The 50,090-nt window shown below is 73.6% G+C and carries 46 protein-coding genes and 1 pseudogene (1 of these 47 running past the window's edge); 21 read left to right on the top strand and 26 right to left on the bottom strand.

The window, feature by feature from the left end:
- The 3 genes from ACWCXH_RS09800 to ACWCXH_RS09810 form a co-directional block, all read right to left on the bottom strand.
- Positions 1-349, bottom strand: partial view of an MHYT domain-containing protein gene (locus ACWCXH_RS09800; RefSeq protein ID WP_449800833.1) — the start only. 476 nt of this gene lie to the left of the window's left edge; the window shows 349 of its 825 coding nt (coding positions 1-349); it begins with the start codon at positions 347-349; its stop codon lies off the left edge, out of view.
- 287 nt (positions 350-636) lie between these two features.
- Positions 637-2,022, bottom strand: coding sequence for a cytochrome P450 (locus ACWCXH_RS09805; protein ID WP_449800834.1), 1,386 nt, complete (start codon positions 2,020-2,022; stop codon positions 637-639).
- Positions 2,023-2,143: 121 nt separating this feature from the next.
- Positions 2,144-3,211: an RNA ligase (ATP) gene (locus ACWCXH_RS09810; RefSeq protein ID WP_449800835.1), complete on the bottom strand. Its 1,068-nt coding sequence runs from the start codon at positions 3,209-3,211 to the stop codon at positions 2,144-2,146.
- A gap of 366 nt (positions 3,212-3,577) precedes the next feature.
- Here ACWCXH_RS09810 and modA point away from each other — a divergent pair, with 366 nt between their 5' ends.
- The 3 genes from modA (at position 3,578) to ACWCXH_RS09825 (ending at position 6,532) form a co-directional block, all read left to right on the top strand.
- On the top strand, positions 3,578-4,432 hold the full coding sequence (gene modA, locus ACWCXH_RS09815) for a molybdate ABC transporter substrate-binding protein (protein WP_449800836.1): 855 nt from the start codon (positions 3,578-3,580) through the stop codon (positions 4,430-4,432).
- A 134-nt stretch (positions 4,433-4,566) separates the two neighbouring features.
- Complete coding sequence (locus ACWCXH_RS09820) at positions 4,567-5,370, top strand: ABC transporter permease (protein ID WP_449800895.1); 804 nt, start codon at positions 4,567-4,569, stop codon at positions 5,368-5,370.
- 67 nt (positions 5,371-5,437) lie between these two features.
- Positions 5,438-6,532 carry an ABC transporter ATP-binding protein gene (locus tag ACWCXH_RS09825; RefSeq protein ID WP_449800837.1) on the top strand — a complete coding sequence of 365 codons (1,095 nt, stop codon included), beginning with the start codon at positions 5,438-5,440 and terminating at the stop codon, positions 6,530-6,532.
- Positions 6,533-6,587: 55 nt separating this feature from the next.
- Here ACWCXH_RS09825 and ACWCXH_RS09830 read toward each other — a convergent pair whose 3' ends face one another.
- A complete protein-coding gene (locus ACWCXH_RS09830; RefSeq protein WP_449800896.1) occupies positions 6,588-7,319 on the bottom strand; it encodes a response regulator in 732 nt (243 codons plus the stop codon).
- Positions 7,319-8,605: a sensor histidine kinase gene (locus ACWCXH_RS09835; RefSeq protein ID WP_449800838.1), complete on the bottom strand. Its 1,287-nt coding sequence runs from the start codon at positions 8,603-8,605 to the stop codon at positions 7,319-7,321. Before ACWCXH_RS09835 ends, ACWCXH_RS09830 begins: the two co-directional genes overlap by 1 nt.
- Positions 8,606-8,810: 205 nt before the next feature.
- Between ACWCXH_RS09835 and ACWCXH_RS09840 the strand changes: the two genes are divergently transcribed.
- Genes ACWCXH_RS09840 through ACWCXH_RS09850 form a run of 3 tightly spaced genes read left to right on the top strand, consistent with a single transcriptional unit; the run spans position 8,811 to position 11,283 of the window.
- Positions 8,811-9,728: an ABC transporter ATP-binding protein gene (locus ACWCXH_RS09840; RefSeq protein ID WP_449800839.1), complete on the top strand. Its 918-nt coding sequence runs from the start codon at positions 8,811-8,813 to the stop codon at positions 9,726-9,728.
- Entirely contained in the window at positions 9,725-10,489 is a 765-nt protein-coding gene (locus ACWCXH_RS09845; protein WP_449800840.1) for a hypothetical protein, read from the top strand. The genes ACWCXH_RS09840 and ACWCXH_RS09845 overlap by 4 nt, the downstream gene beginning before the upstream one ends.
- 44 nt (positions 10,490-10,533) lie before the next feature.
- Positions 10,534-11,283: a hypothetical protein gene (locus ACWCXH_RS09850; protein WP_449800841.1), complete on the top strand. Its 750-nt coding sequence runs from the start codon at positions 10,534-10,536 to the stop codon at positions 11,281-11,283.
- Between the two features lie 135 nt (positions 11,284-11,418).
- On the opposite strand, the gene ACWCXH_RS09855 is transcribed toward ACWCXH_RS09850, so the two are convergent.
- The 3 genes from ACWCXH_RS09855 to ACWCXH_RS09865 form a co-directional block, all read right to left on the bottom strand.
- Complete coding sequence (locus ACWCXH_RS09855) at positions 11,419-12,129, bottom strand: aminoacyl-tRNA hydrolase (protein WP_449800842.1); 711 nt, start codon at positions 12,127-12,129, stop codon at positions 11,419-11,421.
- 97 nt (positions 12,130-12,226) lie between these two features.
- The gene (locus ACWCXH_RS09860) at positions 12,227-12,742 is read right to left on the bottom strand and encodes a hypothetical protein (protein WP_449800843.1); all 516 of its coding nucleotides are present in this window, start codon (positions 12,740-12,742) and stop codon (positions 12,227-12,229) included.
- Between the two features lie 44 nt (positions 12,743-12,786).
- Positions 12,787-13,719 carry a hypothetical protein gene (locus tag ACWCXH_RS09865; protein WP_449800844.1) on the bottom strand — a complete coding sequence of 311 codons (933 nt, stop codon included), beginning with the start codon at positions 13,717-13,719 and terminating at the stop codon, positions 12,787-12,789.
- A gap of 123 nt (positions 13,720-13,842) precedes the next feature.
- Between ACWCXH_RS09865 and ACWCXH_RS09870 the strand changes: the two genes are divergently transcribed.
- Together ACWCXH_RS09870 and ACWCXH_RS09875 are read left to right on the top strand one after the other, a co-directional pair.
- Positions 13,843-14,214 (top strand): YbjQ family protein, encoded by a 372-nt coding sequence (locus ACWCXH_RS09870; protein WP_449800845.1) that lies wholly within the window; start codon positions 13,843-13,845, stop codon positions 14,212-14,214.
- A gap of 77 nt (positions 14,215-14,291) precedes the next feature.
- Complete coding sequence (locus ACWCXH_RS09875; RefSeq protein WP_449800846.1) at positions 14,292-15,431, top strand: NAD(P)-binding domain-containing protein; 1,140 nt, start codon at positions 14,292-14,294, stop codon at positions 15,429-15,431.
- 57 nt (positions 15,432-15,488) lie between these two features.
- On the opposite strand, the gene paaE is transcribed toward ACWCXH_RS09875, so the two are convergent.
- The 8 genes and pseudogenes from paaE to ACWCXH_RS09915 form a co-directional block, all read right to left on the bottom strand.
- Entirely contained in the window at positions 15,489-16,634 is a 1,146-nt protein-coding gene (paaE, locus tag ACWCXH_RS09880; RefSeq protein ID WP_449800847.1) for a 1,2-phenylacetyl-CoA epoxidase subunit PaaE, read from the bottom strand.
- Positions 16,635-17,162: a 1,2-phenylacetyl-CoA epoxidase subunit PaaD gene (paaD, locus tag ACWCXH_RS09885; protein ID WP_449800848.1), complete on the bottom strand. Its 528-nt coding sequence runs from the start codon at positions 17,160-17,162 to the stop codon at positions 16,635-16,637.
- A gap of 29 nt (positions 17,163-17,191) precedes the next feature.
- A complete protein-coding gene (gene paaC, locus ACWCXH_RS09890; protein ID WP_449800849.1) occupies positions 17,192-18,112 on the bottom strand; it encodes a 1,2-phenylacetyl-CoA epoxidase subunit PaaC in 921 nt (306 codons plus the stop codon).
- Between the two features lie 13 nt (positions 18,113-18,125).
- A complete protein-coding gene (gene paaB, locus ACWCXH_RS09895) occupies positions 18,126-18,428 on the bottom strand; it encodes a 1,2-phenylacetyl-CoA epoxidase subunit PaaB (RefSeq protein ID WP_449800850.1) in 303 nt (100 codons plus the stop codon).
- Complete coding sequence (paaA, locus tag ACWCXH_RS09900) at positions 18,425-19,423, bottom strand: 1,2-phenylacetyl-CoA epoxidase subunit PaaA (RefSeq protein WP_449800851.1); 999 nt, start codon at positions 19,421-19,423, stop codon at positions 18,425-18,427. Before paaA ends, paaB begins: the two co-directional genes overlap by 4 nt.
- A 187-nt stretch (positions 19,424-19,610) precedes the next feature.
- Positions 19,611-21,149, bottom strand: a complete 1,539-nt coding sequence (locus ACWCXH_RS09905) for a M20/M25/M40 family metallo-hydrolase (protein WP_449800852.1) — start codon at positions 21,147-21,149, stop codon at positions 19,611-19,613.
- 603 nt (positions 21,150-21,752) lie between these two features.
- A complete protein-coding gene (locus tag ACWCXH_RS09910; protein ID WP_449800897.1) occupies positions 21,753-22,412 on the bottom strand; it encodes a response regulator in 660 nt (219 codons plus the stop codon).
- A 444-nt stretch (positions 22,413-22,856) separates the two neighbouring features.
- A pseudogene (locus ACWCXH_RS09915) lies at positions 22,857-23,417 on the bottom strand (histidine kinase); the annotation flags it as partial.
- Between ACWCXH_RS09915 and ACWCXH_RS09920 the strand changes: the two are divergent.
- From ACWCXH_RS09920 to ACWCXH_RS09935, 4 genes are all read left to right on the top strand, one after another.
- Positions 23,367-23,867, top strand: a complete 501-nt coding sequence (locus ACWCXH_RS09920) for a hypothetical protein (RefSeq protein WP_449800898.1) — start codon at positions 23,367-23,369, stop codon at positions 23,865-23,867. The pseudogene ACWCXH_RS09915 and the gene ACWCXH_RS09920 sit on opposite strands and share 51 nt — an antisense overlap.
- 185 nt (positions 23,868-24,052) lie before the next feature.
- On the top strand, positions 24,053-25,075 hold the full coding sequence (locus ACWCXH_RS09925) for an aldo/keto reductase (RefSeq protein WP_449800853.1): 1,023 nt from the start codon (positions 24,053-24,055) through the stop codon (positions 25,073-25,075).
- A gap of 104 nt (positions 25,076-25,179) precedes the next feature.
- Positions 25,180-25,767 carry a TetR family transcriptional regulator gene (locus ACWCXH_RS09930; protein ID WP_449800854.1) on the top strand — a complete coding sequence of 196 codons (588 nt, stop codon included), beginning with the start codon at positions 25,180-25,182 and terminating at the stop codon, positions 25,765-25,767.
- 110 nt (positions 25,768-25,877) lie between these two features.
- The gene (locus ACWCXH_RS09935; protein ID WP_449800855.1) at positions 25,878-26,801 is read left to right on the top strand and encodes an ADP-ribosylglycohydrolase family protein; all 924 of its coding nucleotides are present in this window, start codon (positions 25,878-25,880) and stop codon (positions 26,799-26,801) included.
- A 42-nt stretch (positions 26,802-26,843) separates the two neighbouring features.
- Here ACWCXH_RS09935 and ACWCXH_RS09940 read toward each other — a convergent pair whose 3' ends face one another.
- The 5 genes from ACWCXH_RS09940 to ACWCXH_RS09960 all read right to left on the bottom strand — a co-directional run bounded on the left by ACWCXH_RS09940 (position 26,844) and on the right by ACWCXH_RS09960 (position 32,613).
- Positions 26,844-27,110, bottom strand: a complete 267-nt coding sequence (locus ACWCXH_RS09940; protein ID WP_449800856.1) for a GlsB/YeaQ/YmgE family stress response membrane protein — start codon at positions 27,108-27,110, stop codon at positions 26,844-26,846.
- 478 nt (positions 27,111-27,588) lie between these two features.
- Entirely contained in the window at positions 27,589-29,136 is a 1,548-nt protein-coding gene (locus ACWCXH_RS09945) for an NCS1 family nucleobase:cation symporter-1 (RefSeq protein ID WP_449800857.1), read from the bottom strand.
- 96 nt (positions 29,137-29,232) lie between these two features.
- Positions 29,233-30,246 carry a TIGR03842 family LLM class F420-dependent oxidoreductase gene (locus ACWCXH_RS09950; RefSeq protein WP_449800858.1) on the bottom strand — a complete coding sequence of 338 codons (1,014 nt, stop codon included), beginning with the start codon at positions 30,244-30,246 and terminating at the stop codon, positions 29,233-29,235.
- Positions 30,247-30,328: 82 nt separating this feature from the next.
- Positions 30,329-31,759, bottom strand: coding sequence for a dihydropyrimidinase (gene hydA, locus ACWCXH_RS09955; protein WP_449800859.1), 1,431 nt, complete (start codon positions 31,757-31,759; stop codon positions 30,329-30,331).
- A gap of 11 nt (positions 31,760-31,770) precedes the next feature.
- The gene (locus ACWCXH_RS09960) at positions 31,771-32,613 is read right to left on the bottom strand and encodes a nitrilase-related carbon-nitrogen hydrolase (RefSeq protein ID WP_449800860.1); all 843 of its coding nucleotides are present in this window, start codon (positions 32,611-32,613) and stop codon (positions 31,771-31,773) included.
- A gap of 512 nt (positions 32,614-33,125) precedes the next feature.
- On the opposite strand from ACWCXH_RS09960, the gene ACWCXH_RS09965 reads away from it, so the two are divergent.
- The 8 genes from ACWCXH_RS09965 to ACWCXH_RS10000 all read left to right on the top strand — a co-directional run bounded on the left by ACWCXH_RS09965 (position 33,126) and on the right by ACWCXH_RS10000 (position 42,205).
- Entirely contained in the window at positions 33,126-36,326 is a 3,201-nt protein-coding gene (locus ACWCXH_RS09965; RefSeq protein ID WP_449800861.1) for a hypothetical protein, read from the top strand.
- Between the two features lie 400 nt (positions 36,327-36,726).
- Positions 36,727-37,269: a cysteine dioxygenase gene (locus tag ACWCXH_RS09970; RefSeq protein WP_449800862.1), complete on the top strand. Its 543-nt coding sequence runs from the start codon at positions 36,727-36,729 to the stop codon at positions 37,267-37,269.
- Positions 37,263-37,649, top strand: a complete 387-nt coding sequence (locus ACWCXH_RS09975) for a rhodanese-like domain-containing protein (RefSeq protein ID WP_449800863.1) — start codon at positions 37,263-37,265, stop codon at positions 37,647-37,649. Before ACWCXH_RS09970 ends, ACWCXH_RS09975 begins: the two co-directional genes overlap by 7 nt.
- Before the next feature lie 311 nt (positions 37,650-37,960).
- Complete coding sequence (locus ACWCXH_RS09980; protein ID WP_449800864.1) at positions 37,961-39,076, top strand: ABC transporter ATP-binding protein; 1,116 nt, start codon at positions 37,961-37,963, stop codon at positions 39,074-39,076.
- On the top strand, positions 39,066-39,734 hold the full coding sequence (locus tag ACWCXH_RS09985) for an ABC transporter permease (RefSeq protein ID WP_449800865.1): 669 nt from the start codon (positions 39,066-39,068) through the stop codon (positions 39,732-39,734). The genes ACWCXH_RS09980 and ACWCXH_RS09985 overlap by 11 nt, the downstream gene beginning before the upstream one ends.
- On the top strand, positions 39,731-40,420 hold the full coding sequence (locus ACWCXH_RS09990; protein ID WP_449800866.1) for an ABC transporter permease: 690 nt from the start codon (positions 39,731-39,733) through the stop codon (positions 40,418-40,420). The genes ACWCXH_RS09985 and ACWCXH_RS09990 overlap by 4 nt, the downstream gene beginning before the upstream one ends.
- A 116-nt stretch (positions 40,421-40,536) precedes the next feature.
- Positions 40,537-41,502 (top strand): ABC transporter substrate-binding protein, encoded by a 966-nt coding sequence (locus ACWCXH_RS09995; protein ID WP_449800867.1) that lies wholly within the window; start codon positions 40,537-40,539, stop codon positions 41,500-41,502.
- Positions 41,503-41,620: 118 nt separating this feature from the next.
- The gene (locus tag ACWCXH_RS10000; RefSeq protein ID WP_449800868.1) at positions 41,621-42,205 is read left to right on the top strand and encodes a hypothetical protein; all 585 of its coding nucleotides are present in this window, start codon (positions 41,621-41,623) and stop codon (positions 42,203-42,205) included.
- 106 nt (positions 42,206-42,311) lie between these two features.
- On the opposite strand, the gene ACWCXH_RS10005 is transcribed toward ACWCXH_RS10000, so the two are convergent.
- A complete protein-coding gene (locus tag ACWCXH_RS10005) occupies positions 42,312-43,691 on the bottom strand; it encodes a hypothetical protein (protein ID WP_449800869.1) in 1,380 nt (459 codons plus the stop codon).
- Between the two features lie 494 nt (positions 43,692-44,185).
- On the opposite strand from ACWCXH_RS10005, the gene ACWCXH_RS10010 reads away from it, so the two are divergent.
- Positions 44,186-45,931, top strand: coding sequence for a carbohydrate binding domain-containing protein (locus ACWCXH_RS10010; protein WP_449800870.1), 1,746 nt, complete (start codon positions 44,186-44,188; stop codon positions 45,929-45,931).
- Between the two features lie 334 nt (positions 45,932-46,265).
- Here ACWCXH_RS10010 and ACWCXH_RS10015 read toward each other — a convergent pair whose 3' ends face one another.
- From ACWCXH_RS10015 to ACWCXH_RS10030, 4 genes are all read right to left on the bottom strand, one after another.
- Positions 46,266-46,748: a hypothetical protein gene (locus tag ACWCXH_RS10015; protein WP_449800871.1), complete on the bottom strand. Its 483-nt coding sequence runs from the start codon at positions 46,746-46,748 to the stop codon at positions 46,266-46,268.
- Positions 46,749-47,079: 331 nt separating this feature from the next.
- Complete coding sequence (locus ACWCXH_RS10020) at positions 47,080-47,958, bottom strand: alkaline phosphatase family protein (RefSeq protein WP_449800872.1); 879 nt, start codon at positions 47,956-47,958, stop codon at positions 47,080-47,082.
- Between the two features lie 244 nt (positions 47,959-48,202).
- Positions 48,203-48,598 (bottom strand): ADP-ribosylation/crystallin J1, encoded by a 396-nt coding sequence (locus tag ACWCXH_RS10025; RefSeq protein ID WP_449800873.1) that lies wholly within the window; start codon positions 48,596-48,598, stop codon positions 48,203-48,205.
- 62 nt (positions 48,599-48,660) lie between these two features.
- Complete coding sequence (locus tag ACWCXH_RS10030) at positions 48,661-49,848, bottom strand: acyl-CoA dehydrogenase family protein (RefSeq protein WP_449800874.1); 1,188 nt, start codon at positions 49,846-49,848, stop codon at positions 48,661-48,663.
- Positions 49,849-50,090: the final 242 nt, after the last annotated feature.

Raw genomic sequence — 50,090 nt, forward strand, 5'->3', positions numbered from 1 at the left:
TCAGGCCACCGGCCAGCAGGGCGGGGCCGCGCGGCCCGCGGTGACCGACGACGGCCAGGCCGAGGCCGGTGACCAGCACCGCGACCAGCAGGCTGAGTACGGCCAGCGGGGCGTCGTAGCGCAGCTCGGTGCCGTCGACGGTGAAGCCGAGCATGGCGACGAAGTGCATCACCCAGACGCCCGAGCCGATCGCGGCGGCGGCCGTGAGCAGCCAGTTCCGGCGGGTGGCACCGGTCGCGGCGAGGCCGCGCAGGGTGCAGCGCAGCCCAAGCGCGGCGCCCGTGCAGGCCAGGATGTACGAGAGCGTGGGCGTCAGCCAGCCGGAGCCGAGGTGGATGACGCTTCTCATGGGACCTCCGGTCGACCTGTCCCCGTCATATGCCAGACGCTCGTGCGATTCCGGTCCGGGACGCGTGGGACGCTATCGAGGGGTCGGAACCGACCACCGGAAGATCTGTAAAAGCTGCCCACAGGGCGGAAGCAGTGTGCTCGAATGGGGCGGTCGTACACCCTGGGGCGGTTGGACCGGGCGGGCTGGGCGCGCCCGCAAGCGACGAACAGGCTTCAGCGAACAGATAACAGATGTTGAAATCTGTCATCTGCTTGCTGAAACCTGTCACCTGTCACCCCCGCCCGTCAGCGCGGCGTCACCCGGATCCGCATCGGGCTCGCCGCGCGCAGTGTGATCCCCTGGGTGAGCGCCACCCGGTGGTCGACCACCTCCACGTCGAAGTCCCGCAGCAGTGTGCCCAGCGCCAGCACCGCCTCCAGCATCGAGAAGTGCTGCCCGATGCACGCCCGCGGACCGCCCCCGAACGGGAACCACGCGTACCGGTGCCGCCCCTTCTCCCGCTCGGGCAGGAAACGGTCGGGGTCGAAGCGGTCCGGCTCGTCCCAGTGGTCGGGGTGGCGGTGGGTGACCCACGGCACGACGAGCACCTGCGAGCCGCCCGGCAGGACGTGCCCACCGATGACCGCCTCCCGCACCGAGCGCCGCCCGATCAACGACGCCGCCGGGTAGAGGCGCATCGCCTCCTTCAACACCCGCGTGATGTACGGAAGTTCCTCAAGGTCCGCGGCCGTCGGCGCACGACCGCCGAGCACCGTCTCCGCCTCCTCCTGCGCGAGGCGGCGCTGCTCCGGATGCCCGGCGAGCAGGTGCAGCGCGAAGGCGAGCGACGTCGCCGTGGTCTCGTGCCCGGCGAGCAGGAACACCAGGACCTGGTCCCGGAGTTCGTCCCGGCCGAGCTGCGCCCCGTCCTCACCGCGCGCCCGCTCCAGCAGCGTCAGCAGGTCGGCCGCGCCGGGGTCAGTGGCGCGCAGGGCCCGCTCGGCGATGATCCGGTCGCAGACCGCGTACAGGTCGCGCTGCGCCCCGGCACCCCGCCGGTTGCCCGGGGTCGGCCAGTGGCGCGGCAGGCAGATCGGGGCGACGCCCCGGCCCTGGACGTACGCGCCGAGCACCGGGAAACTGCGGTGCACGACCGCCACCGCCTCCTCCACGTCGGCGCCGAACAGGATCCGCGACACCGTGCGCAGCGCGAACCGTGACATCTCGTCCGCCGCGTCCACGACGCCGTCCGGCACAGCGCGCCAGCGCGCCGTGAGCGCCCGCGTCTCCAGCGCGATCGCGTCCGCGTAGCCGTCCACCCGGCGGCGGGTGAACAGCGGCTGGATCAGCCGGCGCTGGCGCTGGTAGTCGCCGTCCTGGCTGGTCAGCAGGCCGTTGCCGACGCTGGTCCGCAGCTCGTCGTAGAAGGAGTTCTCCTTGCGGAAGTTGGCGGCCTCGCCGCCGAGCACCTGCTGGGCGCCCTCGGGGGAGAACACCGCATAGAGGTCCGCGCCCAGGCCGATCGGCCCCACGTGGAAGCGGACCAGGTCGCCGTAGTCACGCCGGGCCGCGCGCAGGGTGCGCAGCGGGCGGCGGTCGATGTCGAATCCGGAGCCCATGAAGGGCAGGCCGGGCGGCCCGGGTATCGAGCGGGTGGCGGCGACAGGGACGGGGACAGCGGCGATCGTCATCGGGTCTCCTTCTCCACGGCGCCACCAACCTAACTGACGGATAATCAGTGGTGGAAGGGGGCGCCGGGAGAGCGGACGTCGCACCGCACGCACCCGCCTCTGCCCGCGTCGGCCGGAGCTCCTACTCGTACTCGGTGCCGCCCTTGCGGGTCAGGTAGGCGTCGCCGACCACCTTGGCGATCGCCCGTCCGCCGAGCACCGGGCTCCAGCGCTCGGCCACCGGCCGGATCACCACGCCCTCGCGCATGTGCAGCTCGCGCCCGGAGACCGTCTCCTTGCCCTGGGCCAGTTCCAGCACGGTGGCGGGGTCGAACGGTCCGCGCCACAGCTCGGGCACCAGCGGCAGTTCGCCGTCGAGCAGTTCGGCCGCGGGCAGCCAGCGCAACTGCCCGCCCACCACGGCGGACACGTCGAACGCGGCGTAGCCGGGCAGTTCGGTCCGGGCGCAGGCGCCGTACGTCAGGTCCTGGACGCCGGTGCCGAAGACCTCGCCGAAGATGCCGATCCGCTCGGCGCCGAGCCGTTCGGCCAGCCGGGCCGCCACGGCCGGTATGCCGTGGGCGCGCACGGCGCGCCAGTAGAGGTTCCGCTCGTCCTCGGCCAGGGCGAGCCCCTGCGCGCCGATGCCCTTGGAGGACACGTGCACCTCGCCGGTGGCGGCGGTGTAGGTGACGAGGCAGCAGCTGCCGTGCAGCTTCTCGGTCAGCACGACCGGCTCGCCGGGCTCGAAGACGTCCGGGTAGCGCTTGAGGTTCTCGATGTCCACCCAGGGCAGGAGGTCGGGCGCGCTGACGACGTCGCCGTTCATCGACGTGGGGATCGGCGGCTGCCACTTGGCGATCCCGAGGGCCTCGGCGAAGTCCTCGCCGTGCTCCGCGGCGGCGGCCAGGTCGGTGCCGGCCAGCGCGGCGGGGCGGCAGACGATGCCCTGGGAGAGCTCGCCGCGCAGCCGGACGGCCTTCACGCGGTCCGCCCGACTGCCGGCCAGCTTGCCGGTCAGGCCCAGCTCAGCGATCAACTCCTCGGGCAGCACGGACTGTTCGGGAATGTAGACGGCGTAGTCGCCGGTCCGGTACACGCCCTTCGCGACAACCGCCCGGTAGAGGCCGACCTGCGCGAGCTCGAGGGCATCGGCATTCGGGTGTTCCAGGACGACAAGCTTCTCGGCGGTGACGCGCAGTGTGGACATGGACGGACTCCTCCCCGTGGTTCTCGGTGCTCCCGGCCGGTCGGCCGAGCACGGACCGCCACCACTCTGGCGGCTCGGACCGCCGGGCGCGACGCAATTTCAGCACGCCCCGGCCCGCACCCGTCCCGCGACCGCACCACCCCGCACCACGCCGCGCGCCAGGACCACCCCCGCGCACCGCAGGATCACCGTCCGTGCACGTTTGAGCCTTCCCACAGTCGGGCAAACGCCCTCGCTGCGGCCCGCCTGTGCAATGCGACAGACGATTTTCCGCTCGCATCTGCGGCACTATGATCACCGTAACGGCCGCACCTGCGGCCTCGTCTCCGCGCCCCTTCCGGCGCGCGCCGAGGAAGGGAAGCACCGATGAGCTCCCGCACGACCAACCCCCGCAGACTCGCCGTCGCCGCCGCAGCGGCCCTCGCCCTCAGCCTCGGGGTCACCGCGTGCGGCAGCGACGGCGGCAAGTCCTCCGCGGGCGCGCCGGCCCCCGCAGCCTCGACGGCGGCCGACGGCACGGCGAGCGCGGCCGCCGTCCCGAAGGCCACCGGCGACATCACCGTCTTCGCCGCCGCCTCGCTCAAGGAGACCTTCACCGAGCTCGGCAAGAAGTTCGAGGCCGCGAACCCGGGCGCCAAGGTCAAGTTCAACTTCGGCGGCAGCTCCAACCTCGCCACCAGCATCAACTCCGGTGCCCCGGCCGACGTGTTCGCCGCCGCGAGCCCCGCCACCATGAAGACCGTCACGGACGCGGGCGGCGCGAGCGGCCAGCCGACGGCCTTCGTCAAGAACACGCTCGCCATCGCCGTACCCAAAGGCAACCCCAAGCACATCACCGGCCTGAAGGACCTCACCGCCTCCGGCGTGAAGGTCGCGCTGTGCGCCAAGGAGGTGCCCTGCGGCGCCGCCGCCCTGACGGCGCTCCAGGCCGCCGGCCTCAACCTCACGCCGGTCACCCTCGAACAGGACGTCAAGGGCGCACTCACCAAGGTCGAGCTCGGCGAGGTCGACGCCTCCCTCGTCTACCAGACCGACGTGAAGGCCGACGCCGGGAAGATCGACGGCGTGGACTTCCCCGAGGCCGCCAAGGCCGTGAACGACTACCCGGTCGCCGCGCTGGTCAAGGCCCCGAACAAGGACGGCGCCGCCGCGTTCGTCGCGTACGTCCAGTCGCCCGAGGCCAAGCAGGTGCTGACCGCGGCGGGCTTCCAGGCACCGTGAGCGATCGCGCCACCGGCACCGGGACGGGCGCCGGCCACGGGGACGCCCCCGTCGCCGGTGGCCCCGGGGACCCGGGCAATCCCGGCGGCCCCGGGAACCCGGGCCCTTCTGCCGCGCCCGACGCCCCGAAGGCGCTGCCGCGCCGCAGGCGGCACACGCCACGCATTCCGGTCACGCTGCTGCTCCCTGCACTGCTCGGGCTGGCGTTCCTGATCCTCCCGCTCGTCGGCCTGCTGGTCCGCGCCCCCTGGAGCACCCTCACCGAGCAGTTGACCAGCACCGCCGTCTGGGACGCCCTGCGGCTGTCCCTCGTCTGCGCCACGCTGGCCACAGCGGTGTCGCTGCTGCTCGGTGTCCCGCTGGCCTGGCTGCTCGCCCGCACCGAGCTGCCCGCCCGGAGGGTGATCCGGGCCCTCGTCACACTGCCACTGGTGCTGCCGCCGGTGGTCGGCGGTGTGGCGCTGCTGCTGGTCCTCGGTCGGCGCGGGATCGTCGGCTCGTGGCTGGACTCGGCGTTCGGCATCACCCTGCCGTTCACCACCACCGGCGTGGTGATCGCCGAGGCGTTCGTCGCGATGCCGTTCCTGGTGATCAGCGTCGAGGGCGCGCTGCGGGCCGCCGACGCCCGGTACGAGGAGGCCGCCGCGACCCTGGGCGCGTCCCGGCTGACGGCCTTCCGGCGCGTCACCCTGCCGCTGATCGCGCCGGGCATCGCCGCCGGGGCCGTGCTCGCGTGGGCCCGGGCGCTCGGCGAGTTCGGCGCGACGATCACGTTCGCGGGCAATTTCCCGGGGAAGACCCAGACCATGCCGCTGGCCGTCTACCTCGCCATGGAGTCCGACCCGCAGGCGGCGATCGCGCTGTCCCTGGTGCTGCTGGCCGTCTCGGTCGCCGTCCTGGTGGGCCTGCGCGACCGGTGGATGTCCACCACCCCGTGACCCGCTCCCCGCACCTGCCCCGTACCCCCGCCTCCGTTTCCGTCTCCGCCCCATGGACCCTGCCCGGATGAACCCAGCACCCGCGAACCCCGCATTCGTGAACCCAGCGCCCGCCCTCGACGCCCGGCTCCGGGTGGAACGAGCCGCGTTCACGCTCGACCTGGCGCTCACCGCCGCGCCCGGCGAGGTGATCGCCCTGCTCGGCCCGAACGGCTCCGGCAAGTCCACCGCCCTGCGCGCCCTCGCCGGGCTGCTCCCGCTCACCGGCGGCCACCTGCGCCTGGACGGCACGACGCTCGCGGACCCCGGGCGCCACGTGCACACCCCCGCCGAGGAACGCCCGGTCGGCGTGGTGTTCCAGGACTACCTGCTCTTCCCGCACCTCAGCGCGCTCGACAACGTCGCTTTCGGCCCGCGCTGCCAGGGCCGCCCCAAGCGCGCGGCCCGCGCCGAGGCTGCCGCCTGGCTGGAGCGGATGGGCCTCGCGGACCACGCCGCGTCCCGCCCGGGCGGCCTCTCCGGCGGACAGGCGCAGCGTGTGGCCCTCGCCCGGGCGCTGGCGGTCCGCCCGCGACTGCTCCTGCTGGACGAGCCCCTCGCCGCCCTGGACGCCCGCACCCGCCTCGACGTGCGCTCCCAACTCCGGCGTCACCTGGCCGAGTTCGAGGCGGTCGCGGTGCTGGTGACGCACGACCCGCTGGACGCCATGGTGCTGGCCGACCGGCTGGTGGTGATCGAGGGCGGCCGGGAGGTGCAGTCCGGCACCCCGGCGGAGATCGCCCGGCGGCCGCGCACGGACTACATCGCCCGTCTGGTCGGCCTGAACCTGTACCAGGGGCGGGCGGACGGCCGGCGGGTCGAGCTGGCGGACGGCACGGTGCTGGCCACCACCGAGGAGCTGTCCGGCCCGGCGTTCGTCGCCTTCCCGCCGTCCGCGGTGACGCTGCACCGGGAGCGGCCCGACTCCAGTGCGCGCAACGTGTGGGAGGCCAAGGTCGTCGGCCTGGACCTGCACGGCGACCAGGTCCGCGCCGACCTGGCCGGGGAGCTGCCGATGGCGGCGGACCTCACCCCGGCCGCGGTCGCGGAGCTCGACCTGGCGCCCGGCACGACGGTGTGGGCGTCGGTCAAGGCCGCCCAGACACACGCCTACCCGGCCTGAAGACCAACGCCTCCCCCAGCCCCCCGTACTCCGCCGGTCCCTCCTGCGCCGGCCCCTACTCCGTCGGCTCGACGAACCCCGATTCGTACGCCGCGACGACCGCCTGGGTACGGTCGCGCGCGCCGAGCTTCGCGAGGACGCTGCTGACGTGCGTCTTGACCGTCTGCACGCCGAGGAACAGCCGTTCGGCGATCTCGCCGTTGCTGAGCCCGCCGGCGATCAGCCGCAGCACCTCCGCCTCGCGCTCGGTCAGGGCCGCCCTGGACATCGCGTCGCGGGCCGCCGGGTTGCCGCGGCCGGCGGCGAGGCGGCGGATCGCGGCCGGGAAGAGCAGCGACTGCCCGCCCGCCACGAGCCGGACGGCGTGGGCGATCTCGGCCGGGCGCGAGCGCTTCAGCAGGAAGCCGTCCGCGCCCGCGCGCAGGGCCTGGTAGACGTAGTCGTCGTTCTCGAAGGTGGTGACGACGAGGATCTTCGGCAGCCGCTCCTCCGGGCTCCCCGGCTCCGCCTGTGCCCCCGGCCCGCCCGCGAGCCCTCCCGCCCGTGGCCGGACGAGTTCGCGGGTCGCGGCCAGACCGTCCATGACCGGCATCCGGACGTCCATCAGCACGACGTCCGGGCGAAGCGCGCGGGCGAGCGCCACCGCCTCGGCGCCGTCGGCCGCCTCTCCGACCACCCGCAGGTCGCCCTGTGCCTCCAGGACGGCCCGCAGGCCGGCTCGGACGAGTTCCTCGTCGTCGGCGAGCACGATGTCGACGGTCCCGGCGGCGCTCCCGTTGTTGATCATCACGATCCCAAGCGTAGGGGCAGCCGAACGGCGAGCGCCCATTCGCCGGGGCCGTCGCCCTTGCCCCGGCCCGCTGCCCCCGCCGTGGCCTCACCCCCGAGCAGGACGGCCCGTTCGCGGATCCCGCGCAGCCCCTTCCCGCCGCGCCTGGCCGACGCGGCGCCCAGCACGGACGCAGCGCCCCGCGCCGACCCGACGTCCCGCGCCGACCCCACGTCCCGCGCGTGCGAGGCGTTTCGCAGCGGGTTGACGCAGCTCAGCTCCAACTGCCCGCCCCGGACGGCGATCCGGACGCTGACCGGCTCACCGGGCGCGTACTTGAGGGCGTTGGTCAGCCCTTCCTGGACGATCCGGTAGGACTCCCGCGAGAGCACCCCGGGCAGCGCCCCGGCGGGTACGTCGATCGAGGCGTCGACCGGGCTGCCCGCCGCCCGCGCGGTGTCGAAGAGGGCGGGCAGTTGCTCGATGCCCGGGTTCTCGACGACCGTTCCGTCCGGGGTCTCGCGGAGCAGGACGAGCGTCCGTTCGAGGTCCTCCATGGCCCTGCGGCCGGTCTCCTCGATGACTTCGAGCGCCTTCGCGGCGAACGCCGGGTCCCCGACCTCGCGCGCGGCACCGGCCTGAAGAACCGTCACCGTGAGTGCGTGGCCTATGGAATCGTGCAGCTCGCGGGCCAGCCGGTTGCGCTCCAGCAGGCGTTCGGCCCGCAGTTCGGCCTCCGCCAGCCGCTCCGCCGGGGACGGGCTCAGCAGCCGTACGGCCATGGCGAGTTGGAGGCGTCCGGCCCAGACGACCAGCCAGCCGTAGCCGAAGAGCAGCACCGGCGCCGCCAACGGGTACCAGAACCGTCCCGTCGGGTAAGGGAATCGGAGCCCGCCGAAGTCCAGGGCGGAACCGGTCAGCAGCGCATAGACGACGGTGAGCGCGGCCACCGACGCGAACCCCGTCACCGTTCCGAGCGCGACCCGCCCGATCAGCCAGGCGGCCGTGCGCCGCCGGTCGGCCCAGGTGCGGGACGGTTCGGCGGCGATGTCCTCCTCGCGGTCCGGCACCAGCAGCAACCGCGCCTGGACGCCCTCCGCGCGCCGCATCGCGGGCACCAGCGCGACGAGTGCCAGCAGGACGGCATCCACCGCGACGCCCTGCGCGAGGATCTCGGCGAGGCCCTTCCGGTAGGTCCCGGGGTAGATCATCAGGGCGACGCCCACGAAGACCCACCCGATCAGCAGGTGCAGCCAGCGCGCGTACGTGGCGCCGGCGAGCAGCGGCGCTATGAACCTCGGCATTGCGCCATCCTGCCAGGTCAGCGCCGCTCCTGGCGCCCCTCCCCGGTGTGCTGCCGACTCCCTCTGGAGAGGGAGCCGGCTTCCCTCCGCGGCGGGATCCACCGGACCGGCCCACCCCGGTCGAATGGAACCACCCGCCGGAGGACCGGCACGGGACCAGGGCCGGAACACCTCCGGGCCCGCCGAGAGGAAGGAGCGCGCGGCCGTGATCGAGATCCAGGGCCTCACGAAGGAGTACGAGGGCAGGCGGGTCGTCGACGACCTGTCCTTCACGGTCCGGCCCGGCGTCGTGACCGGCTTCCTCGGCCCGAACGGCGCCGGCAAGAGCACGACGATGCGCCTGGTCCTGGGCCTGGAGCACCCGACCGTCGGCCGCGCCCTGGTCGGCGGCCGCCCGTACCCCGAACTGGCCGACCCGCTGCGGCAGGTGGGCGCGCTCCTCGACGCCCACGCCCTGCACGGCGGGCGGACGGCCCGCGGCCACCTGCGCTGGCTCGCCGCGAGCAACGGCCTGCCGGAGCGGCGCGTGGACGAGGTGCTCGCGCAGGCCGGCCTCGCCGAGGCGGCCGGCCGCCGGATCCGCGGCTTCTCGCTCGGCATGCGCCAGCGCCTGGGGGTGGCCGCCGCCCTGCTCGGGGACCCGCCCGTGCTGATGCTGGACGAGCCGGTGAACGGCCTCGACCCGGAGGGCATCCGCTGGATCCGCACCCTGCTGCGCGAACTCGCCGCCGGGGGAAGGGCGGTGCTGGTGTCCTCCCACCTGATGTCCGAAATGGCCCTCACCGCCGACCACTTGGTCGTGATCGGACGCGGCCGCCTGCTCGCGGACGCCCCGACGGCCGAGTTCATCGAGCGCCACGGCCGCCCCCGGATCCGGGTCCGGGCGGTGGACCCGGCCAAGCTGGCCGCCCTCCTCGGCGACACCGGCCACGGCCTCGACGCGACCGAAGTCGACGGCGGCGCCTGGGAGGTGGCCGGCTGCGAACCCGAGCGGATCGCCGCGCTCGCCGCCGCCAACGGCGTGGTGCTCTACGAGATCACGGTCCAGCAGGACTCGCTGGAGGAGGCGTTCATGCGGATGACCGCAGACAGCGTCGAGTACCGGACGGAGGCCGTCGCATGAGCGTCAACTCCTCGACCGAGCAGGCCTTTCGCACTCTGCAGGCCTTCCGCGCCGAGCGGATCAAGTTCACCACCCTCCGTTCGCTCTGGATCACCCCGCTGCTCGCCCTCCTGCTCACCGCCGGGGTCACCACGGCCGTCGGAGCGGCCCTCGGCGGGAAGGACCACAACATCACCGACGACCCTGGCGTCGGCGTCTTCTACGGGCTCAACTTCGGCCAGGCGGCCCTGACCTGCTTCGGCGTGCTGCTGATCGGCCAGGAGTTCGACACCCGCATGATCGACGTGTCGCTCGCCGCCGTCCCGCGACGCGGCCGCCTGTACGGCGCCAAGCTGGCGCTGGGCGCACTGGTCGGCCTCGCCGTCGGCGCCGCCGGCACGGCGGGCGCCTTCGCCGGGTACGCGGCCACCGTCCCGGCCGACTGGGCCGGGACGGCGTTCGTCCGCAGCGCGACCGCGGGCGTGCTCTACCCCGCGCTACTGGTGGTGTTCTGCCTCGGCGTGACCGCCCTGCTCGGCAACCTCACCGCCGCCATGGGCCTGCTCCTCCCCACCGTCTTCCTGCTTTCGCCACTGCTCGGGGGCGTGCCGGGAGTCCGCAGGGCGGTCCGGTTTCTGCCCGACCGCGCCGGCCAGTACGCACTGCGGTACGCCGACGACCCGCAGGTCGGGTACGGGCACTGGACCGGGCTGCTGATCATGGCGCTCTGGGCGGCCCTCGCGGCGTACGGCGGCCTGCTCGCCATGCGGCGAGCCAGGTGACCCCGACACGCGTGCCTTCGAAGGAAAAGGAGACGAGGAGAACGATGAGCACGCTTGCCGATGCCGTGCGCGCCGAACGCATCAAGTTCACCACCCTGCCCTCACAGTGGGCGGCTCCGCTGGTGGCCCTGGCGCTGACCGTCGGCATCACCGCGGTCGTCAACGCCGCCTACGGGGCAAAGGACCACGCCCCGGGCGAGGACCCGGCCGGCGGGATCTACTACGGCCTGCTGTTCGGCCACGTCGCCGTGGCCTGCCTCGGGATCCTGCTGATCGGGCAGGAGTTCAACACCCGCATGATCGGCGGCTCGCTCGCCGCCGTCCCGCGACGCGGCCGCCTGTACGGCGCCAAGCTCACTCTCGGAGCCGGGCTGGGCCTGCTGCTCGGGCTGGCCTCGACGGCGGGCTCGTTCCTCGCGGTCGGTGCCACCGTCGGCCTGGACCCGTCGACCCCAGGCCTGGCCCGCAGCTTCCTGGCCGGCGTGCTGTACCACCCGATGATGGTGCTGATCTGCCTCGGCCTGACCGCGGCACTGGGCAACCTCAGTGCCGCGCTCGGCGTGATCCCGGTCATGGTGTTCCTCGGCACGACCTGGCTCGCGGCGATCCCGGGCGTGCGGGAGGCCGGCCAGTTCCTCCCCGACCGTGCCGGCCTGTACGCGATGCGCACCCGGCCCGAACCGGGTGTCCACTACGGACACTGGACGGGGCTGCTGATCATGGCCCTGTGGACGGCCGCTGCCGTCCACGGCGGCCTGCGGGCCATGCGGCGATACGAGGCGTCGGCCGCCTAGCGGGCGCGCCGGACAGGCTGCGGGTAACAGATGACAGCGAACAGATAACAGATTTCGAAATCTGTTATCTGTTCGCTGTCATCTGTTCGTCGACCGTCGTCAGCCATCCGTCGCCGAGCCCGCCTGCCCGCGCCCCTACCGCAGCACCGGGTGCTCCGCGATCACCGTGCAGCTCCCCGGGGCGATCTCGGTGAAGCCCGCGTCCCGGACCACCGGCAGCCCGCTCGCCACCAGCTCCGCCCACGCCTCCGGCGTCGGCGTCCGGACGGCGAGCGCGAATCCCGACTCGGCCCACTCCTTGCGCTGCGCCTCGTCCAGCCTCCACCAGGCGAGCTGGGCGGCATGCCCGGTCTGGGCCATGGTCTTGCCCGCGCTCATCTCCACATCCGGGTTGAGCCACAGCACCGGGAGGCCCGGCTCCGGAGTGCCGATCTCGTCGGTCTCCTCCAGGTCCGTCCCCGAGACCTGGAGCTTCGCCAGTTCCTTCGGCCACCCGTCCAGCGGAACCGGCGGGAACACCCGCACCTCCGCCTCCCTCCCCCGCACCGTGATCCCCGGCAGCTCGCCGGCCCGGCGCCACTCCCCGCCCCGGGCCCGCCGGACCACCTTGCGGATCCGCGCGTCCTCCCAGGCCGCGACCCGCTCGGCCCACGCGCCGTCCGCCTCGGTCACCCGCGGGTCCGCCAGCAGCGTGAGCACGGCCCGGGCCGAGGTCTCCAGCGCGTCGGTCCGCCCGGGCGGCGTGGCCCGCTCCATCCGCACCACCAGCGGCAGCACGTACTGCGGCCGGCCATCGCGGTCGTCAGGGGCGGGAACGGAAACGGGGGCATCGAACGGAGAGGTCACCCGTCCAGCATGCCAGTCCCCCCGGTCACGCGATCACGGCAGGCCCCGGCTCGGCCCAGCCACCAACCACCAACTGCCCGCCGCCCGCCGCCCGCCACTAGCGCAGCCGCTGCCGCAGCTCGTCCACCGCCGCGCGGATGCCCGCACTGTAGGCGTCCGCGGGCAGGACGTCCAGGCTGCGGACGGCACGCTCGAGTTGCTCGCGGGCGAGGTCGGCCTCGCCCAGCTTGAGGTGGTCCGAGGCCAGGTTGAGGTGCAGCGACGGGTAGAACGCCCGCGCCTGGAGCGCGGATTCGTACGCCCGGGCCCGCTCGGCGGTCAGCGAGTCGGCGGCGGCCAGCGCCCGGCGGTCCCACTCCAGTTCGGCCCGCGGATCGTCCTGGAGGTCGGCCAGGTAGTGGGCGAGCACGCAGCGGTGGATGACGTCGCCGCGCTCGCCCAGCGCCTCCCACAGCGCCTCGAAGCTCGCCCGCGCCTCGGCCGTCCGTCCGCGCTGCGCCGCCTGCACGCCCTCCAGTCCGAGCTCGATCCGGGAGAGGACCTGGTCCTCCCCGGCCACAGGGGGCCCGCCCGGGCCCGCGGACATGTCGCGCATATCAGATACATCGGACATGCCCGCAGCCTAGCGGCCACCTCGGGAACCCGCCGGACGACGGGTCAGCGCCGGTAGCCGCGCTGGCTGTCGCGCTCCTCCGCGTCCTCGTAGGCCAGGAACCAGCCCTCCGGGTGCGTCGCCGCCAGCAGCAGTTCGGTGCGCTGCTCGGCGGCGAGCTCAGGATCGCCGTCGTCCGGGCCGTAGACGCCGAACAGCTCGTCGTGGCAGCCGTCCCAGTCGTAGTCGTACAGGTCGGCGGGCAGGTCGCCCATCATGTCGGCCACCGACTCGGGCTGCGCGCCGAGCAGCGCGCGGGCGTCGACGAGGGCCATCCGCAGCGCGATCTCCTCGGCCAGGCAGCGCGGCAGCGGCCACTCGCCGAGCGCGAGGTCGTCGGCCAGGTCGTCGAAGGCCCGGGCCATCGCGCGGCGCCAGCCCCGGTGCAGGCGCCAGGTGCGCTGGGGCAGCCGGGCGAAGACCGTCCAGTCGGCGTCCTCGCCCTCGGCTACGGGGTCGTCCCCGTGCTCGTCGAGGTCGTCGTACGCGGCGTCGGCCAGGCCGATCAGCTGGGCGTGGAGGAGACACGCGGTGCGCGGGGTGAGCGTCCAGTCCGCGCCCGCGCCGCCGCCGTCCTCGTCGTCGCCCTCCAGCGGGAACAGGTCGGCGAAATCCGGCGCGAAGTCCTCGGTGACGCTGATCTCCAGCGTGCCGCCGATCGCCTCGACGCCCGGGATCGCGGCCACCAGCCGGTCCGGGTGCAGCAGCGCGCCGAGCGCCGCGTTGGCGTCCTCGGCCACCTCACGCAGCAGGTCGCGGCGCTGGCCGGCCGGGTCGATGCCGTCGAAGTCCAGTTCCTCCACTGCCGCGATCGCCGCGGCGCGCAGCGCCGGCCAGTTGGTGATCCGCAGGCCCAGCACCACCGTCGCCTCGATCTCCTGCGCACCGGAGTCCTCCGCCGCGCCCGGCCCCTGTGGATGATCGCTTCGCTCGCCCATGGGGCTACGGTACGGCTTTTCGGCCGCCCGATCACCGGTCGGAACCAGCTTCCGGACACCTCGTCCGCCACACCCCGGCCACGCCTCTGTCACTCGGACGCATGACACCGGCAGGATGGGCCCATGGCTGACATCAACGAGTACGGCGGCGGGCAGGGCCCGAACGCCGACGTCATGGTCGTGACCACCAACGACATCCCCGGCTTCCGCGTCGACCACGTGATCGGCGAGGTGTTCGGGCTGACCGTGCGCAGCCGGCACATCGGCAGCCAGATCGGCGCCGGGCTGAAGTCGCTGATCGGCGGCGAGCTGAAAGGGCTGACGAAGACCCTGGTGGAGAGTCGCAACGAGGCGATGCAGCGACTGGTCGAGCAGACCAAGGCGCGCGGCGGCAACGCGGTCCTGATGATGCGCTTCGACGTGACGGAGGCGGCGGACGTCGGCACCGAGGTCTGTGCGTACGGCACGGCGGTCGTGGTCTCCCCGGCGGCCTGATCCGTCCCGCCCCGGCTCGCCCGGCCCGCCCGGCTCGCCACGGGAACACCCGTCGCCCCTCCTGATGTTTCACCGGTGTGACTGTTTACGGTGCAACCAACGAGGGGCAGCAGCGGCGGGTGGACGTCCTGGTGGTGGGCGCCGGGCAGGCGGGGCTGTCCGCCGCCTACCACCTGCGCCGCCGCGGCTTCGCCCCGTACCGGGCGGACGCCGACGGCGGCTTCGTCGTGCTCGACGCCGGGACCGGTCCGGGCGGGGCGTGGGCGCACCGCTCGCCGTCGCTGCGGATGGCGACCGTGCACGGTTTCCACGACCTGCCCGACGCCGTACTGCCCGCCCCCGATCCGGCGTCCCCCGCCCGCGAGGTGGTGCCGGGGTACTTCGCGGCGTACGAGGCCCGGCACACGCTCCCCGTCGTACGCCCCGTCACCGTCCGCGCGGTGCGTGCCGAGTCGGACCGCCCGGATTCCCGGCTGCTGGTCGAGACCGACCACGGCACCTGGTCCACCCGCGCACTGATCAACGCCACCGGCACGTGGACCCGCCCGTTCCTTCCGCACTACCCCGGCCACTTCGCCGGGCGGCAGCTGCACTACGTCGAGTACCGCGGGCCGGAGGAGTTCACCGGGAAGCGGGTGCTGGTGGTGGGCGGCGGGGCGTCCGCGATCCAGGTGCTGTCGGAGGTCGCGGCGGTCGGCGAGACGGTGTGGGTCACCCGGACCCCGCCGGTCTACCACGAGGGGCCGTTCACCCCCGAGTACGGGCGGGCGGTGGTCGCGAAGGTCGAGGAGCGGGTCCGCCAGGGCCTGCCGGTGCGCAGCGTGGTGAGCGTGACCGGGCTCGGCCCGTCCGTCGCCTACCGGCGCGCCGAGGAGCTGGGCGCGCTGCACCGCCGGCCGATGTTCGACCGGCTCACCGAGCACGGGGTGGCCTGGGGCGACGAGGAGCTGGCGGTGGACGCGATCGTGTGGGCGACCGGTTTCCGTCCCGAGGTCGGGCACCTCGCTCCGCTCGGGCTGCGCTCTCCCGGCGGCGGGATCGCCCTCACCGGGACCCGCGCCACCGCCGATCCGCGCGTCCACCTGGTCGGCTACGGCCCGTCGGCGAGCACCGTCGGCGCCAACCGGGCCGGGCGCGCCGCCGTCAACGACCTGGTCCGCCTCCTCGGCGGCCCGGTGGGTGATCCGGCGAAGCTCCCCGACCCGGTCGGGGTCTGACGCGGTCCGTCGGCGGGCCCGATTGCAGTCCCGTCGACGGTCCCGTCAGCGGTTCCGTCAGCGGTCGTAGTCGACCGTCACCCGGTCCGTCAGCGGGCGGGCCTGGCAGGTGAGGACGTAGTCGGCGGCCAGTTCCTTCTCCTCCAGCGCGAAGTTGCGGCGCATCTCCACCTCGCCCTCGGTGACGAGCGCGCGGCAGGTGCCGCAGACCCCGCCCTTGCAGGCGAACGGCAGGTCCGGGCGGGAGCGCTGGGCACCGTCGAGGATCGAACGGTCACGCGGGAGGGAGAGCGTGCTGCCGCGCCCGTCGAGGACGACGGTGACCTCGCTGTGCGCACCGCCTGTCGAGGCGTCGGCTGCGTCCGGGTCGTCGGCGCGCTCCGCGACCGGCTCGTCCTCGGCGTGGAACAGCTCCTGGTGGACGAGTTCGCCCGGCACGCCCAGGTCGGCGAGCAGTTCCTTCGCGCCGGCGACCATGCCGAACGGGCCGCACAGCCACCAGTGCCCGACCCGCCCGACGTCCACGAGGGCGGCCAGCAGCGCGCGCACCCGCTCGGGGTCCAGGCGGCCGCTGAGCAGCTCGGCGTCCCTGGTCTCCCGGGACAGCACGTGGAGCAGCTGGAAGCGGCCGAGGTAGCGGTCCTTCAGGTCGGCCAGCTCGTCGGCGAACATGACGGTGTCGCTGCGCCGGTTGCCGTAGAGGAGGGTGACGGTGGAGGCGCGGTCGGCGGCCAGGACGGACGCGGCGATCGACAGCATCGGGGTGATGCCGGAGCCGGCCGCGAGCAGCACGTGGTCGGCGGGGACGCCGAGTTCGGGGGTGAACAGGCCGGTCGGTGTGAGCACCTCCAGCTCGTCGCCGACCCGGGCCTCGCGCACCAGCCGGCGGGAGAACAGCCCGCCCGGCACCTCGCGGACGGCGATCCGCAGCGGGCCGCCGACGGGGGCACAGATCGAGTACGAGCGGCGCTCGTCGCAGCCGTTCACCTCCTGGCGCAGCGTCAGCGTCTGCCCGGGCCGGAACGCGTACTCGGCGGCGAGCCGGTCCGGCACGGCGAAGGTCACCGCGACGGCGTCCTCGCAGAGCCGCTCGATCTCGGCGATCCGCAGGTGGTGGAAGGCCGGGCGGCGGGCGGCTGCGCGGGTCTCCGTGCGGAGGTCCGGGCCGGTGTCCGGGCTGGTCTCCGTGCTGGCGGCGGGCATTCAGATCTCCTTGACGCGTTCGAACGGCTCGCGGCAGGCGCGGCAGCGCCAGAGGGCCTTGCAGGCGGTGGAGCCGAACCGGGACAGCTCCTCCGTGTCGGTGCCGCCGCACTGCGGGCAGGCCACTGGGGCGGGGGCGGGACCGGCCGTCCGGGTGGGCCCGAGGGTGAGCGGGACCGGTGTGGTGGCGCCACCAGCGGCCCCTGCGCCCGGGCGCGGCGGCGCGATGCCCGCCTCGGCGAGCTTGCGGCGGCCCTCGGCGGTGATCAGGTCGGTCGACCACGGCGGGTCCAGCCGCAGCCGCACCCGGACGTCCCGGTAACCGGCCGCGCGCAGGCGGCGGTCCACGTCGGCGGCCATCTCGGCGACAGCGGGGCAGCCCGAGTAGGTCGGGGTGAGCCAGGCGGTCACCGCGCCGGTCACGCCGTCCGCCTCGACGTCGGCCAGCACGCCCAGGTCGGCCAACGTGAGCATGGGCAGCTCCGGGTCCGGGACGGCCGCGGCGATCGCGTGGGCGAGGTCCCGCATGGTCGGCTCCGCCGACACGCCCGTGCCCGTCACCACGTCGCCCCCGGGTGGGCGCGGGCCACCACCTGGAGCTCCGCGAGCAGCGGGCCGAGCGCCTCCGTGTGCACGCCGTCCCGGCCCGCGCGGCCGAGGACGGGGGCCAGCGGTGGCACGTCCGGCACCGTCAGCCCGGCCTCGGCCAGGACGGCGGCGAGCGAACGCAGCACCGGTTCGCGCAGCGTCGCCGGGTCGACGCCCGCCCGCGACTCCACCGGGTGCGCCGTGAACAGCTCCTCCAGCAGCGGCCACACCGCGTCCAGCCCGGCCTGCATGCGCGCCGACGAGTACGGCGTGCCGTCGCCGAGCCGCAGCGTCCAGGCGGTCGCGTACTCGCGGTGGTACGCCAGCTCCTTGACGCCCCGCGCGGCGACGGCCGCGAGCACCGGGTCCGGGTGGGCGCTCAGCGCCTCGTACAGCGCGCCGCGGGCGGTGGCGAACAGGAGCAGGCGGGCGACCGAGTACGCGAAGTCACCGTTCGGGGTCTCGACCAGGCGGACGTTTCGGAACTCGTGCTCCTCGCGCCAGTAGGCGAGGTCGTCCTCCGTGCGCCCGGTACCGTCCGCCTGGCCGGCCCGGGTGAGCAGCAGGCGGGCCTGGCCGAGCAGGTCGAGGCCGAGGTTGGCGAGCGCGACCTCCTCCTCCAGCTCGGGCGCCCGGGTGCACCACTCGATCAGCCGCTGGGCGAGGACCAGGGCGTCGTCGCCGAGCATGAGGCAGTAGGCGGCGAGGTCGGCGCCGTCCACGCCGGCGGGCAGGGCGGTGTCCACGCCGAGCAGCGGGTCGGCGAAGCCCGTCCCGTACGCCCAGCGGCCCTCGCCCTCGGGGCCGGGGGCGGCCTCGGAGAGGCTGAGGTACACGTGGTCGTCGTCCGGAGCTGCGGCGGTGTGAGCCGATGCGGTGTGGTCGTGCACGGTGGTTCCCCCGTCAGATGTGCGGGACATCCTCGGGGATGTCGTAGAAGGTCGGGTGGCGGTAGACCTTGTCACCGCTGGGTTCGAAGAACGGGTCCCGCTCGTCCGGCGTGGAGGCGGTGATCGCGTCGGAGCGGACCACCCACAGGCTGACGCCCTCGTTGCGGCGGGTGTAGAGGTCGCGGGCGGCGAGCAGGGCCATCCGGTCGTCGGACGCGTGCAGCGAGCCGACGTGGACGTGGTTCAGCCCGCGCCGGGGGCGTACGAACACCTCGTACAGCGGCCAGCCGGCCTTGCCGGCCTTGGACTCGGTCACTTTCCGTTCTCCTGTTCGGTGCTGTGCTGCTCGGCGGCGCGCTGTTCGGCGGCGCGCTTCTCCGCGTAGGCGACGGCCGCCTCGCGGACCCAGGCGCCGTCCTCGTGGGCGGTCCGGCGGCGCTCGATGCGCTGGGCGTTGCACGGGCCCTGGCCCTTGATGACGCGGGTCAGCTCGGCCCAGTCGGGCTCGCCGAAGTCCCAGCCGCCGCGCTCCTCGTTCCACCGCAGCCCGGGATCGGGGAGGGTGACGCCCAGGTGCTCGGCCTGCGGGACGGTCATGTCGACGAACCGCTGGCGCAACTCGTCGTTGGTGTGGCGCTTGATCCGCCAGGCCATCGACCGGGCGGTGTTCGGGGAGTCGGCGTCCGAGGGACCGAACATCATCAGCGACGGCCACCACCAGCGGTCGACCGCGTCCTGGACCATGCGGCGCTGGGCCTCGGTGCCGCGCATGAGGGTCATGAGCAGCTCGTAGCCCTGGCGCTGGTGGAAGGACTCCTCCTTGCAGATCCGGACCATCGCGCGGGCGTACGGGCCGTAGCTGCAGCGGCAGAGCGGCACCTGGTTGCAGATCGCTGCGCCGTCGACCAGCCAGCCGATCACGCCGACGTCGGCGAAGGTGAGGGTCGGGTAGTTGAAGATCGAGGAGTACTTCTGGCGGCCGGAGATCAGCTTCTCGGTCAGCTCGGCACGGTCGACGCCGAGGGTCTCGGCGGCGGCGTAGAGGTAGAGGCCGTGGCCGGCCTCGTCCTGGGCCTTGGCGAGGAGGATCGCCTTGCGGCGCAGCGACGGGGCGCGGGTGAGCCAGTTGCCCTCGGGCTGCATGCCGATGATCTCGGAGTGCGCGTGCTGGGCGATCTGGCGGATCAGGGTCGCCCGGTAGGCGTCGGGCATCCAGTCCCGGGGCTCGATCCGCTGCTCTGCGGCGATCACCGCCTCGAACCGGTCCTCCTGCGTCTGCGCGGGGACCGGCTCGGCCACCTCTGCTGTCACCACGGTCCCCTCTCGCCTGCCTTCGCCGTGCGTCAACCGACTGACCGTTCGGTCGGTACCATTCTGCGCGGCGAAGCCGGGCCCTGGCAAGGGACGACAAACAGGCGACGGCGAACAGATTTCAAAATCTGTTCGCTGTCGCCTGTCATCTGTTCGCTGTTATCTGTTTGCTGCCTTCTGTTCGCCGTCAGCCCTCAGCGCGGTCCCGCAGCCTCGGCAGCGGCACGGCGAGGAGCGCCGCGAGCAGGGCGATCCGGGGAGCGAGCTGGTCGATCCGGATGTACTCGTGCCGGGCGTGCGCCCCGGCGCCGACCGCGCCGAAGCCGTCCAGCGTCGGGAGCCCGCGCGAGCCGGGCAGGTTGGTGTCCCCCGCGCCGCCCGCCGGACCGCCGTCCAGCTGCTGACCCAGCACCGCCGCGAGCGAACGGACGTGCCGCAGCAGCGGGTTACCCGAGCGCTCCGGCCACGCCGGGCGGCTGGACAGCACCTCGGTGCGCACCCGGGCCCCCGGCCGCAGGGCGGTCAGCCGGGCCAGGTTGTCGAGTGTCCGGCGCTGCGCCTCGGTGGTGGAGAAGCGCAGTCCGAGTTCGGCCTCGGCCCGCCCCGCGACCACGTTGGCACGCGAACCTCCACTGATCCGACCGGCGTTGAGCTCCGTGCCGGGCTGGCCGGCGAGTCCGCGGACCACGACGAGCTGGTCGACGAGCTCGTCCACGGCCGACACCCCGTCGTGGGCATCGTTGCCCGCGTGGGCCTCCCGGCCGGTGACGGTGAGCCGCACCCGGGTGCTGCCACGCCGGGCGGTCTTGAGCCGCCCGTCCGGGTGCGGCGGTTCGAGGCCCAGGACAGCTGCGGCACCCCGCAGTTGGCGCTCGACCAGGCGCCGCCCGTCCGGGCTGCCGACCTCCTCGTCGGACACGAGGACCACCCGCACGCTGCGGTGCGGCCGCTGTCCGAGGTCGGCGAGCAGCGCGAACGCGCCTTCCAGGAGAGCGAGTCCGCCCTTCATGTCGACGACACCGGGTCCGGTCAGGGTGCCGTCCTGCTCGGTGACGGGCCAGTCGGCGAGAGTGCCGACGGGCCAGACGGTGTCGTGGTGGCCGACGATCAGCAGGTGCGGCAGGGTCTCGTCCTGTCCTTCCCACTCTAGGACGAGGTGGTCGCCGGCCGGGCCGGGTTCGCGGCGGGCGGTGGCCCCGCTGGCGCAGAAGCCGGCGGCCAACTCCTCGGCGAGGGCGTCGAGTCGGGGCGCGTCTCCGCTCGGCGACTCGATCCGGGCCAGGTCGGCGCAGCGGCGCCGGACGGCGCCGGCGAGGGTCCGGGCGCGGACGCTGAGAGCCTGCGGGAGCCCGGGGAGCGCGGCGGTGGCCGCGGGTTGGGCGGCGGCGCCAGGGCGGGCCTCGGGACGGATCTCGGGACGGGCCTCAGAACGGGCCTCGGGACAGATCTCCGGGCGGGCCTCGGACCGGGCCTCGCCGTCGGCGGAGCCCAGGACGGTCGCCTTCCCGGTGACCGTCACCGAGGGCGTCACCGAGGTCGCGGTCTTGGGCGTCGGCTTGGACGTCGGCTTGGACGTCGGTTTGGGCGTGGACTTCGGCGCGGTCGCGGCAGGTGCGGTCGCGGCGGGTGCGGTCGCGGCGGGTGCGGTCGCGGCGGGTGCGGTCGCGGCAGCTCCGGTGGTGGCAGCTACGGTCGCGCGCGGCGACCCGACGATCTGGGGACTCAACGCTCGCCTCCTCGGCCGCCGCCGGTATTCAGCGGCCGCACCGGCCGGCCGGTCCATCCGGCGTGCCGGACCCGGGCGGGCCGGGCCGGGCGGCCGGGATGACGGGCGGTCCGTCGGGACGGCCCGTCCGGCCCAAGTGCGGTGGAACGGCTGGTCGGCGTGCTTGGCATTGCGTCCTCCTCGCTCGATCCGGTGGCCCCGGTCCGCCCGGTGCCCCGTGGACGGCGGCTTCGTTGCGGCGGGCGCAGTGAGCGCCCCGCAGGGAAGCCGAGATGTGAGCCTAGAAGAACCGTTCGGTTTCCTGCGAGGTGGCCCTGCTCCCAGCGTGCCGAGGCGGACCCAGCCTCGGGCACCCGTCGGGGAACGGCGGCGGACGCTCGGCGTGCGGGCCTGGATCGGCGCGCGGACGCGGTCGCCGGATCGCGTCCATCTCCACCATGGACCCGCCGCCCGGGTTCGGCAGCGCAAACCGCCAAGGCGCCGTATTTCCACGCCGGATGGGTGACGCGGGCTCAGCGCGCGGTACGAAACCGGGGCGCGGCCCGGGGCACCAGGGTCACCCATCGAGCGGTGGACCGAAGGCGGTGCCGGGACGCGCCCGGCTCAGGCGCCGCCCGCCACCAGCCCTGCGTCGCGTGCGATCAGCGCGGCCCGGACCCGGTTGCCGGCGCCGAGCCCGGTGAGGATCCGGCTGACGTGCGCCTCGACGGTGCTCTCGCGCATCCCGAGGACGCCCGCGATCTCGGCATTGGAGAGTCCGTCGGCGAGTTCGCGCAGCACGTCGGTCTCGCGCGGGGTGAGTCCGGTGACCCGGTTGCGGGCGGCGACGGACTGCGACGCACCCGTGCGGTGGTAGCGGTCGATGACGCGGCGGGCGGCGGCCGGGTGGAGCATGCCCTGTCCGGCGGCGACGACGTGGACGGCGCGGGCGATTTCGGCCGGCGGGGTGTCCTTGAGCAGGAAGCCGTCGGCGCCCGCGGCGAGCGCCCGGTAGACGTACTCGTCCAGGTCGAAGGTGGTGAGCGCGATGACGCGCGGGGCGTAGGGCAGCTCGCGCAGGCGACGGATGGCGGCGATGCCGTCGAGGCGGGGCATCCGGATGTCCATCAGCGCCACGTCGATCCTCCGGGCGGCCGCCAGTTCGACGGCCTGGAGGCCGTCGGCGGCCTCGGCGACGACGGTGAGCTCCGGGTCCTGCGCGAGCAGGTCGATGAGACCGAGCCGAACCGGCGCGTCGTCGTCGACCACCATCGTGCGGATCATGGGGTGTCCTTCGGCAGCGGGGTCGGGGGGAGGGGCGGACCCGGCACTCTGTCCGGATCCGGTCTGCCGGTCGCCGGTTCGGCCGAAACCGGCCCTTCGGCAGTAGTGGCCGGGGCCCCGCCGCCGCCCCAAATGGTGACGGGCGCCGCATGCGCGTGCTTGCTGGCGTTCGCCAGTGCCTCCTGGACCAGGCGGTGGGTGGTCGGGACGGTGGGTGGTCGGGACGGTCTCGGGGCCGCCAGCGAGGGAGAGTTCGATCTCTCGCCCGGCCTCGATGGCCTCGCCGACCAGTTCGGTGAGGTCGCGCCGGGCGGGTGCCGCCGCCCGTGCGGGCTCGGGCGGCGGCGGCCCCGGTTCGCCGACTCTCGGCCTCGGCTGCAAGTCGGCGCGCAGCACGCCGAGGACGTCGCGCAGGCCGCCGAGGGAGCGGGCGGCGGTGGTGCGCGGGAGTTCGAGGCGGTGGGTGAGCCGGTCGGGGTCGGCGGCGACGGCGCCGACCCGGGCCTGGTCACGCAGGACTCCAGCGTGCAGCACGAGGAGGCCGAGGCGATGGGCGAGCACGTCGTGAATCTCCCTTGCGATGCGGGCCCGTTCGGCCGATCTGGCCTGTTCGGCGCGTAACTCCCGTTCGTGGCTCCGCGTTTCTGCGCGCGCAGCATGCGGATCAGCACCTGGCGGTCGTGCAGCCGGAGGCCGACGGACAACGTCGCCGCCTGGAGCAGGAGTTGGGATCCGGTGACGCCGGACCAGCCGAGCAGGCCTGTGCGCATCCACCCACCCCCGACCTCTCCCGGCGCTCCCTCCGTCCGTCCGGCTCGATGCTACGGGCCCGCAACGCGGCGCGACCTCCTCCTTTCGGCCACCGGGACCCTCGGCTTTCGTCGAGGCCGGCGCGGGCCGTCGGCCGATTCGAACCGGCCCATCTCGGCGCTGGAAGTCGGCGCCGGGACTGGAATGGTGACCCGGCGGCTGGTCCAAGTGCTGCGCCCGGCTGATCGGTTGCACGCCATCGAGGCGAACTCGCGCTTCGCGGAGCGACTACGGGAGGACCCGGTGCCGGCCGCCTCTCCGACCGGGCTCGAACTGCGGCTTTCGGCATGCCGGGTGGAGGCACTGACCGATTCGCCGGACTCGCCCGCCGGGCACTACGACGCGATCGTGTCGGGACTTCCGTTCGCCGACTCCGGACCGGCGCAGGTATGGCAGCTCCTGGACCTCTACCTGCGGCCGCTCGTACCCGGCGGCGAGCTGACGTACTTCGGATACCTGGGGACGACGACCGCCCGCACGCTCGCCTCCTGGCCGCAGCGCGGGGCCTGGCACCGGGCGGCGGTGCGGCCGCTGCGGCGGTTCGACGCGACGTACGGGCTGGGCGAACGGACGGTGTGGCGTAGCGGATCTCCCCGGACGCGGCGCCGCCCGCAGACGTCGCCGCGGTCGTGCGGTGCCGCCTGACCAGGGCAGTACGGAGCACCCGTACTGCGACCGGAGCGGCGCCTGCGGTGGCGGATGACAGGCGACAGGCGACGGCAAACAGATGACAGAAAACATATTTTGAAATCTGTCTGCCGTCGTGCCATAGTGGGACCCGGGTCACCCCGCCCATCGCCTCCGGCGCCGCACCGACCCTTGGAGACCTCATGCTCGCGTCCGCCCGCACTCCGAAGCCCCCGCAGCGCACCCTCGGAGCCTCCGGCCCCGTCACCTCCGCCCTCGGCCTCGGCTGCATGGGCATGTCCGACCTCTACGGCCCCGCCGACGAGGCCGAGAGCATCGCCACCATCCGCGCCGCCCTCGACGCGGGGATCACCCTCCTCGACACCGGCGACTTCTACGGCATGGGCCACAACGAGCTGCTGATCCACGACGCCCTGCGCGGCCGGGACCGCGCTGGCGTGCAGATCAGCGTGAAGTTCGGCGCCCAGCGCGACCCGGACGGCCAGTGGCTCGGCTACGACGCGAGCCCCGCCGCGACCAAGACCGCGCTCGCCTACACCCTGCGCCGCCTGCGCACCGACTACGTCGACGTCTACCGTCCGGCCCGGCTGGACCCGAACGTCCCGATCGAGGAGACGGTCGGTGCGATCGCGGACCTGGTCAAAGCCGGCCACGTCCGCCACATCGGCCTGTCCGAGGTCGGCGCCGACACCCTGCGCCGGGCCGCCGCCGTCCACCCGATCAGCGACCTGCAGATCGAGTACTCGCTGATCTCCCGCTCCGCCGAGGAGGCCGTCCTCCCCACCGCGCGCGAGCTCGGCATCGGCATCACCGCCTACGGCGTGCTCTCCCGCGGCCTGCTCAGCGGCCACTGGAACACCGAACGCCCCCTGGCCGGAACCGATTTCCGCGGCCACAGCCCGCGTTTCCAGGGCGACAACCTGACCCACAACCTCGCGCTCGTCGAGGCGCTGCGCGAGGTCGCCACGGCGAAGGGCGCGAGCGTCGCGCAGGTCGCCATCGCCTGGGTCGCCTCGCGCGGCGAGGACGTCGTCCCGCTGGTGGGCGCCCGTCGCCGGGACCGCCTGACCGAGGCCCTCGGCGCGCTCGACGTCGAGCTCGACGCCGCCGACCTCGCGGCCATCGAGGCGGCCGTCCCGGCCGGTGCCGCCGCGGGCGACCGGTACGCTGCCGCCCAGATGGCCCACCTCGACAGCGAGCGCTGACCAGCCGGAACCGTTCCCCGGCCGGCACCGCGCACGCCACCCCCGCCCGTACCGCCGCCCGTCACCCCCACGGCGGGCGACCCACCCGTAAGGACGTACCTCCCGTGACGACGGACACCACCCTCACCGCCGAGCAGATCCTGATCGCGGCGGAGGACGTCCTGCGGCGGTTCGGCCCGGCCAAGGCCACCGTCGTGGACGTCGCCCGGATCCTCGGCGTCAGCCACAGCAGCGTCTACCGCCACTTCCCGAGCAAGGCCGCGCTGCGCGAGGCGGTCACCCAGCGCTGGCTCGACCAGGCGCACTTCGAGCTCGCGAACATTTCGATCGAGGGCGGCGCGGCCGAGGAGCGCCTGCACCGCTGGCTGGTGACACTGTTCGCGGCCAAGAAGAAGAAGGCGCTCGACGACCCGCAGCTTTTCGCGACCTACATGGTGCTGGTCGAGGAGAACAGCGGCACGGTCGAGGCGCACATCGACACGATGGTCGGCCAGATCGCCCAGATCGTCCAGGACGGCATGGAGAAGAAGGACTTCAAGCTCGCCCACGTTCTCACGACAGCCCGCGCCGTCTTCGAGGCCACGGCACACTTCCACGACCCCGCGTACGCGGGCGAGTGGTCCGACCCGAAGGCGAACGAGCGCTTCGAGGCCGTCTGGACGCTCATCCTCAACGGCCTGCGCGCCAAGTAGCGGCGCGCTCCCGGATCCCTGCGGGCCGGCACCGGAGCGAAAACCGGTCGCCGGCCCGCCCCTTCACCGGGCAGACTTCCGCGCACAGTTGATCTCACTTGGAGGATGACATGCGCGCGGCCGCCACCGGTCCCGTTCTGGACAGCTTGCACGGGCTCGCCCTCGGCGACGCCTTCGGCGACCGCTGGTTCTCGGTCCCCCTCGACGAGGCGCCCGCCGCCCTGGCCGCGCGCCTTCCCCGACCGGCACCGTGGCACTGGACCGACGACACCGCGATGACGCTCGTCCTCGTCCGCCACCTGACCACCTGCGGCGAGGTCCAACAGGACGCTCTGGCGCAGGAGTTCGCGGCAGAGTACGCGCGCGAGTACGGGCGCAAGTACGGCCCGTCGATGCACCGGGTCCTACGCGCGATCGGGCGGGGTGAGGACTGGCGCACCGTCACGAGCGGCCAGTTCGGCGGCCAGGGCTCCTACGGGAACGGCGCCGCCATGCGGGTCGCCCCGCTCGGCGCGTGGTTCGCGGATGACCTGGACGAGGCGGCCCGGCAGGCCGAACTCCAGGCGCTCACCACGCACTTCCACCCCGAGGCGGTCGCGGGCGCGGTGGCCGTCGCGCTCGCGGCGGCACTCGCCGCCCTGAGCCGGGGCCAGAACCCGCCCTCCCGGGGCGATTTGCTCGCCGAGGTCGCCGGGCGGCTGCCGGCGAGCGACGTCCGGTCCGGTTTGCGGGTCGCCGCCCGGCTGCCGGAGCACACCAGCGTCCGGCATGCCGCGAACGTGCTCGGCTCGGGCGCGCAGCTGTCCGCACCGGACACCGTGCCGTTCGCGCTCTGGTCCGCCGCCGGGCATCTGGACTCGCTGCCCGACACCATCTGGCAGACCTTGGAGGGCTGGGGCGACAAGGACACCACGTGCGCCATCGCCGCCGGGGTCGTCGCCGCCCGGACCGGCCTCGCCCACGTCCCGGCCACCTGGCTTGCCGCCCGCGAGGACCTGCCGGACTGGGTCGCCGAGCTGTCGTCGGCGGCCTGACCGGCTCGGCGCCGGCCGTCCGACGTCAGCCGTCAGCCCGCGTCAGCGCCGGGAGTTGCCGAACAGCAGCCGGTAGATGATCAGCAGCACGAGCGCGCCGCCGATCGCCGACGCCCAGGTGGCCAGGTCGAAGAAGTGCGCCGCCACCGGCCGGTGCAGGAAGCGGGCGGAGATCCAGCCGCCGACGAAGGATCCGGCGATGCCGATCAGAGTGGTCACGATCAGGCCGCCCGGGTCCTTCCCCGGCAGCAGCAGCTTCGCAAGGCCTCCCGCGACCAAGCCCAACACGATCCAGGCGATGATGCCCATGCGCCCTCCCATTCTCCAGCGGACGGCCCCGTCCGACCGCTCTGCCCGTACGGACGCCGGCCGCCGGTCCACTGGTTCCGGTACGCGCGGGTCCTCGACCGGCGGCGGTCGACCAGACGGTCCCGGGCGCGGACGGCCGCGGACGCGGACCGACCGCGGGGCGGGCGCGTGGGCGTGGCGCACGCCCAGCGCTGCGACGGCGCCGTGGCACTGCGGCCATGCGCGTCCTGAGCGCCACCGCCGGCTCGCGGGGCGACGGCGCCCCCCTTCACCGGGCTCGGCACCCGGCTCCAGACGGCCGGATACCAGGCCGCCGTCGCCACCCACACCACGTTCGCCGACTCGGTTCGCGCCGCCGGGTTCGAACTCCGCCCGCTGCCGGTGGACCCGCGTGCCGCACTCGCCTCCGCCGACGGGCGATGCGCGATGCGCGACGGGTGACAGGCGACAGATGACAGATGACAGGTTTCGAAATCTGTCATCTGTCAGTCGCCAGTCGTCGCCCCTCCGCCGGCCGCTTCACTCCCCTCCCCCACCAACTGAGCCCCACGTACAGCACGAACGCCGCGCCAAACCCGACCGCCCACCCGTAGTCGGCGAGCGGCCTGAGCGCCGGCACCAGCCCGCGCGCCGGGAATGGCCCGCCGTACGAGCCGCCGACCGCCAGCGCGCCCCCGGCCACGAGCGCGACGACGGCCCGCCAGTTCCACCCGCCCGCGTACCAGTACGCCCCGCCCGGCCGGTACAAGTCGGCGAGCCGGAGCCGGGTGCGGCGCAGCACCCAGTAGTCGGCGATGAGCACCCCGGCGACCGTGCCGAGCAGCCCGCCGACCACACCCAGCCAGGTGAAGATGTACACGTGCGGGTCGGAGATCAGCTTCCACGGGAAGATCGCGATCCCGACGATGCCCGTCACGAGCGCCCCGGTCCGGAAGTTGACGAACCGGGGCAGGAGGTTGGCGAGGTCGTAGGCGGGCGAGACGACGTTGGCGGCGATGTTCACCGACAGGGTCGCGATCAGGACCGTGAGCAGCGCGAAGAGGATGCCGACCGGGCTTTCCATCTTCGCGGCGAGTTCGATCGGGTCCCACACCGGCTTGCCGTACACGGCCTGCGAGCCCGAGGTGACGAGGACGGACAGCAGCGCGAAGAGCGTCATCGTCGTCGGCAGGCCGAGGGCCTGGCCACGGATCTGGGCGCGCTGGCTGCCGCCGAAGCGGGTGAAGTCGGGGATGTTGAGCGAGAGCGTCGACCAGAACCCGATCATGCCCATCAGCGCCGGGAAGAAGACCGTCCAGAAGTCACCGTCCCAGCCGAGTCGGGACGGCTGGTCGAGCAGCGGCCCGAGGCCACCGGCCTTGAGGGCGATCCACCCGAGCAGAGCGAGGGCGCCGACGATGACGAACGGCGCGGCCCAGTTCTCGAAGCGCCGCAGTGTCTCCATGCCCCGGGCGATGATGGCCATCTCGACCAGCCAGAAGACCAGGAAGGAGAGCCACTGCGTCCACGGGTAGCCGCCGAACTCCCCTGCGGTGCGCCAGGATTCGCCGAGGAGTTTGCCCGCGAGCAGGAAGATTCCCTCGCCGCCGATCCAGGTCTGGATACCGAACCAGGCGCACGCGACGGCGGCCCGGATCAGGGCGGGCAGGTTGGCTCCGCGCAGCCCGAAGGAGGCGCGGGCGAACACCGGGAACGGGATGCCGTACTTCGTGCCCGCATGACCCGTGAGCAGCATCGGCACGAGCACGATGAGGTTGGCGAGGGCGATGGTGAGAACGGCCTGCTTCCAGTCCATGCCGAGCGCGACGAGGCCGGAGGCGAGCGTCCAGGAGGGGATGTTGTGGGCCATGCCGACCCAGAGGGCGAGGAAGTTGTAGGTGGTCCAGGTCCGTCGCGCCACCGGGACGGGCCGCAGGTCGTCGTTGGTGAAGCCGTTCGGCGGCAAATCCCCGGCGGACGGGTCGAGTTCGACCCGCCCGTCGAGGTGCTGCAGCTGTCCGCCGTCGGTGGTCGCGGCGTCGGCCATGGGCAACTCCCGTATCCGTTCCTGACGTTACAGGCGGGGTGTGACGGTGAGGCATTACAGATGAGGCATTACAGGCGGGGCGTCACAGGCGTGGCGTTACAGGTGGGGAATGACGTCCGTCCCGTAGGCATCGATGGTGGCCTCGACGGCGTCGTGCATCGCGTAGACGGCGAACTGGTTCACGCCCAGGGAGCGCAGTTCCTCGAGCCGCGCGAGCTGCGCGGCCGGAGGGCCGATGAGGCAGAAGCGGTCGACGATCCCGTCCGGGACGAAGGCGGTGTCGGGGTTTCCGGCGCGGCCGTGGTGGCTGTAGTCGTAGCCCTGGCGGCCCTTGATGTAGTCGGTGAGGGCGTCCGGGACGAGGTCGGAGTGCTCGCCGTAGTGGCTGACGAGGTCGGCGACGTGGTTGCCGACCATGCCGCCGAACCACCGGCACTGCTCGCGGGCGTGGGCGATCGCGGCGGGCGAGTCGTCGGCGGTGACGTAGGCGGGTGCGGCGACGCAGATGGTGACGGTGTCCGGGTCGCGCCCGGCCTCGACAGCGGCGGCCCGCACCGCCTTGACCATGTACTCGGTGAGGTACGGGTCGGCCAACTGCAGGATGAAGCCGTCGGCCTGACGGCCAGTCAGTGCCAGTGCCCTGGGCCCGTACGCTCCCATCCAGATGGGCAGGGTGGCGCCGGGCTGCACCCACGGGAGGTGCATCTCGGTGCCGTCCACCTCGACGGTGCGCCCCTCGGCCAACTCCTTGATGGCGTGCATGGCGTGGGAGAGCCGGTCGAGGGTGGCGGGGCGGCGGCCGGCGACGCGCATGGCGGAGTCGCCGCGGCCGATGCCGCAGACGGTGCGGTTGCCGTACATGTCGTTGAGGGTGGCGAAGAGGGAGGCGGTGACCTCCCAGGTGCGGGTGGAGGGGTTGGTGACCATCGGGCCGACGGTCATCCGTTCGGTCTCGGCGAGGATGCGGCTGTAGATGACGAAGGGCTCCTGCCACAGGACGCAGGAGTCGAAGGTCCAGCCGTGGCTGAACCCGGCCCGTTCGGCGCGGATCATCCGGTCGATGAGCAGGCGGGCGGGCGGGTCGGTCTGCAGGACGAGGCCGATGTCCATCAGTGGCTCCAAGAGGGACGGGGCCGCCGCCCGGGGCCGGAAGGGGCCCGAACGGCGGCGGACGGACCGGAAAAGGAAGAAGTCAGACCAGGTACTGGCAGGTGTCGCGGCGCAGGAAGGTGCCGTGCCCGGCTCGGCCGAGCCAGCTGCCACCATCGAGGACGACGGTGCCGCGCGAGAGCACCGTCCGTGCGCGGCCGGTGAGTTGGCGCCCCTCGTAGACGGAGTAGTCGACGTTCATGTGGTGGGTGGCGGCGGAGACGGTCTGCACCGCGCTGGGGTCGTAGACGACGATGTCGGCGTCGGACCCGGGTGCGATGGTGCCCTTGCGCGGGTGCAGGCCGAACATCCGGGCCGGCGTGGTGCAGGCGATCTCGATCCAGCGGCGGCGGGTGATGTGCCCGTCGACGACGGCCTGGTGGAGGAGGTCCATCCGGTTCTCCACGCCCGGAAGGCCGTTGGGGATCTTCGAGAAGTCGCCGCGGCCGAGTTCCTTCTGCCCGGCGAAGCAGAACGGGCAGTGGTCGGTGGAGACGACCTGCAGGTCGTTGGCGCGCAGCCCCCGCCACAGCGCCTCCTGGTGCTCGCGCGGCCGGAGGGGTGTGCTGCACACGTACTTGGCGCCCTCGAAGCCGTCGGCGCCCTCCTCCGCCAGATTGTCGGTGGAGAGGAACAGGTACTGCGGACAGGTCTCGCCGAAGACGTTGAGCCCGGCGTCGCGGGCCTGGGCGATCTCGGCGAGGGCGGAGGCGGCGGAGACGTGGACGACGTAGAGCGGGCTGCCGGCCACCTGGGCGAGCCGGATGGCCCGGTGGGTGGCCTCGGCCTCCAGGAGTTCGCGGCGCACCTCCCCGTGGTAGCGGGGCGCGGTGTGCCCGGCGGCGAGGGCCTGTTCGACGAGGACGTCGATGGCGATGCCGTTCTCGGCGTGCATCATGACGAGCCCGCCGTTGGCGGCGCCGCGCTGCATGGCGCGCAGGATGCGGCCGTCGTCGCTGTAGAAGACGCCGGGGTAGGCCATGAAGAGCTTGAACGAGGTGGACTCGCCGGAGTCGACGAGCGCGTCCATCTCCTTGAGGACGCCGTCGGTGACGTCGGAGACGATGGTGTGGAAGGCGTAGTCGACGGCGCAGTTGCCGTCGGCCTTGGCGTGCCAGGCGTCCAGGCCCTCGCGCAGGGAGCCGCCGACGGGCTGGACCGCGAAGTCGACGATGGTGGTGGTACCGCCCCAGGCGGCGGCGCGGGTGCCGGTCGCGAAGGTGTCGGACGCCGCGGTGCCGCCGAAGGGCAGCTCCATGTGGGTGTGGGCGTCGACGCCGCCCGGGATGACGTAGTGGCCGACGGCGTCGATGACGGTGTCGGCGGTCCAGGCCTCGGCGGCGGCGCTGCCGGTGGTGGCGAGGGCGGCGACGCGTTCGCCCTCGACGAGGACGTCGGCGTGGAGTTCGTCGGTGGCGGTGATGACGAGGCCGCCGCGGACGACGGTGCGGTGGCGGGGGTCGGGGGTGGTCATCGGGGTGCTCCTCAGGCTTCGGCGAGCGGTCCGTAGGCCTCGGGGCGGCGGTCCCGGTAGAACGCCCACTGCTGGCGGACCTCCTCGATCAGGCCGAGGTCGAGGTCGCGGACGACGAGCTCCTCCTCCTTGTCGGAGGCGACCTCGCCGACGAACTGGCCGCGCGGGTCGACGAAGTAGGACGTGCCGTAGAAGTCGTTGTCGCCGTACTCCTCGGTGCCGACGCGGTTGATGGCGGCGACGAAGTACTCGTTGGCGACGGCGGCGGCGGGCTGTTCGAGCTGCCAGAGGTAGGCGGACAGGCCGCGGCTGGTGGCGGAGGGGTTGTAGACGATCTGGGCGCCGGCGAGGCCGAGGGCGCGCCAGCCCTCGGGGAAGTGCCGGTCGTAGCAGATGTAGACGCCGACCCGGCCGACGGCCGTGTCGAAGACCGGCCAGCCGAGGTTGCCGGGCTTGAAGTAGTACTTCTCCCAGAAGCCCTTGACCTGCGGGATGTGGTGCTTGCGGTACTTGCCGAGGTAGCTGCCGTCGGCGTCGATCACGGCGGCGGTGTTGTAGTAGACCCCGGCCTGCTCCTCCTCGTAGACCGGGACGACGATGACGAGGCCGAGTTCGCGGGCCAGGTCCTGCATGCGTCGGATGGTGGGGCCCTCGGGGACGGCCTCGGCCCAGCGGTAGTGCTCGGGCTCCTGGACCTGGCAGAAGTAGGGGGCGTTGAAGACCTCCTGGAAGCCGATGATCTTCGCGCCCCGGGCGGCGGCCTCGCGGGCGTGCCGCTCGTGGAGGGCGATCATGCTCTCCTGGTCGCCGGTCCAGCGGGTCTGGACGAGCGCGGCACGGACGATCTGCGACATGGGTACCTCCGCAACTCCGCGGCCGGGCCGGGGAGCCGGGCCTGCGGTCTGAGGGTTGACGGGGTGGCTCTGGCCTGCGGTGCGCAGGCTGGTCTGCTGGTCTGCTGATCGCGGCACGGTCTCCGCGCGCCTTTCCGCGCACGCTCGTCACGCATGGCCGGGGCGTCCGCGTGCGTCCACGCGGGTCCACGTGCGGCTGCGTGCGTCTACGTGCGTAGAAAAGCGATCTGTCGACCGTAGGCCGGGTTCGGTGGCCTGACAATACGTTGGGGGCAACACGTCCGGGGCGATCTTGTTACGCGGACACGCGGGTCCGCCTGGACGGGATGAATCGGTCATCTACCCCGGGAGTGCGCTCCTTACTCATTCGAGTGAATCCAGGCGTTCCGGGTGCGGGTTCCGGCCAACCTGGGTAAAACGCGCGTGGAAGCCACTGCGGACCGTTACCGTGCCGCGGCGCAGCGCTACTTCGCCCGCCGGTGCGGGCCCGGGGATTGGGGGGGGTGGCAGGTATGACGACGGCTCTCGGGAGGGCGGTGCTCAAGGCGCCGCCCGAGCGCGGTCTCGGCCGTCTGCTCGCGTGGGCGCGGCGGGCGGATCCGCCGGCCGGCCCGCCCGCGGCGCCGGCATGGGCGGGTCTGCTGCTGGCGCTCGGCGCGCTGCTGCCCGCCGCCCTCGGCGCGCTGCTGTTCCGTCAGGTGGAGCCGCGTGGCGCGGTGGTGGCGCTCCGGCTGGCCGGTTCGCGGGCGGCCGCCCTGGCCGCGGTCGGCGGGCGGGTGGAGGACGGGACGTCCGCCCTCCGGGCCGACGTCTGGCTCACCGGCGGCGCCTGCCTGACGCTGGTGGCCGCCGCGCTGCTCGGCGGGTACGTGTTCGGACGGGCGCGCTGGCGGCTCACCGCGCTCGCCGCCGGGGGCGCCGGGCTGGTCGCGGCCTGCTGCGGCTTCGGGGCGGACGTGCTGCTCGCGCACGGCCTCGACCACCCGTACGGCTCTGCCGCGCCGTTCGCCGTCGCCTCGGGGCTCGCCACCGTCGAGTGGCTGCTGCTCCTGCCTGCCGGGGCCGCGGCGGTGGGCGTGCTCGGCGTCACCTTCGTCCGGGCCGTCCGCGGTCTCCGGGCGCAGCCGCCCGCCCTGGATGCGGACGGCTCCGCGGACGGTTCCCCCGACCGCCCCGCGCTGATCCCGCCCTGGCCGGTGGTCACCGCGCACGGCGCGCTCTGGCCGCCGCAGGCCGGCATGTCAGCCGGCACACCGGGCCCCGGCTCGGGCGCGGGCGCCACCCCGGGTGCGACCGCGGACGCCACCATCGAAGCGGGCCACGTCCGTTGGCGCGACGGCGCCCGGGTGCCGCCGGGGCGCGAGCCCGCCGAGCTCGGCTTCTGCGCCTCGGGCGGCGGCATCCGCTCGGCCTGCGTCACCCTCGGCGCGCTCCAGTCACTGCGGCCGTGGCTCAAGCGGGCGCGGTACCTGGTCTCCGTCTCGGGCGGCGGCTACGCCGCCGGCGCGATGCAGCTCGCGCTCAGCGACTCCGCGCCCGGCGGCCCGGTGCACGCCGTCTCGGGCCTGACGGCCGACACCGTGCTGGAACCGGGCTCCCCCGAGGAGGACCACCTCCGCCGCCACAGCAAGTACATCGCCGACGGCTCGGGCGAGTGGCTGGTCGCCCTCGGCACCCTGCTGCGCGGCCTGATCTCGGCGTTCACCCTGCTGCTCGCCGCCGTCCTGGTGCTCGGCCTCGGGCTCAGCCGCTTCTACCGGCTCGTGCCGGTCACCCGGCTGGACGGCCTGGCGGCGGCCGGACTGCGCACCGGCGGGGCCGGATCGCCGGGGCCGCTGGTGTTCCGCGCGCCCGCCGTCGCCGCCCTGGCCGCCCTGCTGGTCACCGCAGTCGCGTGCTGGCTGCTCTCGGCACTCGCGTTCCCGCCGCTCGGCTGGGACGCCGCGCTGCCGCGCACGCTCCGCCGGCTCTTCCACGGCAGCCTCGCGCTGGCCGCGCTGGTGGCCACCGGCGTGCTGGCGGTGCCGGGCCTGGCGTGGAGCGCGGTGCGGCTCCAGACGGCGCTGACGGCGGGCCCCCGGCTCACCGGCGCCGGGCTCAGCCTCACCGTCGTGCTCAGCTACCTCGCGCTGCTGCTCGGCATACTCTGGCGCGACCGCCGGACGATCCGCCGGGGCGCGGCGGCAGTCGCCGGGGCACTGCGCGGGGCGGGCCGGCTCGGCGGCAGCCTCACCGCCAACCTCCCCCAGTACGTGGTGGTGTGGGCGGCGCTGGCCACCCTGTCCGCCGGGGCGCTGCTCGCGCTCGGCTGGGCGGTCGCCACCGGGTACGCGTGGCCGACGGCCGTCCAGGTGCTGCTGCCGCTGGTGCTGGGCGCGGTCGGGCTCAACCTGGACCAGACGTGGATGAGCCTGCACCCGTTCTACCGGCTCCGGCTGGCCACGGCGTTCGCGGTCCGCCGGGTGACCGAGGGCGGCGCGGTGGTGGCCCGGCCGTACGACTTCTTCCGCGAGCAGACCTGGCTCAGTCACTATGCGGCGCGGCATCCGGACTTCCCCCAGGTGATCTTCTCGGCGGCGGCCAACCTCTCCGGGGACACCCGCACTCCGCCGGGGCGGCGGGCGGTGTCCTTCACACTCTCGCACGACTACGTGGGCGGCCCGGACGTCGGCTACGCCCGCACCGACCTGCTGGAGCGGCGCACCCGGCGGCACGTCGCCCGGGACCTCACCGTGCAGTCGGCGATGGCCGTCTCGGGGGCCGCGTTCTCCTCGGCGATGGGCCGTCAGTCCAAGGCGTACCAAGGGCTGTTCGCGGTCACCAACGCGCGGCTCGGCACCTGGCTGCCCAATCCGGCCGTGCTGGGCCCCTGCTGGTCCGGCGTGCCGGACTGGCGGCGCCCGCAGCAGCCGGCGGTGCGCCGGCTGCAGTACCAACTGCGGGAGCTGACCGGGCGGTTCCCGATGGACGACCGGTTCCTGCTGACCACCGACGGCGGGCACTACGAGAACCTGGGCCTGGTCGAGTTGCTGCGGCACGGCGTCCGGACGGCGGTCTGCATCGACGCCAGCGGCGACTCCGGGTACGCGGCCAACCTCGCCGCCGCGATCACGCTCGCGCGCGAGGAGCTCGGCATCGTCATCACCCTGCACGAGCCGGAGGTTCTGATCCCCGGGAGCGCGGCGGAGCAGCTGGCACACGCTCAGCGGGCGGCGCAGGCGACGGCCGACGACGGCAGGGCGACGGCTGGCGGGCCGCAGCCGCTGCGGGGGCTCGCGGCGCAGTTGTCCGCGCGGCTGTCGGAGCGGGCGGTGGTCACGGGGGACATCCGCTATCCGGAGCCGCTCGCGGGCCTCGCCGGGGAGGACGGCCCCGGCCGGAGCGATGGCGCCCGGCACGGCACGCTGGTCGTCGTCCAGGCCGTCCTCACCGCCGACATGCCGTACGAGTTGCTGTCGTACGCGGTGGCCAACGCGGCGTTCCCGAACGACCTGACCAGCGACCAGTGGTTCGACCACCGGCAGTTCGACGCCTACCAGACGCTCGGCCGCCATCTGGGCGACCGGGCGGCGCCGGTGGTCGAGGCGGCCCTGGCGGCGCGGCGGACGGCGGGCAGCGCGGCCGGGCCCGTACCGGCGCAGCCGCCGGGCGGTGCGGGGTCGGCCCGAGCGGCCGCCGCTCCCCCGGCACCGCGGTGCCCGGCCGAGGGGTGACGCGGGCCCGCGAACGCCGGGGGTCGAGGATGGCCGCGTCCGAGGAGTGAGCGGCTTTCGTCCGAGGTGTGGACGGACCGCGGGTCCCACTTGACTCCCGCCGCGCAGGTCGGGAAGGATCCAGCGCATGGAATCCGGCGCCACCCTGGTCTGCCGCCTGCACGTCGATCTGCGACGCCAGGCGAGCTCCATGTGTGCCTGTTGACCTTGCCCCTCCGCGCCGGTTGCGCCCTGTGACGTCTGCCAGGGCCCGCGCCGCGCACCCGCATCCGCAGTCCTGACCCGCCCTCGCCCGGCGCACCCCGCGCGCTGCCGTGCCGCTCCAGCGGCGCGAGCCCGCCGCGGCTTCGCGGACGCGGGCGCACCTCCCGACGTTCCCGCCGCACCCGAGGACGCTTTCATGAGCCTGGACCTCGCCCCCGACCACCCGACCCCCGCCGACCACCCGACCCCCGCCGACACCACAACCCATGCCGAGGAAGCCCGTGCGCCGCTCACGCCGAACGCGCTGCGCGCGATCGTCCGCGAGCTGGCCGAGCGGCCCGACCGGTGGATCCACCACGTCCGCCTGTCCACCGACGAGCGCTGGTACCGGCGCCTGGTGGCGGACGGCGATCACGAGGTGTGGCTGATCAGCTGGCTGCCCGGCCAGTCCACCGGCTTCCACGACCACGGCGGCTCGCGCGGCGCCTTCACCGTCGCCCTCGGCGAGCTGGAGGAGCTCTCGCTCGGCGGCCCGGACCAGGGCCTGCTGATCCGCCGCGTCCCGGCGGGGACGGCCCGCGCGTTCGGTCCCGAGTACGTGCACGACGTGCGCAACACGGCCTCCGGCCCCGCCGTCACCCTGCACGCCTACTCGCCGCCGCTGAGCTCGATGGCGCACTACGACCTGCGGGCCGGCGGGCTCGTCCGCACCTCCGAGGAAGGACCGAAGCAGTGGTGACCACGATCGACGACCTGGTGGAGCGGGCCCGCGAGGGCGTGTACCGCCCGCGCGCCCGGGAGGCGTACCAGGCCCAGCTGGACGGCGCGCTGCTGGTAGACATCCGTCCGGCGGCGCAGCGGGCGGCGGAGGGCGAGATCCCCGGGGCGCTGATCATCGAGCGCAACGTGCTCGAGTGGCGGCTGGATCCGACGGGCACTCACCGGATCCCGCAGGCGTCGGGGTACGACGTCGAGTGGATCGTGGTGTGCTCGGAGGGGTACGCGTCGAGCCTGGCCGCGGCGTCGCTGCGCGAGCTGGGGCTGCACCGGGCGACCGACCTGGACGGCGGTTTCGTCGGCTGGGCGGCGTCCGGACTGCCGACCCGTCAGAGCGGCTGAACGGCAGGGTGCCGGCCCGGCGCCGCACCCGGCACCGGACCCGGTGAAGCCCTGCCGGCACGGCCCCGATCTGCCTGCCGGACGGTAAATCAGGGACAGGAGATAATGCAGGTCATAGTCTGATCAGAGTTTCCGCCGGTCCGAAGCTGGGCAGCCAGGCGGGCGGAAGAACGCCCGGGCGGTTGATCCGACACATGCCACCGCAGTCCGCACCGCCGCCGTTTGTCGACAAACCGCCGTCAACCGAGAGACCGACCACAGACCGACCACAGGCGCCGCCACCGAGGGGCGCCCGGACGAGGAAACTCCCCGTGATCAGATTCGACGGCGCCGGCAAGCGCCACCCCGACGGCACCATCGCCGTCGAGGGCCTCGACCTGGACGTGCCGACCGGACGGATAACCGTCCTGGTCGGACCGTCCGGCTGCGGCAAGACCACCCTCCTGCGCATGGTCAACCGGATGGTCGAGCCCACCTCGGGCCGGGTTTTGCTGGACGGCGCGGACGTCGCCGGACTGGAACCCGCCAAACTGCGCCGCGGCATCGGCTACGTGATCCAGCAGGCCGGGCTCTTCCCGCACCGCAAGGTGATCGACAACATCGCCACCGTCCCCTACCTGCTCGGCTGGGACCGCAGGAAGGCCCGCGCCCGGGCCGCCGAACTGCTCGACCTAGTCGGGCTCGCGCCCGAGACCGGCAAGCGCTACCCGTTCCAGCTCTCCGGCGGCCAGCAGCAGCGCGTCGGCGTGGCCCGCGCCCTGGCCGCCGACCCGCCCGTGCTGCTGATGGACGAGCCGTTCAGCGCCGTCGACCCGGTGGTGCGCGCCGGGCTCCAGGACGAACTGCTGCGCCTGCAGTCCGACCTGCACAAGACGGTGCTGTTCGTCACCCACGACATCGAGGAGGCCGTCCGGCTCGGCGACCAGGTCGTCGTGCTGCGCGGCCAGGGCCGGATCGCCCAGCTGGCCGACCCGCACACCCTGCTCACCGCGCCCGCCGACGACGACGTGGCCGCCTTCCTCGGCCGCGACCGCGGCCTGCGCGGCCTCGGCCTGCGTCCCGCGAGCACCGTCGCCGCCCGCCCGCTGGCCGGCGGACTGCGCTTCGCCGGCTGGGAGTTGGCACTGGACGACGAGCGCCGCCCGCTCGGCTGGATCGACCGCGGCGCCCGAACCGCCGAACTGCGCCCGGCCCCCGGCTACCGACCCGGCACGGACACCCTCCGCACCGCGCTGGACGCCGCCGTCCTCTCCCCCGCCGGGGTCGCCGTCGCCCTCGACGCCGACGGCCGGGCCACCGGCACGGCGGACCGCGAGGCCGTCCTCGACGCCCTGGCCGCGGCGGGCGGCGAGCCGGCCGACGGCTCGAACGGCTTGAACAGCTCGAACGACAGGGCCGGCACGGACGGAGCCACCGGTGGACGATGAACCGATCGTCCGCTGGTACTGGATCGGCGACCACCTCGGCTACCTCGGTAACCTGCTCGCCGATCATGCGGTGATCGCCCTGCTGCCGGTGCTCATCGGCCTGCTGGTCGCCGTCCCGCTGGGCCTGGCCTGCGCCCGCTTCCCCCGGATGTACCAGCCGCTCGCCGCCGTCTTCAACATCGTCTACGCGCTGCCCGCCGTGGCCGTCTTCATGCTGCTCATCCCGTACACCGGCCTCGCCACCCAGGCCACCGTGATGATCCCGCTCACCTTCTACGCGCTCGCCGTGCTCCTGCCCACCACCGTGGACGGGCTGCGCGCCGTGCCGGACGCCGTCCGGCAGGCCGCCACCGCCATGGGCTACGGGCCGTTGCACCGGCTGACCGCCGTCGAACTGCCCGCCGCCGTGCCGTACCTGATCGCCGGACTGCGGGTCGCCACGGTGTCCAGCATCTCGCTGGCGAGCGTCGGCGCGCTGGTCGGGCGCGGCGGGCTCGGCTACCTGTTCATGGACGGGTTCCAGCGCACCTTCCCGACCCCGATCGTGGTCGGCATCGCGCTGATCGCCGCACTCGCCCTGACCGTCGACCTGGTGCTGGTGGGAACGCGACGGCTGCTCGCGCCGTGGGCCGTCCGCGAGAAGGGAGCGGGCCGGTGAACTGGCTCTCCTGGCTGGGCGACTTCTTCTCCGACCCGGCCCACCGCAGCGGTCCGGACTCGATCGTGCACCGGATCGCCGAACACCTGGCGTTCTGCGGCGAGGCGCTGCTGTTCGCCGCGCTGATCGCCGTCCCGCTCGGGCTGCTGATCGGGTACACCGGGCGTGGTGTCACGGCCGTCACGGGGCTGGCCGGCTTCGCCCGTGCGCTGCCCACCCTGGGGCTGGTCACGCTGGCGGTGCTGCTCGCCGGGGTCGGCGACACGGCGGTGCTCGTCCCGCTGGTCGCGCTCGCCGCGCCGCCGCTGCTGGTCGCGGCCGTCGAGGGGGTGCGCGGCACCGACCCGGACGTGCGCGACGCGGCGCGCGGCATCGGGCTGACGCACCCGCAGGTGCTCTGGCAGGTGTGCCTGCCGTCCGCGGCGCCGACCCTGCTGGCGGGCTTCCGCACGGTGGCCGTCCAGGTGATCGCGACCGCCACGGTGGCCGCGTACGTCGGGCTCGGCGGCCTCGGCCGGTACGTCTTCGACGGCCTGGCCACCCGCAAGTACGCGGTGACGGCGGGTGGCGCGGTACTCGTGGTGCTGCTCGCGGTCGCCGCCCAGCTGCTGTTCGTCCTGCTCGCCCGGTACGCGCTCCCGCGCGGGGTGCGTGCCCAGCGCCGGGCCGCCGACCGGGTCCGCTGATCTGGCCCGCCGACCGGGTCCGCCGGCCTGCTCTGCCGACCTGGTCCGCCGACCCGGCCCCACGACCGGGCCCCTGAACCTGCTCTCTCCCCCGTCTCGGAAGGACACCTGTCATCATGTCGACAATCCGCAGAACCAGGCGCGCTGCCGTCCTCGGCACCCTCGCCGCCCTCGCCCTCGGCGCCACCGCCTGCGGCTCCTCCGCCGGGAACCCGCTCGACGGCGGTTCCTCCTCGGCGGCGGGCGCGGTCGGCGACGGCGCGAGCACGCCCGCGGGCGGGAGCACCGGCGACGGGGGGACCGTCGTGGTCGGCTCCGCGAACTTCCCCGAGAACGTGCTGCTCGGCTCGATCTACTCGCAGGCGCTCAAGGCCAAGGGCGTCAAGGTCCAGGAGAAGTTCAACATCGGCAGCCGCGAGGTGCTCTACGGGCAGCTGCAGAGCGGCAACCTCACCGTCCTGCCCGAGTACAACGGCGCGCTGCTCGCCTACCTGGACGCCAAGTCCACCGCCGTCACCAAGGACGACGTCAACGCGGCGCTGGCCAAGACCCTGCCGTCCTCACTCACGATCCTGGACTCCTCCCCCGCCGAGGACAAGGACTCGCTCAGCGTCACCCAGGAGACCGCCGACAAGTACGGGCTCAAGAGCATCGCCGACCTGGCCGCCAAGGCGGGCGAGTTCACCATCGGCGGCCCGCCGGAGTTCAAGTCCCGCCGCGAGCAGCAGTTCAAGGACGTCTACGGGCTGACCTTCAAGGAGTGGAAGCCCACCGGGGACACGACGACCAACGCGCTCAAGGACGGCACCGTCCAGGTCGGCAACGTGTTCACCACCGACCCGAAGATCGTCCAGTTCAAGCTCGTCCCGCTGGCCGACCCGAAGGGCGTCTTCGGCGCGCAGAACGTCACGCCGCTGGTCAACAAGGCCGGGGTGGGCCCGACGGCGACGGCCGCGCTCAACGCGGTGTCGGCCAAGCTCGACACGGACGGGCTGACGGCGCTGATGAAGCGCGTGTCGGTCGACAAGGAGGACCCGCCGGCGGTGGCCAAGGACTGGCTGAAGGCCAACGGCCTCGCCTGACGGGACATCGCCGGTGGCCCGGGAGGACGTCCTCCCGGGCCACCGGTCGTTCGCCGCTCACCGGCGGCCTGTCCGCGGGACCTTCCCTTCGGCGCCGCGAACATGACAGTGTGGCGCCATGCGTACTCGTCTCCTCGCCGCCACCCTCACGGCTTTCGCCGCGGTGAGCCTCGCCGCCTGCTCCGGTTCGGGCCCGAGTTCCGCCTCGGGCTCCGGAGCGAGCACCGGCACCTCCACGGCCGCGGCCGACTCCCCCACCTCGACCGCCGCCCCCGCCGCTTCGACGCCCGCCTCCGGCGCGGCCACCTCGCCCGCGGACTCCCCGGCGGGCTCCCCGACGGGCTCCACAGCCGGGGGTGCGTCCGGTGGGGCCGGCACAGCCGGTGGGTCCGCACCGGCCAAGCCCGCGCCGCCCACCGACGCCGGGCTGCCCGCCAAGCCGGCGGCCGACGTCACCGCCAAGCTGGTCGCCGCGCTGGACGCGATCGACCCGGCGATCGTCGGCGGCAAGCCCGACCAGGCCGTGGACCGGGCGCGCAGCCAGTGCCAGTCGATGTACCAGTTCCCCAAGGACAGGACGAAGCTGGTCGAACTGGCCGACCAGCGCTTCACCGCCCCCGACCACCCGCAGGGCTTCGGGCCGGACAAGGCCGCGAAGATCAACGAGGCGCTTCGCGCCACCCTCTGCCCGCCGCCGGCCTGATCCGACGGCGCCCGCGCAACCCGGTGTCCTGAGTGCCGGGCCGCCGCGGCCGCGCGTCGTCAGCAGGCGCGCGGCCGCGGCACCTCTGGAGTCCGCTCCAAGTCCCCTACCGGAAGCGGGAGCTGGGTACCGGACCACTCGTGCGGCAGCGGTCGCGCTGGCCGTGCAGCCAACGCTCGCGTACGGCCCGGGCGAAGGCCGCCGGCACGTCGTCCGGGTCGGACGGGGTCTCGCCGTCACCGTCGTCCTGAGCCGGATCGGCGGCGAGGATCTCGGCCGCCAGCTCCTCGGCCGGGCGCCCGTCCGGCTCCTCGCCGAGCATCCGCCACGGCGGGGCGACGGTCTGGCCGAGCAGGCCACTCACGTCCGCGGTGACCGGCGGCGTGTCGGTCCAGCAGGTCGCGTGCTCGTACAGCACCTCGCCCGCGGAGCGTGTGCGCAGCGCTGTCAGCGTGTCCGGGCCGATGCCGTCGGCGTCGCTCAGGTCGTATGCGATGACCACCGTGTCCTCGGTGCCCGGCCGGTACGGCTGGGCGGGCAGGCCGAGCAGCTCGGCGGCGGCGAGGCCGAGGGCCCGGTCGGCCCGGCCGGGCAGCAGCGAGACCGACCGCGGGCGGGCACCGGCGGCGTCCAGGATCAGGCGCAGCCGCTCCAGCCCGTGCCGGCACAGGCCGTAGGAGTCCTGGAGGAAGGCGTAACGGCCGGTCATGCCCGCCGTGAAGCCGTACGGGGAGAGGGTGGCAAGCAGGCCGCCGGTGAGCGCGAAGTGCCAGCCGCGCAGGTCCTGGTGGCTCAGCGGGGCGGCGGTGAGCGCGGCGGCCTCGACGGCGTCGGCGCGGCCGAGGGCGCGGCGCACCCGGTCGGCGGCGGGGCGCCACCGGTCATCTGGGGCGCCGAGGCGGTCGAGGGTGGCGCGGGCGGTGATCCGGTCGCCGGCCATCAGGGCGTTGTAGGCGAGGAGGTAACGCTCGGGCCAGTCGCGGAGGATGGGCTCGTGGCCACGCAGGGCGGAGGCGGCATCGGCGTGCCGCTCCTCGTCTTCGAGGGCGGAGACGAGTTCGTCGAGGATCGGCAGGCGGTTGTCGGGCCGGGGCTTGCTCCGGCCGAAGAGGCCGCGCTTGGTCTTCTCGCCCTCGCGCACCTCGGCGGTGGCGAGGCGCAGGGCCTCGACGAGGGCGGGTGCGGCGAGGAAGGCGACGCCGCGTTCGACGCAGGCGTAGCCGTACTTGTAGAGGGTGACGGGGTCGGCGGCTCCGGTGCTCGCGGCGGCTCCCGCGCCCGCACCGGCTCCGGCGCCCGCGGCAGCGAGGCGGGCGGCGGCCTCGGCGAGGTCGTCGAACCCGCTGTCGGCGGCCAGCCGCTGGACCAGCGGGGCGACCTGGGCGGCGGGCACGTCGTCGGCGAGGGCACGCAGTTCACGCAGGACCGCGTGCGGGTCGCCGGCTTCCAGGTGGCGCCAGGCGTCGTCCAGCGAGGGGGTCGTCACAGGGGTGTTCCTCCAGGGGGTGGGTGTTGCCGGGCCGGTCGTCCGGTCGTCCGGTTGGACAAGAGTCCGATCCTCCCGGACGGGCCCACGTGCCCACAATCCAATAATCGGCCTCCAGCCCCATCGCCGCCCCCAGCGCCCCCCGGTACTCCCGTACTCCCGGTGCTCCCGGCGCCGCCGGGACCGTGCGGTGGCGAACTGCAAGACGTCTTGACAGGTAAGTGGTCTAGTCCAACCATGAGCATGTCGATCCGACCGGGATGCACTGTGGGGGTGTGACCACCGGCGGCTGAGGCACCGCCCTGCCCTGTTCCGCTCCACCCCCGACCCGCCCGGCGTGCGCACATCCGCAGTACCCGCACCGCCGTTCGCCGCCGTGCGAGTCTGTGGGCACCATCCGCCCCGAGCACGCCGCTCCGCTCCCCCCGCCGCGCGACCCGTACGCCTCCAGCACCTCCCCAACACCCTTCCCCTCCATGCCCATTGGAGAATCGATGCGTCTACGCAGAACCATCCAGGCGGCCCTGACGGCCTGTGCCACCCTGGCCGCCTCGGCCGGCCTCGTCGCCACCGCAACGGGCTCCGCCCAGGCCGCGAGCCCGCCGCCCAGCCGGGTCTTCGCCCCCTACTTCGAGTCCTGGACCGGCCAGAGTCCCGCCACGCTGGCCGCCCAGTCCGGCGCCAAGTACCTGACGATGGCCTTCCTCCAGACCTCCGCCAAGGGCTCGTGCACCCCGTACTGGAACGGGGACACCGCGAAGCCGGTCGCCTCCTCCACCTTCGGCGCCGACATCGCCGCCATCCGCGCGGGCGGCGGGGACGTGATCCCCTCCTTCGGCGGCTACACGGCCGACAACACCGGCACCGAGATCGCCGACAGCTGCACCGACGTCAACCAGATCGCAGCGGCCTTCGAGAACGTCATCACGACGTACGACATCAGCCGGATCGACCTCGACGTCGAGGACAACTCGCTCACCAACACGGCGGGCATCGACCGCCGCAACAAGGCGATCAAGCTGGTGGAGGACTGGGCCGCGGCCAACGGCCGGTCCGTCCAGTTCTCGTACACGCTGCCGACCACCACCAGCGGGCTGGCGGCCGGCGGGCTCGCCGTGCTGAAGAACGCGGTGAGCAACAACGCGCGGATCGACGTCGTCAACATGATGACCTTCGACTACTACGACGGCGTCACCCACGACATGGCGGCCGACACCCAGACCTCCGCGCAGGGCCTGTACGGCCAGCTGGCCGAGCTCTACCCGGGCAAGTCCCCGGCACAGCTGTGGGGTTCGATCGGCATCACCGAGATGGTCGGCATCGACGACTACGGCGCGGCCGAGACCTTCACCGTGGCCAACGCGACCAGCGTGTACAACTGGGCGGTGTCGAAGGGCATCAACACGCTGTCCTTCTGGGCACTGCAGCGCGACAACGGGGGTTGCCCGGGCACGGCCGGGAACGACTCGTGCTCCGGGATCGCCCAAAACACCTGGGACTTCACGCACATCTTCGCGCCGTTCACGAGCGGCGCGCCGGCGACGAACGACTTCTCGGTGACCGCGAGCCCGAACTCCGGCACGGTGGCGGCCGGTTCATCCACGTCGGCCTCGATCGCGGCGGCGGTGACGGCCGGTTCGGCGCAGAGCGTCAGCCTCGCGGTGAGCGGCGCCCCGGCGAGCCTCACCGCCACCGTGACCCCCGGCAGCGTCACCGTCGGCGGCAGCGCCACGCTGAACGTCGCCACGACGGCGGCAGCCGCGGCGGGCACGTACCCGCTGACCGTGACGGCGACCGCGCCGTCCGGCACGCACAGCGTGACCTACATGCTGACCGTCACCGGCACCACCCCGCCGCCCGGCGCCCTGGTCAACGGCGGGCTGGAGAGCGGCAGCCTCGCCCCGTGGACCTGCCGGAGCGGCGGGGCCGTGGTCACCGCGCCGGTCCACTCCGGCTCGCACGCGCTGCAGGCCGTACCGACCGAAAGCCGGACCGGCGACTGCACCCAGACCGTCACCCTGAAGCCCAACACCAGCTACACGCTGAGCGGCTGGGTGCAGGGCAACTACGCCTACCTCGGCGTCAGCGGCGAGGCGAACGCCAGCACCTGGACCAACTCCACCGGCTGGACCAAGCTGACCGTCCCCTTCACCACCGGCGCCACCGGCACCGTGACGGTCTACCTGCACGGGTGGTACGGGCAGGGGAACGTGTACGGGGACGACTTCGCGATCGCCTGACGGGTTTCAGATAGCGGCCGACAGATAACAGATGACAGATTTCACCATCTGTTATCTGTCAGCTGTTCGTTGTTCGCCGTCCCCAGTCCGCCGCCGCCCGCCTTCCCGCGTCAGCCCGCCGCCTGGACCTGAGCCCGCGCCCGCCACGGTCGGCACAGCGCCACGTACGCCGCGCTCGCCAGCACCGCGCACAACAGCACCACCACCAGCAGCAGCACCGCGAAGGCCGTCCTATCAGCCTCGCCCCGCTCCGGCAGTGGGGGGCACCGGCCAGTGGCCCGATGCCCCCGTACCCCAGGGCCCCGCGACTCCGTCCGTCAGCGCCCCCGGCGCCTCACCGCTTCGCCGGGCGCTCCGCGCGCATGGCCGCCTGGACGGCGGCGCCGTCCTGCCAGGCGTAGAGCTGGTTGCCGGAGAGCATCACGTTGTAGTGCCCGCAGGTGCCGGTGGCCTTGCCGGCGACGCCCTCCGGGAACCAGCCCGCCCTGAGCGACTCCGGTACCGGGTGCGCGCCCTTGCCGGTCGGCCCGGTGGTGCAGCCGACGGGCAGGCGCCCCTCAGGGAGGGTGGCGCGCAGCAGGCGGTCGTCGCCGGTGGTGGACATCAGGTAGCGCACCGCGGAGGCGTTGTCGGGCAGCCAGGCGGGCATGGAGCGGCGGTCGGCCTTGGCCTCGGTACCGGTGGCGTACGAGGCCTGCTCCTGGTGGCGGCCGTCGTACCACTCGGACACGCGTGGGCCGATGACGACGGCGGCCACGGCGACGGCCATGCCCGTGCCTGCGACTGCGAGCGCGACCTTGCTCACGATGCCCTTCATGTCCGCCTGCCCTCTCCCTGTCCGGTTCCGAGTCCGTTGCCTGTGCGAGTGTCCGGTCCGGCCCGCGGTGTCCCCTGGCCGTTGTCACCATCCTGGCCCGTGCCGGACGGCCGGGGCGTCACCACGAGGTCGCGATCACGCCTCCATCCCACGGGGTAGCCTCTCCACCTTCAGACGTATGCGCTGCCACCCGTGGTTTCGGGGCGCCGGCCGACGCGCCGACAGACCGTGCCGAGGCGCCACCCGGGTCCTGATAGAGCGTCACTCAAGTCCGGCCCGGGCGCAGCTCGGCCTGCTGCACCCGGAGTCACCGGGCCGTACCGTACACCCGTCAGACGGCGACGGGCACCGGCCGGGCGACGGGGAAGGGGCGGCCGTCGAGAGTCCAGTGCGGGTCGATGGGGCGCAGCAGGGAGGCGTACACCTGGGCGGCGACGTCGGGGTGGCGGATCTCCCCGGTGGGCGGGCCGGCGGGGATGTCGTGGCCGGCGCAGGCGACCCAGGCGGTGCGCTCCTCGGTGGTGCGGCCGCCGTGGCCGCCGGCGTCGACGTGGCCGTGGTCGGTGACGACGATGACGGTCCACTGCTCGTCGGCGTACGTGGCGCGGCCGCGGACGGCGTCGAGGAGGCGGCCGAGGCGCTCGTCGGCGTTGCGCATGGCGGCGCGGTACTCGTCGCCGCAGCCGAGGAAGTGGGCGGTCTCGTCGACGGCGCCGAGGTAGGCGAAGGAGGCCTCGGGGTCGGCGGTGGCGAGGACGTGGACGGCCTCGCGGACGACCTCCTCGTCGACGGTCTCCCAGGCTTCGGGGGTGTCCTCGGCGGGCGCGATGTAGGAGAGGCGGCCGGGGGCGCGGAAGAGGGGGCCGCCGGACTCGTTGATCATCAGCGGGTCCCAGCCGGCGGCGACGAAGGTGCGGCGGCGGTCGCCGCGGTTGAGCCGGGTGGCGAAGTCGGGGAAGACGTCGAGCCGGTTGCCGGCGAGGTGGTTGCCCCAGACGCCGTGCTTGGCCGGCTCGACGCCGGTGACGATGGTGGCCCAGCAGGGACCGGACATGGTGGGGGTGGTGTCCGCCACGGTCACCGGCACGAGGAATCCGGCGTCGGCGACCTCCGTGAGCCGCGGCATCGGCACGTGCTCCAGGTAGTCGTACCGGACGCCGTCGATGCCGACGACGAGCACGCGGGGGCGGGGCCACGGGGCAGCGGTCATGGGAGATCCTTTCGGTCGTGCACACCCGGCGCGCGCCCGCCGAGGGCGCCGCCGACCGCGCTATGGTTCACCGCCCGCCGTACCGGTCGGTGTCCGGTCGCCGAACGGGCGGTGTCCGCCGGGTGTCAGGCGGTTGTCCCCACCCTGCCGGTCGGTGGGGTGGGGGGACGACTGGTGGTTCGGCGGCGCGGGCGGCTGCGGGGGGCGCGGGCCGCAGGCGTAGCGGGCGGCAGGGCCGCAGGCGTCACGGCTGCGGCCGGAACTCGTGTGCGACCTCGATCCGGCCGACGATGTGCCGGTTGAACTCATCCAACTCCTGCGCCGGCACCCAGAGTTCGAGGATAGTCCGGCCGCCCGCCTGCTGGACGGGGTAGCGGGCGAGGAAGGCGGTCTCGACCTCGAAGCGGGTGACGTAGCCGACGCCGGAGGCCGGGACGTTCCAGTCGCGGGCGATCCGGATCGCGTAGTCCTCGTTCAGGACGGGGTAGAAGATCGGCTGCTCGGGCAGGCGGGGCGGCCAGGCCCGCCAGTCGGCGGCCTCGACCAGGGCCAGTTCCTCGGGGCCGGTCGGGCGCCAGAGAGTGGTGGTGGTCGCGGTGGCCCGGGTGGTCGGGGCGCCCTCGTCAGTCTGGCCGTTCATGGCAGGGGACGGTAGCCGGGCCGCTCCGGCCCGACCACCGGTTTTCCCCTGCCCACGGGCCGTCAGCGGTAAGCGGACTCTCCGGTGATGGCCTCGCCCAGCACGAGGGTGTGGATCTCACTGGTGCCCTCGTAGGTGAGCACCGACTCCAGGTTGTTGGCGTGCCGCAGCACCGGGTACTCGGTGGTGATGCCGTTGGCGCCGAGGACGGTCCGCGCGCTGCGCGCGATCTCCAGCGCGGTGCGGACGTTGTTGAGCTTGCCGAAGCTGATGTGCGGCGGACGGGCCGCGCCCTCGTCCTTGAGCCGGCCGATCCGCAGCGCGACCAGGTAGGACTTCTCCACCTCCAGCATCATCTCGACCAGCTTCTGCTGGGTCAGCTGGAAGCCGGCGATCGGGCGCTCGAACTGGATGCGGGTCTTCGCGTAGTCCAGGGCGGCCGTGTAGCAGTCGCGGGCGGCGCCGACGGTGCCCCAGAGGATGCCGTAGCGGGCCTCGTTGAGGGAGGACAGCGGGCCGCGCAGGCCGGTGACCCCGGGCAGCACGGCGTCGGCCGGCAGCACGACGTCGTCGAAGGCGAGTTCGCTGGTGACGGAGGCGCGCAGGGACAGCTTGCCGTGCACGTCGCTGGCGGTCAGGCCGCGGGTACCGCGCTCGACGAGGAACCCGCGCACGCCGTCCTCGGTCTGCGCCCAGACGACGGCGACGTCCGCGATGCTGCCGTTGGTGATCCACATCTTGCTGCCGGAGAGCACCCAGTCGCCGCCCTCGCCGCCCTTGCGCACGGCCCGGGTGCGCATGTTGGCCGGGTCGGAGCCGAAGTCCGGCTCGGTGAGGGCGAAGCAGCCGATCAGCTCGCCGGCCGCCATGCCGGGCAGCCAGCGCTGCTTCTGCTCCTCGGAGCCGAACACGTGGATGGCGCGCATGGCGAGCGAACCCTGTACGGAGACGAAACTGCGCAGTCCGGAGTCGGCGGCCTCCAGCTCCATGCACGCGACGCCGTAGGCGACCGCGCTCGAACCGGTACAGCCGTAGCCGTCGAGGTGCATGCCGAGCACACCCAGGGCACCGAGCTCGGGGGCGAGCTCACGGGCTGGGAACACCCCGCGCTCGAACCAGTCGCCGATGTGCGGGCGGATCCGCTCGTCGGTGAACTTCCGGACAGTGTCTCGGATGAGCCGTTCCTCGTCGGTGAGGAGGTCGCCGACGGCGAGCAGGTCGGCCGGATCGATCCGGGTCGGCTTCGTCATCGAAGCTCCTTGGGGTCTCGGTAGTCTCGGCGGGATACCGGGGAGTATTCCGCACCCGGCAGGGCGGCGGGTGGGCGCGAGCAAGTGAGGAAAGCGACATGTCCGGTGGCGGGTACGCGACCGACCCGGCGGGCGCGCCGTGCTCGACCACGGCGTTCTTCAAGGCGCTGGTGGCGGTGGCGGAGGGGCGGCGGCGAACAGATGACAGATGACAGATTTCGAAATCTGTCATCTGTCATCTG

It is taken from the genome of Kitasatospora sp. NPDC001660, assembly GCF_053596725.1.

Excerpts from the sequence above, each read along its gene's own strand:
- ACWCXH_RS09805 (WP_449800834.1), bottom strand. The coding sequence starts at position 2,022 with ATGACGATCGCCGCTGTCCCCGTCCCTGTCGCCGCCACCCGCTCGATA.
- ACWCXH_RS09810 (WP_449800835.1), bottom strand. The coding sequence starts at position 3,211 with ATGTCCACACTGCGCGTCACCGCCGAGAAGCTTGTCGTCCTGGAACAC.
- modA (WP_449800836.1), top strand. The coding sequence starts at position 3,578 with ATGAGCTCCCGCACGACCAACCCCCGCAGACTCGCCGTCGCCGCCGCA.
- ACWCXH_RS09825 (WP_449800837.1), top strand. The coding sequence starts at position 5,438 with ATGAACCCAGCACCCGCGAACCCCGCATTCGTGAACCCAGCGCCCGCC.
- ACWCXH_RS09830 (WP_449800896.1), bottom strand. The coding sequence starts at position 7,319 with ATGATCAACAACGGGAGCGCCGCCGGGACCGTCGACATCGTGCTCGCC.
- ACWCXH_RS09835 (WP_449800838.1), bottom strand. The coding sequence starts at position 8,605 with ATGCCGAGGTTCATAGCGCCGCTGCTCGCCGGCGCCACGTACGCGCGC.
- ACWCXH_RS09845 (WP_449800840.1), top strand. The coding sequence starts at position 9,725 with ATGAGCGTCAACTCCTCGACCGAGCAGGCCTTTCGCACTCTGCAGGCC.
- ACWCXH_RS09850 (WP_449800841.1), top strand. The coding sequence starts at position 10,534 with ATGAGCACGCTTGCCGATGCCGTGCGCGCCGAACGCATCAAGTTCACC.
- ACWCXH_RS09860 (WP_449800843.1), bottom strand. The coding sequence starts at position 12,742 with ATGTCCGATGTATCTGATATGCGCGACATGTCCGCGGGCCCGGGCGGG.
- ACWCXH_RS09865 (WP_449800844.1), bottom strand. The coding sequence starts at position 13,719 with ATGGGCGAGCGAAGCGATCATCCACAGGGGCCGGGCGCGGCGGAGGAC.
- ACWCXH_RS09870 (WP_449800845.1), top strand. The coding sequence starts at position 13,843 with ATGGCTGACATCAACGAGTACGGCGGCGGGCAGGGCCCGAACGCCGAC.
- paaE (WP_449800847.1), bottom strand. The coding sequence starts at position 16,634 with ATGCCCGCCGCCAGCACGGAGACCAGCCCGGACACCGGCCCGGACCTC.
- paaD (WP_449800848.1), bottom strand. The coding sequence starts at position 17,162 with ATGCGGGACCTCGCCCACGCGATCGCCGCGGCCGTCCCGGACCCGGAG.
- ACWCXH_RS09910 (WP_449800897.1), bottom strand. The coding sequence starts at position 22,412 with ATGATCCGCACGATGGTGGTCGACGACGACGCGCCGGTTCGGCTCGGT.
- ACWCXH_RS09920 (WP_449800898.1), top strand. The coding sequence starts at position 23,367 with ATGGTGACCCGGCGGCTGGTCCAAGTGCTGCGCCCGGCTGATCGGTTG.
- ACWCXH_RS09925 (WP_449800853.1), top strand. The coding sequence starts at position 24,053 with ATGCTCGCGTCCGCCCGCACTCCGAAGCCCCCGCAGCGCACCCTCGGA.
- ACWCXH_RS09935 (WP_449800855.1), top strand. The coding sequence starts at position 25,878 with ATGCGCGCGGCCGCCACCGGTCCCGTTCTGGACAGCTTGCACGGGCTC.
- ACWCXH_RS09940 (WP_449800856.1), bottom strand. The coding sequence starts at position 27,110 with ATGGGCATCATCGCCTGGATCGTGTTGGGCTTGGTCGCGGGAGGCCTT.
- ACWCXH_RS09945 (WP_449800857.1), bottom strand. The coding sequence starts at position 29,136 with ATGGCCGACGCCGCGACCACCGACGGCGGACAGCTGCAGCACCTCGAC.
- ACWCXH_RS09950 (WP_449800858.1), bottom strand. The coding sequence starts at position 30,246 with ATGGACATCGGCCTCGTCCTGCAGACCGACCCGCCCGCCCGCCTGCTC.
- hydA (WP_449800859.1), bottom strand. The coding sequence starts at position 31,759 with ATGACCACCCCCGACCCCCGCCACCGCACCGTCGTCCGCGGCGGCCTC.
- ACWCXH_RS09960 (WP_449800860.1), bottom strand. The coding sequence starts at position 32,613 with ATGTCGCAGATCGTCCGTGCCGCGCTCGTCCAGACCCGCTGGACCGGC.
- ACWCXH_RS09965 (WP_449800861.1), top strand. The coding sequence starts at position 33,126 with ATGACGACGGCTCTCGGGAGGGCGGTGCTCAAGGCGCCGCCCGAGCGC.
- ACWCXH_RS09970 (WP_449800862.1), top strand. The coding sequence starts at position 36,727 with ATGAGCCTGGACCTCGCCCCCGACCACCCGACCCCCGCCGACCACCCG.
- ACWCXH_RS09995 (WP_449800867.1), top strand. The coding sequence starts at position 40,537 with ATGTCGACAATCCGCAGAACCAGGCGCGCTGCCGTCCTCGGCACCCTC.
- ACWCXH_RS10000 (WP_449800868.1), top strand. The coding sequence starts at position 41,621 with ATGCGTACTCGTCTCCTCGCCGCCACCCTCACGGCTTTCGCCGCGGTG.
- ACWCXH_RS10010 (WP_449800870.1), top strand. The coding sequence starts at position 44,186 with ATGCGTCTACGCAGAACCATCCAGGCGGCCCTGACGGCCTGTGCCACC.
- ACWCXH_RS10015 (WP_449800871.1), bottom strand. The coding sequence starts at position 46,748 with ATGAAGGGCATCGTGAGCAAGGTCGCGCTCGCAGTCGCAGGCACGGGC.
- ACWCXH_RS10020 (WP_449800872.1), bottom strand. The coding sequence starts at position 47,958 with ATGACCGCTGCCCCGTGGCCCCGCCCCCGCGTGCTCGTCGTCGGCATC.
- ACWCXH_RS10025 (WP_449800873.1), bottom strand. The coding sequence starts at position 48,598 with ATGAACGGCCAGACTGACGAGGGCGCCCCGACCACCCGGGCCACCGCG.
- ACWCXH_RS10030 (WP_449800874.1), bottom strand. The coding sequence starts at position 49,848 with ATGACGAAGCCGACCCGGATCGATCCGGCCGACCTGCTCGCCGTCGGC.